This window comes from Amycolatopsis sp. NPDC031561, from assembly GCF_055580625.1.
This window is the reverse complement of record NZ_JBVILA010000001.1, coordinates 513,115-567,440: the sequence shown is the minus strand read 5'-3', so window position 1 is coordinate 567,440 and position 54,326 is coordinate 513,115. Positions and strand designations below refer to the sequence as shown.

Annotated in this window: 58 protein-coding genes (1 of these 58 running past the window's edge); 34 read left to right on the top strand and 24 right to left on the bottom strand. The window is 68.9% G+C overall.

Translation table 11 applies throughout. From position 1 onward, the window contains the following. On the top strand, positions 1-1,202 hold the 3' portion of the coding sequence (locus ACZ5IK_RS02780) for an AfsR/SARP family transcriptional regulator (RefSeq protein ID WP_465486269.1). It extends 1,819 nt beyond the left edge of the window; the window shows 1,202 of its 3,021 coding nt (coding positions 1,820-3,021); the start codon falls outside the window, past its left edge; it ends in the stop codon at positions 1,200-1,202. A 1-nt stretch (position 1,203) separates the two neighbouring features. Here the strand turns inward: ACZ5IK_RS02780 and ACZ5IK_RS02775 are convergent, their stop codons facing one another. Next, the gene (locus tag ACZ5IK_RS02775; protein WP_465486268.1) at positions 1,204-1,632 is read right to left on the bottom strand and encodes a hypothetical protein; all 429 of its coding nucleotides are present in this window, start codon (positions 1,630-1,632) and stop codon (positions 1,204-1,206) included. 147 nt (positions 1,633-1,779) lie between these two features. Here ACZ5IK_RS02775 and ACZ5IK_RS02770 point away from each other — a divergent pair, with 147 nt between their 5' ends. From ACZ5IK_RS02770 to ACZ5IK_RS02755, 4 genes are all read left to right on the top strand, one after another. Next, positions 1,780-2,652 carry a DUF4394 domain-containing protein gene (locus tag ACZ5IK_RS02770; protein ID WP_465486267.1) on the top strand — a complete coding sequence of 291 codons (873 nt, stop codon included), beginning with the start codon at positions 1,780-1,782 and terminating at the stop codon, positions 2,650-2,652. Positions 2,653-2,782: 130 nt separating this feature from the next. Beyond that, positions 2,783-2,950, top strand: coding sequence for a hypothetical protein (locus tag ACZ5IK_RS02765; RefSeq protein ID WP_465486266.1), 168 nt, complete (start codon positions 2,783-2,785; stop codon positions 2,948-2,950). Positions 2,951-3,274: 324 nt separating this feature from the next. Next, positions 3,275-4,498, top strand: coding sequence for an HNH endonuclease signature motif containing protein (locus ACZ5IK_RS02760; RefSeq protein WP_465486689.1), 1,224 nt, complete (start codon positions 3,275-3,277; stop codon positions 4,496-4,498). A gap of 207 nt (positions 4,499-4,705) precedes the next feature. Then, entirely contained in the window at positions 4,706-5,413 is a 708-nt protein-coding gene (locus tag ACZ5IK_RS02755; protein ID WP_465486265.1) for a hypothetical protein, read from the top strand. Positions 5,414-5,422: 9 nt separating this feature from the next. Here ACZ5IK_RS02755 and ACZ5IK_RS02750 read toward each other — a convergent pair whose 3' ends face one another. Both ACZ5IK_RS02750 and ACZ5IK_RS02745 read right to left on the bottom strand, forming a co-directional pair. Next, positions 5,423-5,584 (bottom strand): hypothetical protein, encoded by a 162-nt coding sequence (locus tag ACZ5IK_RS02750; protein WP_465486264.1) that lies wholly within the window; start codon positions 5,582-5,584, stop codon positions 5,423-5,425. 51 nt (positions 5,585-5,635) lie between these two features. After that, positions 5,636-6,130 (bottom strand): DoxX family protein, encoded by a 495-nt coding sequence (locus ACZ5IK_RS02745; RefSeq protein ID WP_465486263.1) that lies wholly within the window; start codon positions 6,128-6,130, stop codon positions 5,636-5,638. Positions 6,131-6,207: 77 nt separating this feature from the next. On the opposite strand from ACZ5IK_RS02745, the gene ACZ5IK_RS02740 reads away from it, so the two are divergent. Further along, on the top strand, positions 6,208-6,744 hold the full coding sequence (locus tag ACZ5IK_RS02740; protein ID WP_465486262.1) for a TetR/AcrR family transcriptional regulator: 537 nt from the start codon (positions 6,208-6,210) through the stop codon (positions 6,742-6,744). Here ACZ5IK_RS02740 and ACZ5IK_RS02735 read toward each other — a convergent pair whose 3' ends face one another. Together ACZ5IK_RS02735 and ACZ5IK_RS02730 are read right to left on the bottom strand one after the other, a co-directional pair. Further along, positions 6,745-7,512, bottom strand: a complete 768-nt coding sequence (locus tag ACZ5IK_RS02735) for an SDR family oxidoreductase (protein ID WP_465486261.1) — start codon at positions 7,510-7,512, stop codon at positions 6,745-6,747. A 94-nt stretch (positions 7,513-7,606) separates the two neighbouring features. Further along, positions 7,607-8,161, bottom strand: a complete 555-nt coding sequence (locus tag ACZ5IK_RS02730; RefSeq protein ID WP_465486260.1) for a TetR/AcrR family transcriptional regulator — start codon at positions 8,159-8,161, stop codon at positions 7,607-7,609. Between the two features lie 81 nt (positions 8,162-8,242). Here ACZ5IK_RS02730 and ACZ5IK_RS02725 point away from each other — a divergent pair, with 81 nt between their 5' ends. The 3 genes from ACZ5IK_RS02725 (at position 8,243) to ACZ5IK_RS02715 (ending at position 10,734) form a co-directional block, all read left to right on the top strand. After that, the gene (locus tag ACZ5IK_RS02725; RefSeq protein WP_465486259.1) at positions 8,243-9,046 is read left to right on the top strand and encodes an SDR family NAD(P)-dependent oxidoreductase; all 804 of its coding nucleotides are present in this window, start codon (positions 8,243-8,245) and stop codon (positions 9,044-9,046) included. Positions 9,047-9,157: 111 nt separating this feature from the next. After that, on the top strand, positions 9,158-9,526 hold the full coding sequence (locus tag ACZ5IK_RS02720; RefSeq protein WP_410600294.1) for a YciI family protein: 369 nt from the start codon (positions 9,158-9,160) through the stop codon (positions 9,524-9,526). Then, positions 9,514-10,734: an RNA polymerase sigma factor gene (locus tag ACZ5IK_RS02715; RefSeq protein WP_465486258.1), complete on the top strand. Its 1,221-nt coding sequence runs from the start codon at positions 9,514-9,516 to the stop codon at positions 10,732-10,734. The genes ACZ5IK_RS02720 and ACZ5IK_RS02715 overlap by 13 nt, the downstream gene beginning before the upstream one ends. Here the strand turns inward: ACZ5IK_RS02715 and soxR are convergent. Further along, the gene (gene soxR / locus ACZ5IK_RS02710) at positions 10,724-11,170 is read right to left on the bottom strand and encodes a redox-sensitive transcriptional activator SoxR (RefSeq protein WP_465486257.1); all 447 of its coding nucleotides are present in this window, start codon (positions 11,168-11,170) and stop codon (positions 10,724-10,726) included. The two genes, ACZ5IK_RS02715 and soxR, sit on opposite strands and share 11 nt — an antisense overlap. A gap of 52 nt (positions 11,171-11,222) precedes the next feature. On the opposite strand from soxR, the gene ACZ5IK_RS02705 reads away from it, so the two are divergent. The 3 genes from ACZ5IK_RS02705 to ACZ5IK_RS02695 all read left to right on the top strand — a co-directional run bounded on the left by ACZ5IK_RS02705 (position 11,223) and on the right by ACZ5IK_RS02695 (position 13,882). Continuing rightward, complete coding sequence (locus ACZ5IK_RS02705; protein ID WP_465486256.1) at positions 11,223-11,840, top strand: hypothetical protein; 618 nt, start codon at positions 11,223-11,225, stop codon at positions 11,838-11,840. Beyond that, entirely contained in the window at positions 11,837-12,661 is an 825-nt protein-coding gene (locus ACZ5IK_RS02700; RefSeq protein WP_465486255.1) for an NAD(P)H-binding protein, read from the top strand. Before ACZ5IK_RS02705 ends, ACZ5IK_RS02700 begins: the two co-directional genes overlap by 4 nt. Before the next feature lie 126 nt (positions 12,662-12,787). Next, positions 12,788-13,882 carry a methyltransferase gene (locus tag ACZ5IK_RS02695; protein ID WP_465486254.1) on the top strand — a complete coding sequence of 365 codons (1,095 nt, stop codon included), beginning with the start codon at positions 12,788-12,790 and terminating at the stop codon, positions 13,880-13,882. On the opposite strand, the gene ACZ5IK_RS02690 is transcribed toward ACZ5IK_RS02695, so the two are convergent. Further along, positions 13,851-14,735, bottom strand: a complete 885-nt coding sequence (locus ACZ5IK_RS02690) for a LysR family transcriptional regulator (protein WP_465486253.1) — start codon at positions 14,733-14,735, stop codon at positions 13,851-13,853. The two genes, ACZ5IK_RS02695 and ACZ5IK_RS02690, sit on opposite strands and share 32 nt — an antisense overlap. A 70-nt stretch (positions 14,736-14,805) precedes the next feature. Between ACZ5IK_RS02690 and ACZ5IK_RS02685 the strand changes: the two genes are divergently transcribed. Together ACZ5IK_RS02685 and ACZ5IK_RS02680 are read left to right on the top strand one after the other, a co-directional pair. Next, a complete protein-coding gene (locus ACZ5IK_RS02685) occupies positions 14,806-16,140 on the top strand; it encodes an FAD-binding oxidoreductase (protein WP_465486252.1) in 1,335 nt (444 codons plus the stop codon). A gap of 97 nt (positions 16,141-16,237) precedes the next feature. Next, positions 16,238-17,419, top strand: coding sequence for an acyltransferase family protein (locus ACZ5IK_RS02680; protein WP_410600286.1), 1,182 nt, complete (start codon positions 16,238-16,240; stop codon positions 17,417-17,419). A 38-nt stretch (positions 17,420-17,457) separates the two neighbouring features. On the opposite strand, the gene ACZ5IK_RS02675 is transcribed toward ACZ5IK_RS02680, so the two are convergent. Genes ACZ5IK_RS02675 through ACZ5IK_RS02665 form a run of 3 tightly spaced genes read right to left on the bottom strand, consistent with a single transcriptional unit; the run spans position 17,458 to position 18,973 of the window. After that, the gene (locus tag ACZ5IK_RS02675) at positions 17,458-17,874 is read right to left on the bottom strand and encodes a nitroreductase family deazaflavin-dependent oxidoreductase (protein WP_465486251.1); all 417 of its coding nucleotides are present in this window, start codon (positions 17,872-17,874) and stop codon (positions 17,458-17,460) included. Positions 17,875-17,910: 36 nt separating this feature from the next. After that, the gene (locus ACZ5IK_RS02670) at positions 17,911-18,261 is read right to left on the bottom strand and encodes a PLDc N-terminal domain-containing protein (protein WP_465486250.1); all 351 of its coding nucleotides are present in this window, start codon (positions 18,259-18,261) and stop codon (positions 17,911-17,913) included. Positions 18,262-18,298: 37 nt separating this feature from the next. Beyond that, positions 18,299-18,973: a cytochrome P450 family protein gene (locus ACZ5IK_RS02665; RefSeq protein ID WP_465486249.1), complete on the bottom strand. Its 675-nt coding sequence runs from the start codon at positions 18,971-18,973 to the stop codon at positions 18,299-18,301. A 73-nt stretch (positions 18,974-19,046) separates the two neighbouring features. Here ACZ5IK_RS02665 and ACZ5IK_RS02660 point away from each other — a divergent pair, with 73 nt between their 5' ends. Continuing rightward, the gene (locus ACZ5IK_RS02660) at positions 19,047-19,904 is read left to right on the top strand and encodes a PaaX family transcriptional regulator (protein ID WP_465486248.1); all 858 of its coding nucleotides are present in this window, start codon (positions 19,047-19,049) and stop codon (positions 19,902-19,904) included. Positions 19,905-19,962: 58 nt separating this feature from the next. On the opposite strand, the gene ACZ5IK_RS02655 is transcribed toward ACZ5IK_RS02660, so the two are convergent. Next, complete coding sequence (locus tag ACZ5IK_RS02655; RefSeq protein WP_465486247.1) at positions 19,963-20,364, bottom strand: RidA family protein; 402 nt, start codon at positions 20,362-20,364, stop codon at positions 19,963-19,965. Positions 20,365-20,412: 48 nt separating this feature from the next. Here ACZ5IK_RS02655 and ACZ5IK_RS02650 point away from each other — a divergent pair, with 48 nt between their 5' ends. After that, on the top strand, positions 20,413-22,764 hold the full coding sequence (locus ACZ5IK_RS02650) for a bifunctional salicylyl-CoA 5-hydroxylase/oxidoreductase (protein WP_465486246.1): 2,352 nt from the start codon (positions 20,413-20,415) through the stop codon (positions 22,762-22,764). Beyond that, positions 22,761-23,900, top strand: coding sequence for an acyl-CoA dehydrogenase family protein (locus tag ACZ5IK_RS02645; RefSeq protein WP_465486245.1), 1,140 nt, complete (start codon positions 22,761-22,763; stop codon positions 23,898-23,900). Before ACZ5IK_RS02650 ends, ACZ5IK_RS02645 begins: the two co-directional genes overlap by 4 nt. Here ACZ5IK_RS02645 and ACZ5IK_RS02640 read toward each other — a convergent pair. Then, positions 23,875-25,269, bottom strand: coding sequence for a GH1 family beta-glucosidase (locus ACZ5IK_RS02640; protein WP_465486244.1), 1,395 nt, complete (start codon positions 25,267-25,269; stop codon positions 23,875-23,877). The two genes, ACZ5IK_RS02645 and ACZ5IK_RS02640, sit on opposite strands and share 26 nt — an antisense overlap. Positions 25,270-25,365: 96 nt before the next feature. Between ACZ5IK_RS02640 and ACZ5IK_RS02635 the strand changes: the two genes are divergently transcribed. Continuing rightward, complete coding sequence (locus tag ACZ5IK_RS02635; protein WP_465486243.1) at positions 25,366-26,628, top strand: ROK family protein; 1,263 nt, start codon at positions 25,366-25,368, stop codon at positions 26,626-26,628. A 133-nt stretch (positions 26,629-26,761) separates the two neighbouring features. Next, a complete protein-coding gene (locus ACZ5IK_RS02630; RefSeq protein ID WP_465486242.1) occupies positions 26,762-28,003 on the top strand; it encodes a family 16 glycosylhydrolase in 1,242 nt (413 codons plus the stop codon). 70 nt (positions 28,004-28,073) lie between these two features. Here ACZ5IK_RS02630 and ACZ5IK_RS02625 read toward each other — a convergent pair whose 3' ends face one another. After that, positions 28,074-28,721: a GntR family transcriptional regulator gene (locus ACZ5IK_RS02625; protein ID WP_465486688.1), complete on the bottom strand. Its 648-nt coding sequence runs from the start codon at positions 28,719-28,721 to the stop codon at positions 28,074-28,076. 182 nt (positions 28,722-28,903) lie between these two features. Between ACZ5IK_RS02625 and ACZ5IK_RS02620 the strand changes: the two genes are divergently transcribed. Genes ACZ5IK_RS02620 through ACZ5IK_RS02600 form a run of 5 tightly spaced genes read left to right on the top strand, consistent with a single transcriptional unit; the run spans position 28,904 to position 33,204 of the window. Beyond that, positions 28,904-30,148 (top strand): MFS transporter, encoded by a 1,245-nt coding sequence (locus tag ACZ5IK_RS02620; protein WP_465486241.1) that lies wholly within the window; start codon positions 28,904-28,906, stop codon positions 30,146-30,148. 26 nt (positions 30,149-30,174) lie between these two features. After that, on the top strand, positions 30,175-30,969 hold the full coding sequence (locus ACZ5IK_RS02615) for a putative hydro-lyase (protein ID WP_465486240.1): 795 nt from the start codon (positions 30,175-30,177) through the stop codon (positions 30,967-30,969). Continuing rightward, a complete protein-coding gene (locus tag ACZ5IK_RS02610) occupies positions 30,969-31,727 on the top strand; it encodes a LamB/YcsF family protein (protein ID WP_465486239.1) in 759 nt (252 codons plus the stop codon). Before ACZ5IK_RS02615 ends, ACZ5IK_RS02610 begins: the two co-directional genes overlap by 1 nt. Then, entirely contained in the window at positions 31,727-32,332 is a 606-nt protein-coding gene (gene pxpB / locus ACZ5IK_RS02605; RefSeq protein WP_465486238.1) for a 5-oxoprolinase subunit PxpB, read from the top strand. The genes ACZ5IK_RS02610 and pxpB overlap by 1 nt, the downstream gene beginning before the upstream one ends. Beyond that, positions 32,329-33,204: a 5-oxoprolinase subunit C family protein gene (locus ACZ5IK_RS02600; RefSeq protein WP_465486237.1), complete on the top strand. Its 876-nt coding sequence runs from the start codon at positions 32,329-32,331 to the stop codon at positions 33,202-33,204. The genes pxpB and ACZ5IK_RS02600 overlap by 4 nt, the downstream gene beginning before the upstream one ends. Positions 33,205-33,656: 452 nt before the next feature. Here the strand turns inward: ACZ5IK_RS02600 and ACZ5IK_RS02595 are convergent, their stop codons facing one another. From ACZ5IK_RS02595 to ACZ5IK_RS02570, 6 genes are all read right to left on the bottom strand, one after another. Next, positions 33,657-34,280: an alpha-ketoglutarate-dependent dioxygenase AlkB family protein gene (locus ACZ5IK_RS02595; protein WP_465486236.1), complete on the bottom strand. Its 624-nt coding sequence runs from the start codon at positions 34,278-34,280 to the stop codon at positions 33,657-33,659. A gap of 210 nt (positions 34,281-34,490) precedes the next feature. Next, on the bottom strand, positions 34,491-35,549 hold the full coding sequence (locus ACZ5IK_RS02590; protein WP_465486235.1) for a zinc-dependent alcohol dehydrogenase family protein: 1,059 nt from the start codon (positions 35,547-35,549) through the stop codon (positions 34,491-34,493). Between the two features lie 186 nt (positions 35,550-35,735). Beyond that, positions 35,736-36,116: a transcriptional regulator gene (locus tag ACZ5IK_RS02585; RefSeq protein ID WP_465486687.1), complete on the bottom strand. Its 381-nt coding sequence runs from the start codon at positions 36,114-36,116 to the stop codon at positions 35,736-35,738. 188 nt (positions 36,117-36,304) lie between these two features. Continuing rightward, positions 36,305-36,988, bottom strand: a complete 684-nt coding sequence (locus tag ACZ5IK_RS02580) for a metal-dependent transcriptional regulator (RefSeq protein ID WP_101610768.1) — start codon at positions 36,986-36,988, stop codon at positions 36,305-36,307. A 35-nt stretch (positions 36,989-37,023) separates the two neighbouring features. Continuing rightward, positions 37,024-37,473 (bottom strand): GNAT family N-acetyltransferase, encoded by a 450-nt coding sequence (locus tag ACZ5IK_RS02575; protein WP_101610769.1) that lies wholly within the window; start codon positions 37,471-37,473, stop codon positions 37,024-37,026. 5 nt (positions 37,474-37,478) lie between these two features. Then, entirely contained in the window at positions 37,479-39,068 is a 1,590-nt protein-coding gene (locus ACZ5IK_RS02570) for an amidohydrolase (protein WP_465486234.1), read from the bottom strand. Positions 39,069-39,115: 47 nt separating this feature from the next. Here ACZ5IK_RS02570 and ACZ5IK_RS02565 point away from each other — a divergent pair, with 47 nt between their 5' ends. The 4 genes from ACZ5IK_RS02565 to ACZ5IK_RS02550 are packed head-to-tail and all read left to right on the top strand — an operon-like array spanning position 39,116 to position 42,420. Next, positions 39,116-39,859 carry an enoyl-CoA hydratase/isomerase family protein gene (locus ACZ5IK_RS02565; RefSeq protein ID WP_410665702.1) on the top strand — a complete coding sequence of 248 codons (744 nt, stop codon included), beginning with the start codon at positions 39,116-39,118 and terminating at the stop codon, positions 39,857-39,859. Then, entirely contained in the window at positions 39,856-41,400 is a 1,545-nt protein-coding gene (locus tag ACZ5IK_RS02560; protein WP_465486233.1) for an AMP-binding protein, read from the top strand. The genes ACZ5IK_RS02565 and ACZ5IK_RS02560 overlap by 4 nt, the downstream gene beginning before the upstream one ends. Continuing rightward, positions 41,391-42,032 carry a TetR/AcrR family transcriptional regulator gene (locus tag ACZ5IK_RS02555; protein ID WP_465486232.1) on the top strand — a complete coding sequence of 214 codons (642 nt, stop codon included), beginning with the start codon at positions 41,391-41,393 and terminating at the stop codon, positions 42,030-42,032. Before ACZ5IK_RS02560 ends, ACZ5IK_RS02555 begins: the two co-directional genes overlap by 10 nt. A 58-nt stretch (positions 42,033-42,090) precedes the next feature. After that, positions 42,091-42,420 (top strand): hypothetical protein, encoded by a 330-nt coding sequence (locus tag ACZ5IK_RS02550; RefSeq protein WP_101610774.1) that lies wholly within the window; start codon positions 42,091-42,093, stop codon positions 42,418-42,420. A 77-nt stretch (positions 42,421-42,497) separates the two neighbouring features. On the opposite strand, the gene ACZ5IK_RS02545 is transcribed toward ACZ5IK_RS02550, so the two are convergent. After that, complete coding sequence (locus tag ACZ5IK_RS02545; RefSeq protein ID WP_410665700.1) at positions 42,498-43,667, bottom strand: acyl-CoA dehydrogenase family protein; 1,170 nt, start codon at positions 43,665-43,667, stop codon at positions 42,498-42,500. A 126-nt stretch (positions 43,668-43,793) separates the two neighbouring features. Here ACZ5IK_RS02545 and ACZ5IK_RS02540 point away from each other — a divergent pair, with 126 nt between their 5' ends. Then, a complete protein-coding gene (locus tag ACZ5IK_RS02540; protein ID WP_465486231.1) occupies positions 43,794-45,134 on the top strand; it encodes a cation:dicarboxylate symporter family transporter in 1,341 nt (446 codons plus the stop codon). After that, a complete protein-coding gene (locus tag ACZ5IK_RS02535) occupies positions 45,131-45,820 on the top strand; it encodes a 4'-phosphopantetheinyl transferase family protein (protein ID WP_465486230.1) in 690 nt (229 codons plus the stop codon). Before ACZ5IK_RS02540 ends, ACZ5IK_RS02535 begins: the two co-directional genes overlap by 4 nt. Before the next feature lie 76 nt (positions 45,821-45,896). On the opposite strand, the gene ACZ5IK_RS02530 is transcribed toward ACZ5IK_RS02535, so the two are convergent. Then, positions 45,897-47,045: an isochorismate synthase gene (locus ACZ5IK_RS02530; RefSeq protein ID WP_465486229.1), complete on the bottom strand. Its 1,149-nt coding sequence runs from the start codon at positions 47,043-47,045 to the stop codon at positions 45,897-45,899. Between the two features lie 107 nt (positions 47,046-47,152). Continuing rightward, positions 47,153-47,464 (bottom strand): integration host factor, actinobacterial type, encoded by a 312-nt coding sequence (gene mihF / locus ACZ5IK_RS02525; RefSeq protein WP_005155963.1) that lies wholly within the window; start codon positions 47,462-47,464, stop codon positions 47,153-47,155. A gap of 450 nt (positions 47,465-47,914) precedes the next feature. Between mihF and ACZ5IK_RS02520 the strand changes: the two genes are divergently transcribed. Both ACZ5IK_RS02520 and ACZ5IK_RS02515 read left to right on the top strand, forming a co-directional pair. Next, positions 47,915-49,552, top strand: coding sequence for a long-chain fatty acid--CoA ligase (locus ACZ5IK_RS02520; protein WP_465486228.1), 1,638 nt, complete (start codon positions 47,915-47,917; stop codon positions 49,550-49,552). A gap of 101 nt (positions 49,553-49,653) precedes the next feature. Then, entirely contained in the window at positions 49,654-50,916 is a 1,263-nt protein-coding gene (locus ACZ5IK_RS02515) for an ABC transporter substrate-binding protein (RefSeq protein WP_465486227.1), read from the top strand. Here ACZ5IK_RS02515 and ACZ5IK_RS02510 read toward each other — a convergent pair. Further along, positions 50,885-51,226 (bottom strand): hypothetical protein, encoded by a 342-nt coding sequence (locus ACZ5IK_RS02510; RefSeq protein WP_465486226.1) that lies wholly within the window; start codon positions 51,224-51,226, stop codon positions 50,885-50,887. The two genes, ACZ5IK_RS02515 and ACZ5IK_RS02510, sit on opposite strands and share 32 nt — an antisense overlap. Between ACZ5IK_RS02510 and ACZ5IK_RS02505 the strand changes: the two genes are divergently transcribed. Further along, a complete protein-coding gene (locus ACZ5IK_RS02505; protein ID WP_465486225.1) occupies positions 51,225-51,497 on the top strand; it encodes a TetR/AcrR family transcriptional regulator C-terminal domain-containing protein in 273 nt (90 codons plus the stop codon). The genes ACZ5IK_RS02510 and ACZ5IK_RS02505 overlap by 2 nt on opposite strands. 366 nt (positions 51,498-51,863) lie before the next feature. Here the strand turns inward: ACZ5IK_RS02505 and ACZ5IK_RS02500 are convergent, their stop codons facing one another. After that, on the bottom strand, positions 51,864-52,298 hold the full coding sequence (locus ACZ5IK_RS02500) for a hypothetical protein (RefSeq protein ID WP_410665692.1): 435 nt from the start codon (positions 52,296-52,298) through the stop codon (positions 51,864-51,866). A gap of 172 nt (positions 52,299-52,470) precedes the next feature. Here ACZ5IK_RS02500 and ACZ5IK_RS02495 point away from each other — a divergent pair, with 172 nt between their 5' ends. After that, positions 52,471-54,192 carry a TIGR03767 family metallophosphoesterase gene (locus tag ACZ5IK_RS02495; protein ID WP_465486224.1) on the top strand — a complete coding sequence of 574 codons (1,722 nt, stop codon included), beginning with the start codon at positions 52,471-52,473 and terminating at the stop codon, positions 54,190-54,192. Positions 54,193-54,326: the final 134 nt, after the last annotated feature.

The following is a 54,326-nucleotide window of genomic DNA, read 5'->3' as shown; positions in this document are numbered from 1 at the left end:
TCGGCTCCGCCCGCGCCCGGTTGCACGAGTGGTACCTGCGTGCCGTCGACAACGCGGCGAAACTGGTGTACCCGCACATGTTCCGCCTTCCGCTGTCCGTGCCCGACGGCCCGATCCCCGCCGCCGCGAAGGAGAACGCGGCGGAATGGCTGGAGAGCGAATTGGGCAACCTCGTCGCCGTCGCCGAGGACGCGGCGCGGATCGGGCCGCTTCCGGTGGCCTGGCTGCTGGCCGACGCCCTGCGCGGCCACTTCTGGATGTCGTTGCGCCAGGTGGAATGGCGGGCGGCCGCCGGGGCCGCGTCGTCCGCCGCCGAGGAGGACGGCGATCCCCGCGCCCGCGCGTCCGCCCGGTTCAGCCTGGCCGACCTGAGTTTCCGCCAGGGGCGGTACCGGGAGGCCGTCCGGCATTACGCAGGCGCGCTCGTGCTCGCCAGGCGGGCGGGCTGGGTGGAGGCGCAGGCCGCGGTGCTGGGCAACCTCGGTTGCGCGTACTGGCAGGCTGGACGGCTTCCGGCCGCCGCGGTGCGGTTCTCGCGGGGGCTGGAGCTCAGCAGGCGGGCGGGCAGACCGGCGGGGGAAGCCGTGGCGCTGGGAAATCTGGGGCTCGTCCACTGGGAGATGGGCGACCTGCCCGGGGCGGCCGGGCACTACGCCCAGGCCTTGCGCCGGTATCGCCGGATCGGTTCGCGCTACGGGGAAGCGATCAACCTGAGCAATCTCGGGCAGGTGCAGCACGCCCGCGGCAAGGCGGGCGAGGCGGCCGGGCTGCTCTCCGAGGCCCTCGCGCTGCACCGCGAGGCCGGGAACCGCGCCGGGGAGGCGGAAACGCTCGGCAGGCTCGCGTCGGCGTACTGCGATCTCGGCCGTCCCGCCGACGCGCTCGCCCACGCGCGCGACGGGCTGCGGCTGGCGCACGAGACCGGCGAACCGCGAGGCGAAGGCGAAGCGCTCGTCGCGCTCGCGAGCGTGCATCATCGCGTCGGGCACCGGCGGGACGCCGTCCGCCGCTATCGACAGGCGTTGGCCCTGCTGCGGGAAACCGGCGACCGGTACCCCGAGGTCGACGCGCTCATCGGGCTCGCCGTCGCCACCGGTGACCTCGGCCAGGCCCGCCAGGCGCTCACCCTCGCCGAGCGGGCCGGCTACCGCGCGCTGCGACGACGGGCTTCCGCCGCCGTCGAAGCGATCCTCCGCGCCTGAATCACGCCGCGGCGATGGCGCTTTGGCTGTCGTATCCGCCCGACGGGTCGAAGGTGACGATGACCCACGGGTTGACGCCGTTTTCCTTGCCTTTGCCGTCCTGGCAGGAGAACTCGCTCATGTCGAACGCCCTCCAGACCGGGCCGTCCGGTGTCTTGCCCAGCGATTCCTCGATCCGGCCGACCCAGCGGCAGGCCGGACTGTGCACCCGCGCCGCCACCGACGGCTCGGCCCAGACGATCGTCCCGCCGTCCGCGCACCAGGAAAGGTCGAACGTGTAGGTCCACCTCCCGGGATCCTCGAGCACGACCGGCTTGATGATCTTGACGCCGGAAGCGCATTGCCTGGCCGCGTCCGCCTCGCCGGTGGCGACGAACGTGAGCCCGGTGCACAGCACCACCGAACCGGCGAGCATCTTCTTGAGCGTCATCACTCCCCCTGAATCCGTTGTCCCCCCACTGTTCCCTCGGTTTCCGGTCCTCGCAATCCGCCGGACGCCGGGTCCAATCGACGTCCAATGGCCGTCCAGTGCCGCCGAATAGCTTGGGGCGCACTGTTTCGGTTGAGGGGAGTACGGATGAGGGCACGACTCAAGAAAGCTCTGATCGCGGCGGCCACTACGGTGACCGTCGCGGCGTCGCTGGTCGCCGGCACCGCGGGCGCGAGTTCGGCGCAAACGGCCGGGCTACCGGTGTTCGCGATCTCGTCGGACGGCAAACTGATGGCCTACTTCGACACCGCCACGCCGAACGTGCTCGGCTGGGTCCGGCTCGTGCAGGGACTCACCTGCGGAGAGACCTACCTGATCGGGATCGACTTCCGGGTACAGGACGGCGTGCTGTACGGAGTGGGGAACAAGGGCTGCATCTACACGATCTCGACCCCGCCGAAGACACCCGACGTCGTTCTCACGAAGGTGTCGCAACTGAGTGTTCCGCTGTACGGCAGGGACTTCGGCGTCGACTTCAACCCGGCCGCCGACCGGCTCCGGGTGATCAGCGACAACGGCCAGAACCTGCGGCACAACCTCGCGGGCCACGTCACGGTCGAAGACACCGCCCTGACCACACCGCCCATCTCGGGGAGAACCTCCGGAGTCACGGCCGCCGCCTACACGAACAATGACCTCAACCCCGACACCGCCACCACGTTGTTCGACATCGGCACGGCCACCGACCAGGTGCTCATCCAGGCACCGGCCAACAACGGGCTCCTCAGCCCCACCGGGGCGCTCGGCGTCAACGCCGGCCCGATCGCGGGCTTCGACATCTTCAGCGAGCTGACCAACGGCAAAACGACCTCGGTGAGCGCGTTCGCCGTTCTCAACCCGGCCGCCGCGTCGTCGCCGTCGACGTTCTACACCGTCAACCTGCTGACCGGAGCGGCGACCGAGGTCGGCGACTTCCCGCTGCCGATCGGTGACATCGCGGTCGCTCTCGACACTTACTGAACGAGCGGCGCTGTTTCCGGAATTCGGCGATGATCCGCTTTCTCGGCAGCCGGGGTTCGGCTGCCGAGAAAGTTCTGTTGCCGGAAATCGGCGACGCTTCACCGTGGCCGCATGATCCGGGCGGCCGTGGGTGGTCGACCTGGGAATTTCGTTTTCCACCAACACTTCTGTCGGTTTACTGGACGACGCCCAAGCGGCGTCGGTCGGCGCGGTGGGCCTGCTGGCGGACCGGGTCGGTGCGGTGGAAGCGGCGATCGAGCGGGCTTCGGAACGGATGGTCGTGCGGGACGTGATGTAGGGGCTTGTGCGTTCTCGGCAGTCGGATTTCGGCTGCCGGGAACGCATTGCCGGAATTCGGCAACACCTCGCAATGGCCGCATGGCCTGGTGGGCATGGGTGGTTCACTGAGGCCTTGTTGCCAAGAATCGGCAACACCTCGCAATGGCCGCATGATCCGGGTGGCCGTGGCCGTCGGTGCCGTGGTCGGTGTTGGTCTTTGGTTTGGTCAGTTCGCCGAGCCTTCATTGCCGGAAATCGACGACGCCTCACCGTGGCCGCATGATCGGAAACTGTCGGTGGTCGGTCGTATGTTGATCAGGTGGACACACGCAAAGCCACCCCTGTGGCACTTCTCGAAAGACTCACTGACCCGGAGCTGTTGGAGCCGGTCAACGCTGCCGTCGATTCCTTGGACGACAACGATTCCGTCGCTGTCGCCCAGGCCGCGTCGGCGGGGATCGCGCGGTTGGAGGCGGTCCGGTTCCGGGCATTGGCGCAGCTGAACCGGCATCGCGACGGTGCCCGCAGTGTCATCCAGGAGGTCGCGTTCGTGTTGTCTCTTGTGGACAATCATGCGGGTGCGATGGTCGCTGCGGCCGAGGCGTTGACCACCCGCCTGCCCCGGACGCTGGGGTTGATGGACCAAGGAAAGGTGGATGGTTTCGGGGCGATGAAAGTCGCCGCCGCCACCGCGTGGCTATCCGACGAGAACGCCCTCGCAGCCGACGCCCTGCTGGAGGATCGGTTACCGGACAAGAACTCCGAGCAGATCCGGAAAGCGGCGAGCCACGCGGCGATCACGGTGGACCGCGAAGGCGCGGGCAGGCGTGCCGAGCGGCATCGTGAGGGCCGCCGGTTGGCGGTGCGCCAGGGTGAGACGGGGGTGGCGTCGATCGAGGTCGAGGACGGCCCCGTCGAGAAGGTGACCGCCGCCTACACCCGGATCGACCGGGAAGCGAGGGCGTTGAAGACCGGCGACGAGACCCGCACCCTCGACCAGCTCCGTGCCGATGTCGCCCTCGACCTCCTGCTCGGCGGTCAGGGCGGCAAAAGTGAACGGGCGGAAGTGTTTCTCTATATGGATTTGTTCACCTATCTCGGGGCGAATGATGATCCGGCGGAGCTGGCCGGACACGGACATCTCCCGGCCGCGCTGGCCCGCGAGATCGCGACCGGGACGGACACCGTCCTGCGCAGGATCATCACCGACCCGTTGTCCGGGCAAGTGCTCGACCTCGGCCGCGACCGATACCGGCCGTCGGCGGGCCAGGGCGAGTTCGTCCGGGTCCGCGACCGTGAATGCCGAAGACCCGGCTGCCACCGCCCCGCCCAAGCCTGCGATCTCGACCACTCGGTGCCATGGGAGTTCGGCGGCCACACCAACGCCTCCGACCTCATCGACCTCTGCCGCCGCGATCACCGGCTGAAAGACGAACCCGGCTGGACCTACCGGCTTGCGTCCAACGGCACCCTCACCATCACCACCCCCACCGGGCAAAGCCACGACAGCACCCCACCACCACTGCACCAACCCCGCCCGACAACCGAAGAACCACCACCGTTCTGAACCCCCGTCGCCGAAAAACGGCCACCGCTCGCGTTCTCAGCACGGCCGATTGTGCGGTCGCGAGCCTCCCCACCGATAGAACTGTCACCCGCTGCGTCGCCGGAAAACGGCGAAGCCAGGGCCACCCAAGAGTCCACCCACGGTCTGAGCCGAACAACAGACCTCAAGCCGATCCGAGCCCGCACCGCCCCAGGCAGGCTTCCCACCATGGAAACCGACTACGTCTTCCCCGGCCGCCGCGTCACCGCGATCTCGATGGTCCTCGGCCCAGCTCTACTGCTCACCGGAACACTGCTGCGGTCACGCTTCAACTTCTTCTTCCCAGACCAGCTCAGGGCGATGGCCGACCATCCGGCGCTGATGACCGCCGCCTACACGTGTTTCCTGGCGGGCAACGTCCTGCTGTGGCCCGCGATCCTCGCGCTCGCCACGAAGATCGGCCGGACCAAGCCCGCACTGGCCGCCTGGGGCGGGTTGTTCGTCCTAATAGGACTCTTCGAACGGACCTTCCACGCCGGGGTCGACCAGGCCGCGCTGGGGCTCGCCGAGCGGCGCGGCGCCGGTTTAGCCGAAAGCGTGGTCAGTGAGTCGTACCAGGATCTGCATCTGTTCAGTTTCCTGTCGTTCACCATCATGTTCGGCTGGTACGTACTCGCTTTCGCCGCCTATCGCGCGAAAGCGCTCGGTGTCGTCCAGTCGATCGGGCTGGCGACGATGGGACTTCTGCCGCTCGGCGTGCTGAAGGGTACCGAAATCGCGTCGATCATCGGCACCGCCGGGCTTTGTGTCGCGTTGGTCCCGGCCGGTATCGGCGTATTACTGGAAAGTCCCAAACCGAGCCGGAAGACGGTTTTGCTCACGGCGATCACCGTCCCGGTTCTGGGCGCGCTCGCTTTTGTGAGCACCTTGGGCTGAGGGTTTACCTCAGGCCAGTCGCACGGGCGCTTTTCCCGCCCTGTCACCGGATTCGTGGTCACGCCCCGCCGGGAGGCAGCTCATCAGCAGTACGACACCGACAGCGCCGAGAAGCATGTGCCCGGCGAGGATGCACAGCCCACAGAATCCGATCCACAATGAGATCTTCATTCTCAGATGGTAGGGCCGTTCCCGAGACCGGAGCCCGGACTTGGGAAAGACTTAAGGTCTCCTTTGGGCAAAGGGTCTGTTCGGCGTACGCGCGTAATACACCACCAGTGACACCGTCGCGGCCAGGAAGACCACCTGCATCAGGCTCCTCGGCACCAGTTCGTCCATCACCGACGTCACCGGCCCGTTCAACGCCTTGTGGACGTTCGCCGGGAACATCCCCAGCAGCAGGAGAGTCAGTCCGGCGGCGGCCCATGGCGCCGTGCGCGACCACAGCACCCCCGCGGCTCCCGCCAATTCGAGGACACCGGTGACGGTGACCAGCAGCCCCGGCGCGGGCAACGCGGGCGGCACCATCGCGATGAGCTCCTCGCGCATGCCGATGAAGTGCGCGAGTCCGGTCGTGACGAACAGTGCCGCGACGCCGCCGCGCACGGCCACCGGCCAGGGCTTCAGCCGCTGGACGCCGACGGCTCCCAGCAGGAACAACGTCGCCGTGACGGCGACCAGCATCAGTACGGGTACCAGACCGGGATCCATGAGCATGCCCTCCGAGCAGCGAAACTTTCCACTGACAAGATGCGCCGTTGCGGGCCATCTTGTCAATGGCTAGATTCGTCGTCATGAGTCCGTACCACCACGGCGACCTCCGGCGGGCCGTGCTCGACGCCGCCGTCGCGGCCATCACCGAACACGGCCCGGCCGGGATCAGTCTCCGCGACCTCGCCCGGCGCGCGGGGGTTTCGCACGCCGGGCCGGTGCACCACTTCGGCGACAAGGCCGGGGTGCTCACCGCACTGGCCGCCGAAGGATTCGGGCTGCTCGCGGACGCACTCGCGGCCGAAAGCGAGCGCGGCTTCGTCGAGGTCGGGGTGGCTTACGTGCGCTTCGCGATCGAGCATCGCGCGCATTTCGAGGTGATGTTCCGCCCCGAGCTCCATCGCGAGGACGATCCTGCGCTGGCCGCCGCTCGTGACCGCGCGGGTGGTTTGCTGACCAGCGGCGCGTCGGCGGTCAGCGACGACGCGATGGCGGGAGTCGCCGCGTGGTCGCTGATGCACGGCTTCGCGAACCTGTGGCTCACCGGCGCGCTGCGGGCCGAGCACCTCGAGGATCCGGACACCGCCGCCCGCGCGATCGCCCGGATCCTGTTCCCCTGATCAGGCTTGCGACGTGGGCACGATGGTGACCTGCTGGAGGTTCACCCGCGCCGGGAGCGAGGTCAGGAACGCCACGGTCTCGGCGATGTCGTCCGCCTTCAGCCAGGTCAGCGTGTCGCGCATGCCGTCGAGCCACTCCAGCGCGCCGGCGTCGGTGACGTGCCCCTGCAGTTCGGTCTCGACCAGGCCGGGCTCGATCGCCGCGACCCGCACGCTCTTCGGGCCGAGGTCGGCACGGAGGTTCCTCGACAGGTGCGTCACGTACGCCTTCGAAGCGGCGTAGACGGCGAAGGACGGGAAGACGCCCTGCGCGCCGATGGACGACGTGTTCACCAGATCGGCGACGCCCTTTTCGGCCGCCGAAGCGACCAGGTGCGGGACGAACGCGCCGATCGCGTTCATCAGGCCCGTCATGTTGACGTCGATCATGCGCTGCCAGTCGCCGGTCGCGAGTTCGTCGATCGGCGCGGCCAGCATCACGCCGGCGTTGTTGAACAGCAGGTCCGCGCGCCCCAGTTTCGCTTCGACCTCGGCCGCTGCGGCCCGCATCGCCTCGGCGTCGGCGACGTCGGCCGCGAGGACGAGCGCGGTGCCGCCGTCCTGGTCGATCTCCTTGGCGAGCGTTTCCAGCCGGTCCGTGCGGCGGGCGACGAGCGCGACCGCCGCGCCGGAGGCGGCGAGCCGCCGTGCGGTCGCCTCGCCGATCCCGCTGGACGCGCCGGTGACGACGGCGACCCTGTTCGCGTGCCGTGCATGGATGTTCGTCATCTTGTCTCTCCTCTGTGGACTCTTTCTGAGACCAGGTAACCGGCCCACGAGGAGAGATGGCACGGTCTGTTCAGCCTGGGTCCGGCAGTACCAGTCAGGCTTCGAGCGCACCGAGGACGAGCACGGCGTGCTTGCGCCAGACGTCGTCGCCCTGTCCGGCGGTCAGTTCGACGATCCGGCCGAGCGCGAGGATCTGCAGGCCGATGTCCGCGGAAGTGATGCCGTCCCGCAGCCGCCTCTGACGGCGCGCGCGTTCGACCAGGCCGTCGAGACTCTCGGCGAGGTGCGCGCGACAGGCGTCGAGAGCGCCTTCGGTGACGGTGAGCCCGTCGAGGAACGCCCGATGCCGGGCCATCATCGCCAGCGTCCGTTCGACGACGAGGCTGATCCCCTCCCAGGCGTCTTCGGCCGCTTTCGCGCTCTCGGAGACGGCCTCCCATTCGGCGACGTCGTCCTCCAGGACCGCCCTGACCAGGTCGTCCTTGGCGGGAAAGTGCCGGTACAGGGTGGCGACGCCGACGTCGGCCCGGCGCGCGATCTCCCGGACGTCGGTGGCGAGACCACGTTCGGCGAAGCACTCGCGCGCGGCCTCGAGCAGCTGTGCCCGGTTTCGCGCAGCGTCCCAGCGTTGACGCCGCGAAGTGGTCATGACGGGATCCTACCTGTTCCGGAACCTATGTTTCGGATACGGTGATGTTCCGGAACACGTGTTCCGGAACTGGAGGAGACCATGTCCACGATCGTGATCACCGGGGGAACCGACGGCCTCGGCCGCGCGCTGGCCGCCGACAGGTTGCGCGAAGGCCACACGGTCGTCGTGGTCGGCCGCAGCGAGGCGAAATTCCGCGAACTGCCGGGCGACGCGCATTTCATCCGGGCCGACCTGCGGGAGGTGTCGGAGAACTTCCGCGCCACCCGGGAGATCGCCGAACGCTTCCCCGTCGTCGACACGCTGGTGCTGGGCGCCGCGTACGTGCACCGAGACCGGCAGTTGACCAGCGAAGGCTTCGAGCACACCTTCGCGCTGTACTACCTGAGCCGCCACATCTTCGCGTCGGAACTCCAAGAGGTGCTCGGCGCCGCCGAGGCGCCGCTGATCCTCGACACCACCGTCCCCGGCGCGCCGAAGGACGCCATCCGGTGGGACGATTTCCAGCTTTCCCGGGGATTCACCTGGAAGGCGGCGAATCAGCAGAGCCGCCGGATGGGCCTGTTGTCCGCGTCCCGGCTCGCCTCCGAGAAGGTGCGGTACGTGCTCTACAACCCGGGATTCGTCCGCACGAGTCACCAGGGCGCACTCGGCAGGACATCGCGGGCGATGGTCGGCGTCCTCGCGAAACTTCTGGGCACACCGCCCGGGAAAGCGATCCTGCCGATGCTCGACCTCATCCGGAACCGGCCTGAAGCACCCTTGAGCGCGTATCAGCGCGGCAAACGACTCCCCCTCGACGAGGTCGACCATGACGAGACCGAGCGTCTTCACGCCGAGACACGACGGCTCCTGCGAGGGGCCGCTGGCGCCGACCAGGGTTGACCTGCGCCGATGTGCGCGGCGAGAAGAAACGAGGAAAGATCGCCGCGACTGTCGAATCGGCGGGGCGCCCTTCGTATAGGGAGTGACAACCGCTCGATTGAGGAGGACGCCATGACCCAGTACCTGATCAGCCTGTACCACCCCGACGGCCCCGTCCCGCCGCCGGAGGTCCTCGAACCGGTGATGCGCAAGATCCAGGCGCTCAACGAGGAGATGAAGACCGCGGGCGTCTGGGTGTTCGCGGCCGGGCTGCACCCGCCGACCACGGCCACCGTGCTCAAGGCCAAGGAAAACGGCGAGATCGCGATGACGGATGGTCCTTACGTCGAGGGTAAGGAGCACCTCGGAGGCTTCACCATCGTCGAGGTGCCGGATCTGGACGCCGCACTCGAATGGGGCACCCGGGTCGCCGAGATCACCTATCTCCCGGTCGAGGTCCGGCCGTTCCAGGGTGTGGAAGACCCTTCGTGCGTTCCCTGACCACCGAAGACATCGGCCGTGTCTTCACCGAAGAGTACGGCCGTGCGGTATCCGTGCTGGTCCGCGTCTTCGGCAGCATCGACATAGCCGAAGACGCGGTCCAGGACGCTTTCGCCGAGGCGGTGGACCGCTGGCCGTCCAGCGGCCCACCGCCCAGCCCGGCGGGCTGGATCATCACGACCGCCCGGAACAAGGCCGTCGACCGGTTGCGCCGGGAAGCCGCGCGCGACGACAAGTACGCCCAGGCCGCGCTGCTCAACGCCGACAACGAACCAGCGGAGGAGGGCCCGGTGCGCGACGACCGCCTACGGCTGATCTTCACCTGCTGCCACCCGGCGCTGGCCCTCACCACGCAGATCGCGCTGACCCTGAAACTGCTGGGCGGGTTGACCACCGGCGAGATCGCGCACGCGTTCTTCGTCCCCGAGACGACGATGGCGCAACGGCTGGTCCGGGCGAAGGGCAAGATCCGCGACGCGAAGATCCCGTACCGCGTCCCCGGTGACGCCGACCTGCCGGACCGGCTGCGGTCGGTGCTCGCCGTGATCTACCTCGTGTTCAACGAGGGCTACACGGCCACTTCGGGCGAACGGCTGGTGCGGGACGACCTGTGCGCCGAGGCGATCCTGCTCGGCAGGCTGCTGACCGGGCTCATGCCCGACGAACCGGAGGCCACCGGGCTGCTGGCGCTGATGCTGCTCACCGAGTCCCGCCGCGCCGCCCGCACCGGCGCGGACGGCGACGTCGTCCTGCTGCCGGATCAGGACCGGTCGCGGTGGGACCGGGAGCTGATCGCCGAAGGGCAGGCGCTGGTCCGGGCCTGCCTGCGGCGGAACCAGCCCGGCCCGTACCAGCTCCAGGCGGCGATCAACGCCGTCCACAGCGACGCCGCCGACGCGGGGAGCACGGACTGGTCGCAGATCGTCCGGCTGTACGACCTGCTGCTGGCGGCGAACCCGACGCCGATCGTCGCGCTCAACCGGGCGGTCGCGGTGGCCGAGGTGGACGGCCCCGAAGCGGCGCTCGACGCGATCGACGGCCTCGAACTGGAGGATTACCACCTCTACCACGCCATCCGCGCCGATCTGCTGCACCGCGTCGGCCGCGGGGCGGAATCGGCGCGGGAGTACGACGCGGCGATCCGGCGAGCGGGCAACAGTGCCGAACGGCGGCTGCTGGAACGGAAACTGGCCGCGGTCAGTCGCTGATCAGGCGCGCCGGGCCGGGCCCCTTCGCGGCGAGGACGTCGGCGGGGTTGACCAGCACGCACTGCTCGAAGGACAGGCAGCCACAGCCGATGCATTCGCTGAACCGGTCGCGCATGCACTCCAGCCGCTCGATGCGCTGGTCGAGTTCGGCGCTCCAGCATTGGGACGCGCGCTGCCAGAACTCGTGGTCCGGCGCGGCGCCTTCCGGCAGGAAATCGAGCACGCCGCCGATCACCTCCAGCGGGATGCCCAGATGGTGCGACGCGCGGACGAACGCGACCAAGCGGAGGGTGGCGCGGGGGTAACGGCGCTGGTTTCCGCTGGTACGCCTGCTGCTGATGAGGCCCTGACGCTCGTAGAACCGCAGAGCGGAGGTGGCGACACCACTGCGCCGCGACAACTCTCCGATGGTGAGTTCGGGCGGCGGTTCGGACATGGGCACCATCCTAGCTTGACTTGAACCCTTGTTTAAGTTTCATGCTGGAGGCATGACGAAACAGGGGATCTCCGAAATGACCATCCACAAAGGACAGTGGCCGACGCCGGACGGGGAACTGGTGGCCGTGGCGCGGGAATGGCCGAGTGCCGAAGCCGCGCGAGCGGCGTTCGAGGCGCGCTCTGGAGAGGGCCTCGTTTCCTTCACCGCGTACGAGGGCATCGACCACGACGGCGCGTTCACCTACGAGCAGTGGACCAGCGAAGACGCGATCCGGAACCTGGACGGCGCGCCCGTGTACCGCCTCTATCGGGGGAACCGGGGCGAAGGGGCGCCCGGGTGCCTGGTGGTCGTCTCGGTCGAGTTCGAGGGCCCCGACGAACAACGGCAACGGGACTGGATCGACCTGGTCTTCACCGCGCTGGACTCGGAACCCGTGCGCCCGGAAGGCGGGATCTCGGGGTTCTTCCACGTGAGCACCGACGGGACCCGCGTGCTGAACTACGCCGAGTGGACCAGCCCCGAGGCGCACCTCGCCGCTCTCGCCGCGCCGGGCTCCGACGGCGTCGGCACGACCGGCGTGTGGAAGAAGGTGCAGACCTACCCCGGCATGACGGCGGGCGGTTCGGTCAAGCGCTACCGCCCGATCCTCTCGGCGGTGGCGGCATGAAGCCGATCCTGGTCGCCGGGGCGACGGGCAACGTCGGCGCGCAGGTGGTCGCCCAGTTGCGGGCGCGGGACGTCCCGGTCCGGCCGCTGAGCCGGAACCCGCCGCCGGACGGCGTCCGTGGTGACCTGGCGAAACCCGAAACGATCGCACCGGCGCTGGACGGCGTCGACACGGTGTTCCTGATGCTCGCCGGATCCGCCGAGGCGCTGGTACCGACCGTGTCGCTGCTCGGCGAACGGGTGAAGCGCGTGGTGTTCCTTTCCTCCCGTGCCGTCGACGATTCCCTTGCGGAACAGGACAATCCCATCGGCACCTGGCACCGGACCGTCGAAGAGGCGATCGAAGCCGCGGGCGTGGACTGGACTTTCCTGCGGCCGCACGGGTTCGCGGCCAACACCCTCGGCTGGGCACCGTCGATCCGCGCGGACGGCGTCGTCCGCGGCGCTTACGGCGAGGCGTCGCTGCCGCTGATCCACGAGAAGGACATAGCCGCGGTGGCCGTCGAGGCGCTGACCGGCGACGGGCACGCGGGCGCGAAGTACTCCCTCACGGGCACGCGGCCGATCACGCAGATCGAGCAGGTGCGGATCATCGGCGAGGCCGCGGGCCGCCCGGCACGCTGGGAGGAGATCCCGCTGGCAGAGGCGCGCGCCACCATGCTCGCCAAGATGCCGGACTTCATCGTCGACACGATCCTGACCGGGTTCCGGGCACTGGTGACGGAACCGAGCGAGATCACCTCGACCGTCCAGGACGTCACCGGCAGGCCGGCGCTGGACTTCGAGGTCTGGGCGGCCGACCACGCCGCCGATTTCCAGTAGCATCGGCTACGTGTCGACACCGGTTCATGCCGCGGCGGTCCACTAGCCGCCGTTCCTGATCTTGTCCCCCGACGTGCGACGCCCGTGGGGTCTCTTCGCCACGGGCGAAATCCAGGAACGGAAACCATGAACCCGCCGTCCATAAAGGATGGTGGTCGGCGCTGGCTGACCACCGTCGGCTCGAAACCACCTCGAACCGTCGTCGACGTCGACGACGGGATCACCGCCGACGAGGCGTTCCGGCTCGCCGAATCCGGCACCGGTCTCGTCTGGCACGGCGACTACCCGAACGCGCGGAACCTCCTGGCCGCGATGTCCCGCCGCTGCGCGCCGGCGGCCGGCAAACCCTTCCAGGACCAGCGGAACCAGCAGGCCCGCCGAGCACGGCTTCTCGGCAGGCTGCTGGTTCCGCTGGATCCCGGGCATGTTCTCCCGCTGCGTCGCGGCCCGGACGTCCGCACCGCCTGCGCCGAGGTGTACGGGCCTTCGGAAACCGCGTCACTGGTGTCCCTGCGGGAACTGCTCGGCGTCGTCGGCGCGCACGAATGGCGCGTGAAGGGCGTCGAGATCCCGGCACTCGGCGCGAAGATCCATCCGCACCACGGGGTCTTCTCACCCGTCCGCGGTGAGTACGTCGACCTGGTCGCGAGAACTCCTTTGCCCGCCAAGAACCTGGCGTTCGACATCGGCACCGGGACCGGCGTGCTCGCCGCGGTCCTCGCCCGTCGCGGAGTCGAGCGCGTGGTGGCGACCGACAACGAGCCGCGCGCGCTCGCCTGCGCGCGGGAGAACTTCGGACGCCTTGGTTTCAGCGGACTCGAAACCCTCGAGACGGACGTCTTCCCGCCGGGCCGCGCGCCACTGGTCGTCTGCAACCCGCCCTGGCTCCCCGCCCGGGCGCACACCCCGCTCGAACGCGCCGTCTACGACCCGGGAAGCCGGATGCTGCACGCCTTCCTCGATCGGCTGCCCCGCCATCTCGAACCCGGCGGGGAGGCCTGGCTGATCCTTTCCGACCTCGCCGAACTGCTGGGCCTGCGCACGCGCGCACGGCTTCTCGAAGCGTTCGAACGTTCCGGGCTCGAAATCCGGGGCCGGGAGGACACCAGGCCGAGGCATCCACGGGCCTCCGACCCGCGCGATCCGCTGCACGCCGCCCGCGCGAAGGAGGTGACCTCGCTGTGGCGGCTCACAACCCGAGCAGCACCCGCGCCTGACTGATGAACGCGCGGGCGGCGGGGCTGACCGGCCCCTCCGTCCGCCAGGCGAGCGCCAGTTTCGCGCGCAGCCCGGCGGGCCGCGTGATCTCCATGGCGTGCAGTTCCGTGTAGTGCGTCGCCAGCGACATCGGCACCACCGCGACGCCGAGCCCGCGGCCGACCAGTTCGGCGACGACGTTCGGGTCGCCTGCTTCAAGCGTCACCCGCGGCTGCGCGCTGTCGGCGAGGAAGGCCGCGTCGACGATCGCGCGCATGCCGGTGCCCTTCGGCAGGCTCACCAGCGAACGGCTTTCCAGCTCCGAAAGCGTGATCGTGGCGTGCGCGGTGAGCGGATCGTCCGGACCGGAGATCGCGACGAGCGGCTCGTCGAGGACGACCTCGAAACCGATCCCGGGCGGCGGTTCGCCGGAGACCCCGATGAGCGCGATGTCGAACCGGCCGTCGGCGACCCCCGCGAGCAGGACGTCGGAGGTCGCCTCGGCAAGCGTGATGTCCACGGCGGGATGACGCTCGTGGAACCGCGCGAGCAGATCCGGCAGGTTGACCGGACCGCGCGAGGAGACCATGCCCATCGCGACCTGGCCGCGGACCAGCCCGGTCAGGTCGTCGACCGCCTGCCGCACCCCGGCGACGGCGGCGAGCGCGGCCCGCGCGTGCGGCAGCGCGGCGGCACCGACCTCGGTCAGCCGCACCGCGCGGGCCGAGCGGTCGAGAAGCGGTTGCCCGAGCTCGCGTTCGAGACGGCGGATCTGGGCGCTGACGCCGGGCTGCGCGACGTGCAGCCGCTCGGCGGCGCGCGTGAAGTTGGCCTCCTCGGCCACCGCGACGAAGTATTCGAGCTGACGCAGTTCCATAACCGATGATTCTAGTTCCCAGACAAACCAGATCTTGGACTTCTGATCGGATCGAGACCACCCTGGTCTCATGACCACAATGCTCCGCCCCGGCGATGCCGATTACGACTCCGAACTCGCCGGCTTCCAGACCGCCGTGTCCCGTCGTCCCGACGTCATCGTGGCCGCCGCTTCCGCCGCGGACGTCGTCGAAGCCGTCCGCTACGCCGGTGAGCACGATCTCCCGGTCGCCGTCCATTCCACCGGCCACGGCGTGGGCGTCCCCTTCGAGGGCGGCGTCCTCGTCACCACCCAGCGCATGACCGGGATCCGGATCGACGCGGGCATCGCCCGGGTCGACGCGGGGGTGCGCTGGGGCGCGGTCATCGAAGCGGCCGCCGAGCACGGGCTTGCGCCGCTGAGCGGCTCCTTCCCCGGCGTCGGCGTCGTCGGCTACACGCTCGGCGGCGGGTTCAGCCTGCTCGGCCGCAAGTACGGGCTCGCCGCCGACCAGGTGTCCGCGATCGAGGTCGTGACCGCCGACGGCGAACTCCGTCGCGCCACCCCGGACACCGAGAAGGACCTGTTCTGGGCGCTGCGCGGCGGCCGCGACAACTTCGGGATCGTCACCGCGCTCGAGTTCCGGCTCGTCCCGGTCACCCGGTTGTACGGCGGCAGCCTGCAGTTCGGCACCGCGTCACTCGCCTCGGTGCTCCACGCCTGGCGCGACTGGGCGGTGAAGATGCCGCGCGAGATGACGTCGTCGCTGGCCATGGTCCCGATGCCGGACCTGCCGATGGTGCCCGAGCCGCTGCGCGGGCAGCATGTCGCGCAGATCCGGATCGCCTATCTCGGCGATGCCGCCGAGGGTGAGCGCCTGGTCGCCCCGCTGCGCGCCGCCGCCGAGACGCTCGGTGACACGCTCGCCGAGATCCCGTTCACCGAATCGGGCAAGATCGCGAACGAGCCGCCGATCCCGCACGGCTACCGCGCCGACAACGCCACCGTGTCCGAGCTCAACGACACGATGCTCGACGCGATCCTGGAGCACGCCGGCCCGGACGCCCCGGTGCCGACCGTCGTCCTGCTGGACCTGCTCGGCGGTGCGCTGTCCGACGCGCCCGAGCATCCCGGCGTCGGCTGGGACCGTGAAGCCCGCTTCACCGTCCGGGCACTGTCCGTAGTGGACCACGTCACGATCCCCGAGATCCGGGCCGCCCACAGGAAGCTGTTCGACGCGCTGAAGCCCTGGTCGACCGGCAAACTCCTGACCTTCGTCTACGGCGAGAGCGGCGCGGACGAGGAGGCGTCCAAGGTGTACTCGCCGGCGGACCTGCGGCGTCTCGCCGGGATCAAGGCGGCCGTCGACCCGGCGAACCGCTTCCGGCTGACGCACAACGTCGAACCCGCGCGTGACGCTGGGTGATCTCCGGAATCCGCTGGTGGAGGGCCCCGATCCGGGGCGTGGGCACAGTGGGCGGCCCCCGTATACTTCCGGGCCGATACCGCCATTAGGGGGCACTGTGCGCACTTTGGACCATGACGAGTTCCTCGCCATGCGCCGGTTCCCCGCGCTCGACGGGCTGCGCGCGATCGCGGCCACCATCGTGATCCTCTTCCACTTCGCGGGGCCGAAGTGGAGCTGGTTGTCCGGCTGGGTCGGTGTCTACATCTTCTTCGTGCTGTCCGGTTTCCTGATCACGACGCTGCTGCTGCGTGAGCAGGACCGGACCGGCCGGATCTCGCTTTCGGCGTTCTACCTGCGCCGCGTGTTCCGGATCCTGCCGCCGTACCTGGTGATCCTCGGCGGGATCGTCGTGTTCGTGTGGCTGCGCGGCGAGTTCTTCGCCCGCGAGTTCCCGCACGCGCTGAAGTACTACCTGACGTTCTTCAACGAGTTCCTGCCCGGCAGCAAGCCGAACGGCGCGGACAACTTCTTCAGCGGCTCGTGGACGCTGGGCATCGAGGAGAAGTTCTACCTGGTCTGGCCGTTCCTGCTGGTGGTCGCGGGTGCCGTCGGGCTCGCCGCGGCCTGGCGCAAGCTCGCGCTGGCGTTCGCCGCGTTCGCGCTGATGGCCGGGCTGGTGGGGGTCACCAGCGGGTGGGTGCTCAACGGGCCGCAGGTGCCGATCTACCGGTCGACGGTGCACTACGCGATCCTGCTGATCGGCTGCGTGCTGGCGATCGCGATGCACTACCGCCGGTCCTACGCGGTGATCAAACCGCTGACCCACCCGCTCGCGGCGATCCCGGTGTTCGGCGCGTTCGCCGTACTGCACGTCAACATGGAAAGCCTGTGGTGGGAAACCGGCAGCAACCTCGGCCTGCTGATCGCCTACGGCCTGCTCTCGGCGATGCTGCTGGTCGTGCTGGTCTCGCCGGGGCCGCTGCGCTGGCTGCTGGCGACGAAGGTGATGCGCTTCGTCGGTGAGCGCTCGTACTCGCTCTACCTGCTGCAGGGCCCGGTGCACTTCGCCGTGGTGGCGGCGATCCCGCCGCTGGGCGAGCACCGGATGATCAGCGCGCTGACCGTGTTCGCGGTCGGGCTGGGGATCGCGGACCTGATCCACCGCTGGGTGGAGCAGCCGATGATCACCACCGGCAAGAAGCTGATCGCGCGCCGCCAGGAGCGCAAGGCGCTGCGAGCGGCCGAAGCCGAACTCCAGCGACCGAACGCCGTCGAGGCTCCCAGCGGCGCACGCTGATCCCCTCAAGGATCGCAACCAGAGGACTAATTGCGTAGTCAGCGGGAAATCGTGACGATCGGGATCACCCGATCGGTCTTCTTCTCGTAGTCGGCGAAGCCCGGCATGAGACTGACCATCTTCGCGTAGAGACGGTCGCGCTCGGCGCGGTCTTCGAGGACGACCGTCGCGGTCGCCGCGAACTTCTCCGTGCCGACCTCGATGGTGACCTTCGGGTTCGCCACGACGTTGTGGTACCAGGCCGGGTTCTTGTCCGCACCGGCGGCCGACGCGGCGATGACGTACTTGCCGTCTTCCTCCGCGTACGCGAGCGGCGAGGTGCGCGGCTCGCCGCTCTTCGCCCCGATGGTGGTGAGAAGAAGCAGGGAGCCGCCCTCGAACGGGCCGCCCACCTTCCCGTCGTTCTCGCGGAATTCCTTGATGACGTTCTGGTTCCAGTCGAGCATTTCGGACATCTATCCTCCTGTGTGGATCTCCGTCGCCGAGGCTACTCAGTCTTCGTGGGCTTTGCGGCGCTGCGCTTCGGCCCGCTCCCGGCACTTGCGGAGGAATTCTTCGTCGTCCTCGGCACTCGTCGCGGCGAAACGGCCCGGCCGGTCGTACTCCGGGAACGCCGGGCTCTCGCGTTCGTAACGGCCGCGCGGGGCCCGGGCGGCGTGCTGCGGGCGACCGGCGACGAGCCAGACGATCGAGCCGATCAGCGGGATGATCAGCACCAGCAGCAACCACATCCCCTTGGGCATGTTGCGGCACGATCCCTCGTCCGTGGTGATCACGTCGACGATGCAGAAGATCCACAGACCGAGCGTGAGAACGCCGAAGAAACCATTGAAATACAGCATCGAAAATCTCCCCAGTTCCGGATTGCCGGGGTAAGTATTAGCACAGGAGGGCGTCGAGAATTCCCGCGGCCGCTTGAAGCGCCTGCGCCTGTCCCGGGCACTGCTTGGGCCCTGCTCCGAACGGACGTTTCGTCAGGTCCACTTCGACCACCGCGCCGTCGACCCACCGCCGGGTGATCCGGACCGGCGGGTCCTCACGCAGGACCCGGGCGAGCAGGCTCTCGGCGTCTTCACCGGGCCGACTGGCGGCCAGGGCCTTACCGAGCAGCTTGGCCGTCGCGTCACAGGCCTGCACCAGGAGCCCGATCCGCGCGGCCGTCCGCTCGTCGACGTCTCCGCCACAGGCTTCGATCAGCCGCCGCATGGCCGCTTCGGCGCCCGGACCGGTTTCGGTGTGCGGGTGGTAGCTCGCGGAAACCGTTGCGATGTCGCGGGAAACGTCCGGCATACCGAGTTCCGCGGCCAGGACGGCGACCGGGACCGTCCACAGGATCCGGTCCACGGGCTCGTCCCGTAATTCCCGGGTGAGCACGAAGGCCTTGTCCCGCAAGGAGCCCATCGGCGCGAGTTCGGCGAGCACGAGCGCGCGGCGCCGCGGGTGGTCCTCCGGGCGGCTGAACCGGGCGACGTTCGCCCGCAGCCACCGGACGCCACCGGGCTCGACGTCCCGGGGCACCGGCGGGACGGAGGCTTCGATCAGCGGATTCTCCATACCGTGACGCTAAGTGCGGAACGCTTCGGTCACGACCGAAACGTCGGCTCACCGTCGTTGTTATGGTGAGCATGTGACGGCCGTGTCGGAGGCAACCGAAGTCGACGGCGCGGGGCGAACGGCGCAACCGCGCCAGTTGATCGTGACCGTGTACGGCCTCTACTCACGCGGCGAAGGCGGCTGGCTTTCCGTCCGGTCCCTGATCGACCTGCTGGCCGTCGTGGACGTCGAAGAACCCGCCGTCCGGTCGTCGATCTCCCGGTTGAAACGGCGCGGGATCCTTTCCGCCGTGCGCCGGGACGGGGCGGCGGGCTACGAACTCTCCGAAACGGCGCTCGCGATCCTGCGCGAAGGCGACGAACGCATCTTCCGCCGCGAACGCGCCACTCCCGGCGACGGCTGGCTCCTCGCGGTGTTCTCGGTCCCGGAGGCCGAACGGCACAAACGGCACATCCTTCGCACCCAGCTCGCGCGACTCGGTTTCGGGACCGCGTCCTCCGGCGTCTGGATCGCGCCCGCGCATCTGCGCGACGCGACATCGGACATGCTCCGGCGGCTCGAACTGGAGGGCTACGCGGATCTTTTCCACGCCGAGCACCTCGCGTTCGGCGACGTGCGCGAGAAGATCCACGACTGGTGGGATCTCGACCAGCTCGAAACGCTGTACACCGCGTTCCTCGACGAGCACACGCCCGCGCTCCGGCGCTGGCAGCGGCGCAAGAACACGCACGAGGCCGAGGCGTTCGCCGACTACGTCCGGGTGCTGACCGACTGGCGGCGGCTGCCCTACCTCGACCCGGGCCTGCCCGCCGAACTGCTGCCGCCCGCCTGGGCCGGGATCCGGGCCGCGGACCTGTTCTTCACGCTGCACTCGCGCTTGGGCGAGGCCGCGGCCGCACACGTCTCGCGCACGCTCCCCGACGTGTCATGAAAGGGGCTTTCAGGACGAAATTTGTCCTGAAAGCCCCTTTCATGACACACGCGAGAGGTCAAGCGACCACCGCGAAGCCCTGCACTTCCACCAGCGCCTCGACGTCCCAAAGCCGGCTCACGCCGATCCCCGCCATCGCGGGGTACTCGCTCCCGGCCAGCCGTTTCCACACCGCGCCGATCTCCCGCGCGTGGGCGCGGTAGTCGTCCATGTCGACGATGTAGATGGTCACGCTGCACAGGTCGGACGGCTCGCCGCCCGCCGCGCGCAGCGCGGTGAGCAGATTGGACAACGCGCGTTCGAACTGCTCGACCACCCCCTCGCCGACGATGCGGTTCTCTTCGTCCAAAGCCGTCTGACCGGCGAGGAAGACGAACCGTCCACTCGCCGCGACAGCGTGCGAGAAGCCGGAAGGACGGCCAAGACCGGGCGGGTTGATGCGCTCCATGCGGGGCAGCATATCCCGCATCGTTGACGGTCGTACATACCGCGACATACCCTGAGCGACGTGCGTATCGCGGTGTTAGGCGGCGGCCCGGCGGGGCTCTACTTCGCCGCGCTGGCGAAACAGCTCCATCCCGATCACGAGATCACCGTCTGGGAGCGCAACGCGCCCGACGACACCTTCGGGTTCGGGGTGGTGTTCTCCGACGAGACCCTCGGCGGCATCGAGCACGCCGATCCGGTGATCCACGCCGCCATGCGGCGGGAGTTCGCGCGCTGGGACGACATCGACGTCCACTTCCGCGGCACCGTGCACACCTCCGGCGGGCACGGATTCGCCGCGATGAGCCGCAAACGGCTACTCGGCATCCTCCAGGAACGCTGCGCGGAACTCGGCGTGGACGTGCGATTCCGCACCGAGGCGCCGGAGGTGGCCGAGGCGAGCGCCGAGTACGACCTCGTCGTCGCGGCGGACGGCGTCAATTCGCCGACCCGCGCCGCGCTGGCCGAGACCATGAAGCCGGACATCCAGACCCGTCGCTGCAAGTACATCTGGCTCGGCACCGACCTGGTCTTCGACGCCTTCAAGTTCCACGTGCTCGAGACCCCGCACGGGATCATGCAGATCCACGGCTACCCGTACAGCGACACCGCGAGCACCTTCATCCTCGAACTGCACGAGGACGTCTGGGAGCGCGCGTTCGGCCGGATCGCCGCGACCTCGCTGGCGCCGGGCGAGAGCGACGAGAAGTCGATCGAGGTCATCCGCGAACTGTGCGCGGACGTCCTCGGCGGCCACCGGACGTTCGCCAACAACTCGAAGTGGACCGCGTTCGCCACCGTGCGCTGCGCGAGCTGGCGCCACGAGAACGTCGTCCTGCTCGGCGACGCCGCCCACACGGCGCACTTCTCCATCGGATCCGGCACCAAACTCGCCATGGAAGACGCCCTCGCGCTCGCCGCCTGCCTGCACGAACAGTCAGATACGGACAGCGCGCTGAAGACGTACGAAGCAGAGCGCCGCCCCGTCGTCACCTCGACCCAGCGCGCCGCGCAGGCGAGCCTGGAGTGGTTCGAGAACCTGGGCCGGTACACGCATCAGGATCCGGCGCAGTTCGCGTTCAACATCCTCACCCGCAGCCGCCGCGTCACCTACGACAACCTCCGGCTGCGCGATCCCGGATTCGCCGCCGAACTGGACACCTGGTTCGCGTCCACTTCGGACAATGAGGTTCGCCCGCCGATGTTCCAGCCGTTCCGGATCGGGAACCTGGACCTGCCGAACCGCGTCGTCGTCTCGCCGATGGACATGTACTCCTCCGAAGACGGCGTCCCGACCGATTTCCACCTGGTACACCTGGGAAGCAAGGCACTCGGCGGCGCCGGCCTGGTGATGACGGAGATGGTCTGCGTCTCCGAGACCGGCCGCATCACCCCGGGCTGCGGCGGCCTGTACACCGAGCAACAGGAACAGGCCTGGGCCAGGATCACCGATTTCGTCCACGGCAACACGCCCGCGCGGATCGGTGTCCAGCTAGGCCATTCCGGACGCAAGGGCTCGACGAAACTGATGTGGGACGGCATCGACCAGCCGCTCCCCGAAGGCAACTGGGAGATCTGCGCCCCGTCCGCGCTCCCGTACGCCGAGGCGAACCAGACCCCGCGCGAGCTCACGATCCCCGAGCTGCGGGAGATCCGCGAGCAGTTCGCCGAATCAGCCCGTGCCGCCGGTCGCGCCGGATTCGACCTCCTCGAACTCCACTGCGCGCACGGCTATCTCCTCTCGTCCTTCCTGTCCCCGCTGACCAACCGCCGCACCGACGAGTACGGCGGCTCACTGGAGAACAGGCTGCGCTTCCCGCTGGAAGTCTTCGACGCGGTCCGCGCGGCGTGGCCCGCCGATCGGCCGATGACGGTCCGCATCTCCGCGACCGACTGGTACGACGGCGGGATCGACGTCGACGAGGCCGTCGAGATCGCCCGCGCGTTCGCCGAGCACGGCGCCGACGGCATCGACGTCTCGACCGGTCAGGTCGTCAGCGACGAGAAACCCCAGTACGGCCGCAGTTACCAGACCCCGTACGCCGACCGGATCCGCAACGAGATCGGCCGCGAGTACGGCGTCGCGGTGATCGCCGTCGGCGCGATCTCGTCCTACGACGACGTCAACTCGCTCATCCTGGCGGGCCGCGCGGATCTGTGCGCCCTCGGCAGGACTCATCTTTACGATCCACAGTGGACACTGCACGCCGCGGCCGAACAGGACTACCCGATGCCGTGGCCGAAGCAGTACGCGGCGGGCAGCCGGAAGCCGCAGGGCGGCCGCACCGACGGACCGAAACCGCGGCTGGAACTGTTGCGGTCGGGGGAACCCGGCACCGCGCACGCCCGCTGGCGACCTGGGAGCGACCGATGACAGCCTTCGCCTTGAGCCCGGAGCAGCAGGCTTTCGCCACCGAAGTCCGCAGGCTGGGCGCCGAGAAACTCCGGCCGCTGGCGGAATCCGGCACCGAAGGCGCGGTCAACCGCCCGCTGCTCAAGGAGATGGGCGCGCTCGGCCTGCTTTCCCGCCTGTTCCCCGGCGTCGACGGGGGCAGCCCGAGCCGGGAGGCGGCGGCGACGGATCTCTGCATCCTGCGGGAATCGCTCGCGAGCCAGAGCACCGAAGCCGAGACGGCGTTGGCGCTACAGGGCTTGGGTACGTATCCGGTGCTGCAGTCCGGGCAGGATTCGCAGGTCTCGAAGTGGGTTCCCGCCGTCGCCGCGGGTGACGCCGTCGCCGCTTTCGCGCTCACCGAACCGAACGCGGGCTCGGACGCGGCCGCGCTGAAGCTCTCCGCCGAGCCCGACGGCGACGGCTGGCGCCTCACCGGCGAGAAGATGTGGATCTCCAACGCCCCCGAGGCCGACTTCTACAGCGTCTTCGCCCGCACCACCCCGAAAGCGGGCTCCCGTGGGGTTTCCGCGTTCGTCGTCCCCGCCGACCGCGCCGGGCTTTCCGGTGAGCATCTCGACCTGGTCAGCCCGCATCCCATCGGCACCCTCGTGTTCGACGGGGTCCGCGTCGAGCGGGACGAACTGCTCGGCGAACAGGACCGCGGTTTCGGGGTCGCCATGCGGACACTGGACCTGTTCCGGCCGAGCGTCGGCGCGTTCGCCGTCGGGATGGCGCAGGCCGCGCTCGACGCCGCCGTCGCCCACGCCCAGACCCGGATCGCGTTCGGCGGGCCGTTGCTGAAACAGCAGACCGTGGCGCACACCCTTGCCGAAATGGCGACCCGCACCGAGGCGTCGCGCCTGCTCGTGTACGCCGCGGCCGCCGCCTACGACGCGGGCGAGCGGAACCTCGCCGGCCGCGCCGCGATGGCGAAGCTGTTCGCCACCGAGACGGCCCAGTACGTCGTCGACTCGGCCGTGCAGATCCACGGCGCGCGGGCATTGCGGCGCGGTCACCTGCTCGAACACCTCTACCGCGAGGTCCGGGCGCCGCGGATCTACGAAGGCGCGTCCGAGGTGCAGCGGACGATCATCGCCCGGTCCCTGACTTCTTGACCCGCTCGACGATGTCGCGGTAGGCCAGCCCGCTCTGCTTGATCGTCCGCGCCTGCGTCTCGCGATCGACCCGCACCAGGCCGAGCCGTTTGGCGTAGCCGTAGGCCCATTCGAAACTGTCCAAAAAGGACCAGGCGAAGTAGCCGCGGACGTCCGCGCCCGCCTGCCGCGCGGCCGCCGTGGCGGCGATGTGCGCGGACAGATACGCGGCGCGGTCGTCGTCGCGGACGAAGCCGGTCTCGTCGGGGACGTCGGTGAAAGCGGCGCCGTTTTCGGTGACGTACAGCGGCAGTCCGGGATAGTCACGGGTGATCCGGACGAGGAGTTCGGTGAGCTTGTCCGGCAGGATCTCCCAGCCCAGCACCGTCGACGGCGCCCCGAACGGGACCTTGCGGAACGAGGGCATCCCGAAGTGCTCGACCGCGTTCCCGTTCTCCTCCACCCCGGAGTACCGCGTCCCGAAGTAGTAGTCGACGCCGAGGAAATCGAGCGGCGCCGCGATGATCGACGGGTCCCACGGCTCGGACGGCAGGCGGATGCCCTGGCGCGCGAGGTCTTCGAGGACGTCCTCCGGATAGCGGCCGTGCACGAGCGCGTCGAGGTAGAACCGCGTTCCGAGCCCGTCCTCGAACCGGGCCGCCTCGCGGTCGGCCTCGCTGGGGGTGGCCGGATCGGCGGTGCTCAGGTTGAGCGTGATGCCGAACTTCGTCCCGGGTGGCGCGAGTTCTCGCATCCGCCGCACCGCGAGGCCGTGGCCGAGCAGCAGGTGATGCGCCGCCGCCATCCCCGCCTTCGCGTCCCGGCGGCCGGGCGCCATCACCCCGTGGACGTAACCGTGCATGGCCGTGCACCACGGCTCGCTCAGCGTGGTCCAGTGGCGGACGCGGTCGCTCAGCCGCTCGAACACGAGCATCGCGTAGTCGGCGAAACGGACAGCGGTGTCGCGGGCGGGCCAGCCGCCCGCGTCCTCGAGGTGCTGCGGCAGATCCCAGTGGTACAGCGTCAGCCACGGATCGATGCCGTTGTTGAGCAGTTCGTCGACCAGCCGGTCGTAGAAGGCGATCCCGGCGGGGTTGACGCCGCCGCGCCCGCGCGGCTGCACCCTCGGCCAGGACACGGAGAACCGGTAGGTGTCGACGCCGAGTTCCTTCACCAGCGCGACGTCGGCGGGCATCCGGTGGTAGTGGTCGCAGGCGACCTCGCCGGTGTCACCGTGGTCGATCGACCAGGGCGACTGGCCGTAGGTGTCCCAAATGGACGGTGTTCGTCCGTCTTCGGCGACCGCGCCTTCGATCTGGTAGGCCGAGCTGCCGACACCCCACCGGAAATCGGACGGCAAGGTGCCGATGAGCTCGTTTTCCTCCGTCACGGCGCCCTCCTTCCGGCCAGCCTGCCTTATTTCACCAGTTAATACATGGCGGAGGCTAAGGTCGTGGGGCATCCTGGAAAGGTCCGCCGCCATAAGATGGGTATCCGCATGCCTGCCAAGCGCACCACCGTCCGTGACCTGCGGCGGCACAACCGTTCCCTCCTGCTGTCGAAACTCTACTTCGACGGCCCGCTCAGCCGCCACGAATTGAGCGGTCTGACCGGATTGAGCGCCGCGACCGTCAGCAACGTGACCGCCGAACTCGGCGAAGAACGCCTCATCACCGAAGCCGGGCTGGTCGAATCCGACGGCGGCAGGCCCCGTGTCCTGCTCCGCGTCGATCCGGCGTACGGCCACGTCGCCGGCGTCGACATCGGCGAGACCGGGGTGAAGGTCGAACTGTTCGACCTCACCATGAACCGGCTCGCCACCGTCGAGCACCCTCTCGCCTCCCCGCGGCCGGACGCGGCATCGGCCGTCACCCAGGTGGCGTCCGGAATTCGGGAAGTGATCGCGGAATCGGGCATCGACGAAGCGACCGTGCTCGGTGTCGGCGTCGGCGTTCCCGGCACGGTCGAACAGGGCTCTGTCGAAAAGGGCGGGGCGCTCCGCGTGCACGCGCCCACCATCGGCTGGAAAGAGGTCCCGCTCACCGATCTCCTGCGCGCGGAAGGCGTCGAGCTGCCGTTGTTCGTCGACAACGGCGCTAAAACCCAGGGCCAGGGGGAAATGTGGTTCGGCGCCGGTCGCGGCGCCCGGCACGCGGTGATCGTCCTGATCGGCTCGGGGGTCGGCGCGGCCGTGGTCACCGACGGCACCACCTACCGGGGCTCCACCAGCAGCGCGGGCGAATGGGGCCATACGACGATCGTCTACGGCGGACAGGACTGCCGCTGCGGATCACGCGGCTGCCTGGAGTCCTACGTCGGCGCGGAAGGCGTCCTCGCGCGCTATCGCAAGGCGCGCGGCGGGAAGGCCACCTCGGACGGGGACGAGCAGACGCAGTTCGCCGCGCTGCTGGAGTCGGCAGGCAAGTCGAAGGCCGCCGCCAAGGTGCTGGAGGAGACGGCGGGGTATCTCGGCGCCGGGATCGGCAACCTGATCAACCTCTTCAACCCGGAGCGGATCGTGCTGGGCGGCTGGGCCGGGCTGGCGCTCGGCGAGGAGTACCTGCCCGAGATCCGGCGCGTGGCGGGCGAGCACGCGCTCGCGCACGTGTTCGACCAGACCGAGATCGAACTCGGACAGCTCGGGCCGGACGCCGTCGCCATAGGAGCCGCCACCCTCCCGGTCGCCGCCCTGCTGGACCAGGGCGCGGACCCTCGGACTGCCGGGTCCAAGCGCGGGACCGCCGCCTAAGCCTTAATTCGAGGTCAAAAAATACGTCTTGTCGCAGTGGTCAAGACCATGCATACTTTGTTGCCAGGCGCAACAAAGTAGTTCCGCCGTGCGCCTTCTCTTCGTGTCCCCAACGGTCAGAGAGGCGACAACGATGTCCATCTCCGCACGTTTCCGTCGTGTTTTTCAACGGAGCACCGCGGTGCTCGCCGCCGCCGTCCTGCTCGGCTCGCTCCCGGCGACAGCCCAAGCCCCGGCCTCCGAAGCCGCGGTCATGGCCGCGACCTTCACCGACGACTTCAACGGCCCCGCGGGCGCCGGCATCGACACCTCGAAGTGGCACTTCGAGACCGGTGACAACGTGAACAACCACGAACGGCAGTGGTACACCTCCGGGACGAACAACGCGGCGCTCGACGGCCAGGGCAACCTGGTCATCACCGCGAAGAAGGAAAACCCGGGCAATTACAACTGCTGGTACGGGCGCTGCGAGTACACCTCGGCCCGGCTGTCCACGCAGGGCCAGTTCACCCAGACCTACGGCCGGTTCGAAGCACGGATGAAACTGCCGCGCGGACAAGGGATGTGGCCCGCGTTCTGGATGCTCGGCGCCGACATCGGCAACGTCGGCTGGCCCAACAGCGGCGAGATCGACATCATGGAGAACGTCGGCTTCGAGCCGAACACGGTGCACGGCACCCTCCACGGCCCCGGTTACTCCGGTGCGGGCGGGATCGGCGCGGGCTACAACGGCCCGAACTTCTCCGACGACTTCCACACCTACGCCGTCGACTGGGCGCCGAACCAGATCCGGTGGTACGTGGACGGGAACCTCTACCAGACCCGCACGCCCGCCGACCTCAACGGCAACCGCTGGGTCTTCGACCACCCCTTCTACCTGATCCTGAACCTCGCCGTCGGCGGCTACTGGCCGGGCGACCCGAACTCCAGCACCGTGTTCCCGCAGCGCCTCGTCGTCGATTACGTGCACGTCAACTCCAGTAACACTTCCGGGAACACCGGGCGGATCACCGGGATCGGCGGGAAGTGCGTCGACGTCGCCGCCGCGAACAGCACCAACGGCACCCCGATCCAGATCACCGACTGCAACGGCAACGCGGCGCAGAACTGGACCGTCGGCGGTGACGGGACGGTCCGCGCGCTGGGCAAGTGCCTGGACGTCTCCGGCGGCGGGACCGCGGACGGCACCGCCGTGCAACTGTGGGACTGCAACGGTTCCGGCGCGCAGCGCTGGGCGGTCAGCGGCGCACGTGACATCGTGAACCCGCAGGCGAACAAGTGCCTCGACGCCACCGGGAACAGCTCCGCGAACGGCACCCGCCTGCAGCTCTGGACCTGTTCGGGCGCCGCCAACCAAAAGTGGACCACCCCCTGACCCACCGCGTTTAGTCCTCTAGTTGCGGTCGTTCGTACTCGGAACTACCGCAACCAGAGGACGAATTGCGTCAGGGGGAGCGTTCGGCGTAGGCCTCGACGAGCTGGTTTTCGGCGTCGGTGAGGTACTGCGCGAGGAGAGCTTCGGCACCGGTGCCGTCACCGGCCTCGATGCGCTCGAGGATCTCCGCGTTGCGCTTGAGGTACGGCTCGTGGAAGCGCCGCGGGTCGGCCATCATGTGGAACACCAGCCGGAGCTCGGCGAAGATGCCGCGCATCAGCTCGTCGATCCGTTCACTGCCACCGAGTTCCGCGATCGCCGAGTGGAACCGGATGTTCGCGGTGCCGAGGTCCTGCCAGCGCTCACTCCGCTCGGCGAGCCTGCCGTCCTCGACCATGCGCGCGAGTTTCGCGTACGTCGGCGGCTTCTCCGTCACCGCGCGGACCGCCGAGCACTCGACGACCTTGCGCACCTTGTAGAGATCGACGACGTCCTCGACGGACAGCACCCGCACGAAGACACCGCGGTTGAGCTCGTGGGTCAGCAGCCGTTCATGCGTGAGCAGCCGGAACGCCTCGCGCAGCGTGTTGCGGGAGACGCCCAGCGCCGAACCGATGTCGTGTTCCGACAGCCGCACGCCGGGCAGGAAGAAGCCTTCGGCGATGCGCGTGCGCAGGACACCCGCGACCCGCTCGGCGGTGCTGGTGCGGCTGATCATGCCCCGGTCGGCTTCGAGTCCTTGCACTGAGACGGGACCACCCTCCGCGATCGTCACGTAACGGATCCTACCTACGGACAAGAGGGCAAGCCAAGGATCCTCTTGTGGAATTGTTGAACAATACCTACAGTGGCTATCCATGTGACCCGTGCCACCATGAAAAGTCACCTCTGGAGGTGCCGATGACCGCGACAGCCACTACCGAAGACACTCGCCCCTTCGCCTGGTTCCGCACGCTCGGTTCGCGAGGCCGCCGGGCCTTCGTCGGCGCGTTCGGCGGGTACGGGCTCGATTCGTTCGACTACCAGACCTTGCCGCTCGGCCTGGCCGCGATCACCGCCTATTACGGACTTTCCGGTGGCGAGGCGGGCCTGCTCGGTACGACGACGCTGGTGGTTTCGGCGATCGGCGGCATCGGCGCGGGCATCCTGGCCGACCGCATCGGCCGCGTGCGCACCCTCCAGATCACCATCGCGATGTACACGGTCTTCACCGTGCTCTGCGGGTTCGCGCCGAACTTCGAAACGCTCCTGATCTTCCGCGCCCTGCAGGGTCTCGGGTTCGGCGGCGAGTGGGCCGCCGGCGCCGCGCTGGTGGCGGAGTACTCGCAGGCGAAGTATCGCGGCCGGACCGTCGCCTTCGTCCAGAGCGCGTGGGCGGTCGGCTGGGCACTGTCGGTCGTCGTCTACACGGTGGTCTTCAGCATCTGGAGCCCGGACATCGCCTGGCGCGTGATGTTCTGGACCGGGGTCATCCCGGCGCTGCTGGTGCTGTGGGTCCGGCGGAACGTCCAGGACGCGCCCGTCGCGGAGGCCGCCCGCGCGGCCAAGAAGGAACGCGGTTCGTTCAAGGGCATCTTCAAGCCGGACCTGCTGCGCACGACGTTCTTCGCCGCGCTGCTCGCGACCGGTGTCCAGGGCGGTTACTACACGCTCGCGACCTGGCTGCCGAGCTACCTGAAGACCACCCGGGGCCTCACCGTCATCGGGACGGGCGGCTATCTCGCGTTCCTGATCTCCGGCGCGTTCATCGGCTACGTCACCGGCGGCTATCTCACGGATATCTTGGGACGCAAGAAAACGTTCCTGCTGTTCTCGGTGCTTTCGGCGGGCCTGATCATCGCGTACACCCAGATCCCGGCGGGCGCGAACACGCTCGTGCTGTTCCTCGGCTTCCCGCTCGGGTTCTCGATGTCCGCGATCTTCAGCGGATTCGGCGCGTTCCTCGCCGAGCTGTACCCGTCGGCGCTGCGCGGGACCGGGCAGGGCTTCACCTACAACCTCGGCCGGGCCATCGGCGCGACCTTCCCCGCCGTGGTCGGTTTCCTCGGCGCGGGCGGTGCGATGGTGTTCGGCGCGGTCGGCTACGGAATCGCCGCGCTGGCGCTGCTCGGCCTGCCCGAGACTCGCGGCCGCGAACTCCTGTGACGACAATCGGACGAGGAGGCACCGCGATGACCACCTTCGACGAACCGGCGACCCTGTCCCCCGGCGAGGCCCGCGCCCTGTTCCGCGCGGGCACCGCCCGCCCGACCACCGGCTGGGCGAACGGCTTCACCCAGACCAACCTGATCGCCGTCCCCGAGGACTGGGCCTACGACGTCCTGCTGTTCTGCCAGCGGAACCCTCAGCCCTGCCCGGTGCTCGACGTCAGCGATCCCGGCGACCCGTCGACGCGGCTGGCGCCCGGCGCGGACCTGCGCACCGACCTGCCGCGCTACCGGGTCTGGCAGAACGGCGCGCTCTCCGGCGAGATCCCGGACGCGAGCGGCCTGTGGCGCAGCGACATGGTCGCGTTCTCGATCGGCTGCAGCTTCACCTTCGAAGCGGCGCTGGCCGCGGAGGGCATCCCGCTGCGGCACGTCGACCAGGGCCGCAACGTGGCGATGTACGTGACGAACCGGGAGTGCGTCCCCGCCGGGCGGCTGCACGGGCCGATGGTGGTCTCGATGCGGCAGATCCCCGAAGACCGCGTCGACGACGCAGTGCGCGTCACCCGCGGGATGCCCGCCGTGCACGGTGCACCCGTGCACATCGGCGACCCGTCCTCGCTCGGCATCGCCGAGCTGGCCGACCCCGATTTCGGGGACCCGGTCGACGCGGAACCCGGTGACGTGCCGGTGTTCTGGGCGTGCGGCGTGACCCCGCAGGCGGCGCTGATGGCCTCGCGGCCGCCGTTCGCGATCACGCACGCGCCGGGCTACATGTTCGTGACCGACAAACTCGACAGTGAGTTCAGGGTGGCCTGATGGATCTCAACAGTGACCTGGGCGAGGGTTTCGGCGCCTGGAAAATGGGCGACGACGACGCCATGCTCGACATCGTCACCAGCGCGAACGTGGCGTGCGGATTCCACGCCGGTGACCCGTCGGTGATGCGGCGCGTCTGCGAACGCGCGGCGGAACGCGGTGTCGTCATCGGCGCCCACGTCGCCTACCGCGATCTGGCCGGGTTCGGGCGGCGGGCGATGGACGTCGCCCCCGCCGACCTGACCGACGACGTGCTCTACCAGATCGGCGCGCTCGACGCGTTCGCTCACGCGGCGGGAACACGGGTGCGGTACGTCAAACCGCACGGGGCCTTGTACAACACCGCTTCCGTGGATCCGGAGCAGGCGGCCGCGGTGGTCGAGGCGATCCGGCGGTTCCACCCCACGCTCGCCCTGCTGTGCCCGCCGGGGTCGGAAATGGCCGTGCAGGCCGAAAAAGGCGGGTTCCTCTCGTACGCCGAGGCCTTCGCGGACCGCGCGTACACGCCCGAAGGCCTGCTGGTCTCCCGGAAACTGCCGGGCGCCGTGCTCCACGACGCCGACGAGGTGGCCGACCGGGCGGTCACGATGGCGACCACCGGCAAGGTCGTCGCCGCCGACGGGACCGAGCTGACGCTCCAGCCGCATTCGCTCTGCGTGCACGGCGACACTCCCGGCGCCGTCGAACTGGCGCGCCGGATCCGCGCCGGGCTCGGTGCGTCGGGTGTCCACATCGGATCGTTTCTCGAGGCCGCGTGATGCGAGTGCTGCCCTATGGGGCGCGTGCGGCCATGGTCGACTTCGACGATCCGTCGGAGGTGCTCGGGCTGCACGCGTCACTGGAGCAGGACCCGCCGGACGGCGTCGTCGAACTGGTCCCGGCCGCGCGGACCCTGCTCATCCGGTTCGACCCGGGCCGGACCCACCACGACCGGCTCGCGGGCGACGTCCTCGATCGGTCCACAGTGGACGTCGCACCGCGCGAGGCCGCCGAGATCGTCGTGCCGGTGCGGTACGACGGCCCGGACCTCGCCGACGTCGCGGCGGCCGCCGGCCTGTCGCCGGAAGCCGTCGTCCGGCGACACGAGGACGGGATCTACGTCTCGGCCTTCTGCGGTTTCGCACCGGGTTTCGCCTACCTGACCGGACTCGACCCCGCCCTGCACCTGCCGCGCCGGACGAGCCCGCGCACCCGGGTGCCCGCCGGATCGGTCGCTATCGCGGGCGAGTACACGGCGGTGTACCCGAACGCCTCGCCCGGCGGTTGGCAGCTGATCGGGCGGACCACCCTGCCGGTGTGGGACGTCGACAGGGAGCCGCCGAACCTGCTCGCGCCCGGTACGCGGATCCGGTTCTCTTCATGACCGCGAAGATCGAAGTGGTCCGTCCCGGGGTTTTCGCCACCGTGCAGGATCTCGGGCGCCCGGGCCTGGCCGCGATCGGCGTCGGCCGGTCCGGTGCCGCCGACCGCGGTTCGCTGCGGCTGGCGAACCGGCTGGTCGGGAACCCCGAGGGCAACGCAGCTCTGGAGGCGGTTCTGGGCGGTCTCGTCCTGCGATTCTCGTCCCCGGCGACCGTCGCCGTCACCGGCGCGCCCTGCTCGATCGCCGCCGGCGGACGCGCTGTCGGCCCTGGCTCGCCGATCCTTCTGCGTGCCGGTGAAGACCTCGTCCTCGGCACGGCCTCCCAGGGTTTGCGGTGCTATGTCGCCGTGCGCGGCGGTATCGACGTCCCTCCGGTGCTGGGCGCCCGGGCGACCGACACCCTCGGCAAACTCGGCCCGCCGGTACTTTCGGCCGGGATGACCCTGCCGGTGGGACAGCGGGTGCTGGCCCACCCCGGCGTGGATCTCGCCCCTCGGCCTCCTTTGCCGGATGAGCCGGTTCTGCGGGTCACTCCGGGCCCCAGGGCTCCGTGGTTCGTTCCCGGCGCACTGTCCACTTTGGTCTCTTCTGGTTACGTCGCCACCTCCGACGTCGACCGGGTGGGCGTCCGGCTGTCGGGTGCGGCGCTCTCACGGGCGCGCGACGACGAGTTGCCGCCCGAGGCCGCGGTGCCCGGCGCGTTGCAGATTCCTCCTTCGGGACAACCGATCCTGTTCCTCGCCGACCATCCGGTGACCGGGGGCTATCCGGTGATCGCGGTGGTGGACGAGGCCGACTTGGACCTGGCCGCTCAGGTGCGGCCGGGGCAGCGCGTGCGGTTCCGTCTCACACCGGATCGTGCTGGCTCGTGAGTGGTAAGGGCGGTTAGAACCGTCCCTGCCACTCACGAGAGTCCCGCATGACCGGTCCGATCATGCGGGGTGTGTGGAAATAGGGACGTTGGATGTCCCTATTTCCACACACCCCTCACCCACCGCGAAGGGCCGCGGAACGAAAGTGAGCGGGTCCAGAAGGCGTGGGTCGGGTGGTCGTGAGTGGCGTTTCGGGTTCTATTGAGAGGAAGGGCAAAGGTGTCCTGTCCGGGCAGGATGGGCGTTCGCGTGATCGGGCAGCGATCACGTGTGATTGAAGCCGGATCTCGCGTGATGGGAGACGGATCTCGCGTTCTTGGGCGACGTTCACGGAGTTCGGCTTCTGATCACGTGAGATCCGGCTTCAATCACGCGAATCACGCCTTCGATCACCTTGGGCGCAGACATGACGCCACCTTTGACTTGCCCCTCAAGAGAACCCGAAACGCCACTCACGAGAGTCCCGAAACCCGCAAAGTGAGGTTCAGCCGCCCCACCAGCCCCAGCCCCGGATCAGCGGTCCCCGGCAGCACCTTCGGCACCCCGTGGAATGCCAGCCGCGACTCCCCGCCGAACACGAACAGGTCCCCCGACCGCAGATCCACATCCGTATAGGGCCGCCCGCGATCCGCAGTGTTCCCGAACCGGAAGACGCACGCGTCCCCCAGACTCAGCGACACGACCGGCTCCAGCGATGCCTCGTCCTTGTCCTGGTGCATCCCCATCTTCGCGGCGGCGTCGTAGAAGTTCACCAGTGCGATGTCGGGGTCGTAATCCGAGGCCCCGTAGGCATCGGTCACCGCCCGCCGGCCGAGATCACCCAGCCACGAGGGGAACGGGAGCACCGGGGAGCCGTCGTCGGTCACCTTCGAGTACCGGTACGGGTACCAGTGCCAGCCGAGACAGACCGTCCGCACGGACATCACGCCGCCGTTCGGCAGCCGTGTCTGCCGGTAGCCACGCCAGCCGCGGCAGACGTCGACCAGCTTGCGTTGTTCGTCGAGGTCGAGCCAGTCCGGGACGTGCACCGCACCGGGTGCGACTTCGGCCCGGGGTCGGGGGATCAGCGCGTCCACACCTCGAGTCTGCCAGGACGCGCGCCGATGATCCGGTGGCCCCGCACCATGACGCCGGCCGCGGTGAACCACCGCAGCACGCGGTGAGCGAAATGCGGTTGAGACGGAGCGGCCTTGACTGTCACGGCGGAGAACGTGCCATAACGAGCCGCGAGAAGCCACCTTTCGGACTACTCCGATCGGCCGGTTGACCGCAGTGCGAACACCCGGTTACTGCGCGAGTTCGACGACGGTCACCCCGGCTTGAGCGGGCACGGGGTCGTTCATCGCCGCCAGGACCGCGGGGACGTCGTCGAGGCCGACCCGCTTGCCGATCATCGCCTCGAGGTCGATTCCGGCGGTCTCGACGACCCGCAGCATCTCGGGGTACTCGTGCGCTTGCAGTCCGTGGATGCCGACGATCTCCAGTTCCCCGCCGATCACGCGGTGCATCGGGATCGGCGCGATGCCCTGCGCGGGCGGCATCAGTCCGGCTTGGACGTGCCGTCCCCGCTTCCGGAGGCTACCGATCGAGGCCGCGCAGGTGGACGGCGAGCCGAGGCAGTCGAGGGAGACGTGCGCGCCGCCGCCGGTCAGCTCCCGGACCTGGAGAGCGACGGCTTCGTGGCCCTCGAAGCCCGAAGGGTCGACGACCGAAACAGCCCCCATCCGCGTGGCCAGTGCCCTGGCCTGCGGGGAGGGGTCGACGGCGACGACCGACGCACCGGCCGCGACGGCCAGCAGGATCGCCGAGACCCCGACGCCTCCGCAGCCGTAGACCGCGACCCACTGGCCGGGCCGGACGCCGCCCTGCCGCAGTACCGCCCGGAACGCCGTCCCGAAGCGGCAGCCCAGTGCCGCGGCCTCGGCCGAGGACAGCGAGTCCGGCAGCGCCACGAGGTTGACCTCGGCGTTTTCGATGGCGACGTACTCCGCGAACGAGCCCCAGTGGGTCGCGCCCGGCTGGAACTCGCGGTCACAGATCTGCTGGTCACCGGCCGCGCACTGGGCGCAGGTGCCGCACGCGCAGACGAACGGCACCGTCACCCGGTCCCCCTCCGACCAGCCGCGGACGCCCTCTCCGAGCGACGCGATCCGGCCGGCGAGTTCGTGCCCGGCGACGTGCGGCAGGTTCACCGAAGTGTCGTGACCTTGCCAGGAGTGCCAGTCGCTGCGGCACACCCCGGTCGCCTCGACGGCGATCACCACCCCGCCCGGCGGCACGACCGGATCCGGCACCTCGCGTACCTCGGGCAGCACCCCGAACTCCTCGAAGACGACCGCCCGCACCCGTACTCCTCCTGCCTCTCGGTGAACCCGCGTCCGCGATCGACGTCGGCAGGGCGCTCGCCGACGATGCACGCCACGTTCTGCATCCAGGGCGCCCTGCCACCGCGATCACGGGGCCTTCGGCCGGGGCGGGTTCACGCGTGTGGTCTTGTTCCAGAGAAGCGTCCCAGCTCCGCCATCCAGCCTCTAAGCCTCCCGGCCTCGTTGCATCACCAGGCCCTCGCCGGGCACCGTACACCGGGCCGCCCGCCCTCGCGGCGGTCCCAGAAGCCGCGACAGGGACTCCGACGGCACTCCGAGGATGTCCTCGAGATTCTTGAGCACCAGCAGGGATTCCGGCCGTTCCGGACGACAGCGCCCGGACTGCCAATGGCTCAGGGTCGCGAGGCTGATCGAGCACCCCCGCCCTCGCAGCCGGTACCGGATCCGGTCGAGACCGAGACCCCTCGCCCTGATCGCCGCCCTGAGGGCGTCCGCGAACGGCCCGGTCTCCAGCAGCCGCCTGAGTTCCCGTCCTTCCGCAACCCCCCGGTCGATGGTGTGTGTCCGCTGACCGGTCATTGTCATCGCCTTCGCACGCTCGCTAGCCACCCGGAATAGCGCAGCCTAGGCGCGTGAACACATGATCGGAAGGGCCTTAGATCACCTATCCGACCGGCATGTGGGTGACGTGCCGAAGAGCCGAATTATGCAGGGACGTAGGGAAAATTCCCACCGCGCGCACCGGCCGAAACGCGTCCACAGTGGACACGGGGTCAGCGGAGCGCGACCGACAGTGCCTGGGCGATCTCCTTGCCGATCGCGTGCGTCGCCGCGTCCGGCGGCGAGCCGACCTTGACCACCATCGGGCCGCCGAACGGCTGGCGCTCGACGACCTCGATCCGCTCGCCGAGGCCGATGGAGTGTTCGGTGAGGTAGCGCAGGAGTTCCGGGTCGGTGTCCCAGACACGCACGATCTCGCCGACCGCGCCGGGCGGGAGGTCGTCGAGGATGCGCATCGGCATCTCCTCGACGCTGCCGTCGGGGGCGGGGATGGGGTCGCCGTGCGGGTCGCGCACCGGGTTGCCGAGCTTCGCCGCGATCCGCTCGACGAGCCTGTCCGACACCGCGTGCTCCAGCGCGTCGGCCTCGGCGTGCACCTCGTCCCAGGTGTAGCCGAGTTCGGACACCAGATAGGTCTCGATCAGCCGGTGGCGGCGGAGCACCGAGCGGGCCAGCAGCCTGCCCTCGGTGGTCAGCTCGATCCCGCGGTACGGCACGTGCGCGACCAGCCCGAGCTGGGACAACTTGGTGACCATGCCGGACGCCGACGACGGGCTGACCTCCAGCCGCCCGGCCAGTGACGTGTTGGTGACGGCCTCGCCGCGCTCCACCAGCCCGTAGATCACCCGGACGTAGTCCTCAACGGACGACGACCTGCGATTTGCCCCTTCACCCATGCGTGCGAGTTTACGGCTTGCCTCTTGGTCGCGGCTCACCCAGCGTGCGGCCGCCAGCGGTACCGGATCCAGCCGGGGACGGGGTCGGCGCCGAGCTGGGCGTAGAACGCCTCGCCCTTCTCGTTGCCCTCCTGCATGTCCCACTCGACCCGGCCCGGCGTCCGGGCGGCCAGCTCGTCGAGCAGTTCCCGCCCGAGGCCGAAGCGCCGGTGCTCGGGACGCACGAAGAGGTCGTCGAGCCAGATCCCCGGCCTGGCCTCCCAGGTGGAGAAGTTCCAGCTGCAGAAGGCGAAGCCCGCGACCTCGTCCGGTTCACCCGGCGGGGTGGCGAGGAGCACCCACGCCTTCGGCTCGGGGCCGAAGAGGAACCCGGCCATCTCCCGGCGGTCGAGCTTCAGATCGTGTTTGTCCTCGTAGACCGCGTGCTCCTCGATGAGCGCGCAGATCTCCTCGATGTCGTCCGCGACGGCGTCCCGTACCGGCATCAGTGTCAGCTCCGTTCGTAGACGAGGTCGCCGCCGACGGCGGTGGCGACGACCTGGATCGAATCCAAAGTGGACTCGTCGGTCGGGTCGGCCGAGAGGACGGCGAAGTCCGCGAGCTTGCCGGGCAGCAGCGTGCCCAGGTCCTTCTCGGCGAAAGCGGCGTACGCGGAGCCATAGGTGTAAGCGTGCAACGCCTCGGCCGGGGTCAGCCGCTCTTCGGGACCGAGAAGGACACCGGAGGCGGTCTTCCGCCGCACCATGTCGGCCAGCGCGAGCAGCGGCGCGCCTTCGACGACCGGGCGGTCCGAGCTGGCGGGGAGCACGCATCCCGCGTCGAGCAGGCTCTTGAGCCGGTAGCACCAGGGCTCGCGCTCCGGGCCGAGCGCGGCGCGCATCCCGTCGCCGATTTCGTTGACGAACCGGCCCTGGGGCGAGGCGATCAGCCCCAATGACGCCAGCCTCTTCAGCTCCTCGGGCCGCAGTACCGCGCAGTGCTCGATGCGGTGCCGGTGATCAGGACGCGGATCCGCTTTCAGCGCGGCTTCGTAGGCGTCGAGGACGACGGTGATCGCACGGTCGCCGATGGCGTGCGTCGCGATCTGCCAGCCCGCCCGGTGCGCGGCGGCGATCGTCCGCGCGATCTCGTCCTCGGGCACCTGGAAGTAACCGACGTTGTCCGGCTCCCCGGCGAACGGCTCGTGCATCGCGCAGGTCCGCCCGATCAGCGAACCGTCGGCGAACAGCTTCATCGCGCCGAGTCGCAGCCACTCGTCGCCGAAGCCGGTGCGCATCCCCAGGTCAAGTCCAAAGCCCGCCCCGGCGTCAAGATCGTGGAGCACGCTGGCCGCGACCATCACCGTGCTCCGCACCCGCAGCACCCCGCGGTCGCGCGCCAGCTGGTAGGCGGCGAGTTCGGCGGGGGTCTCCCCCACGAGACCCCCGCCGATCCCGGCCTCTTGGACGCTCGTGATCCCCTCGGAGAGGTAGCGCTCGCTCGCCCGGTCCAGCCCGCGCACGACCCTTTCGATCGGCGTCGGGTAGGTCAGCGGCCGCAGCAGCAGCTGGGCCTGCTCCCGCAGCAGCCCGGTCGGCGAACCGTCCTCGTCGCGGACGACGTCACCACCCACCGGAACGTTCGCGAGGTCCAGCTGCTCCAGCACCGCGGAGTTGACCACGGTCATATGCCCGGACGTGTGCTTGAGCCGCACGAGATGCCCGGGGGCGGCGCGGTCGAGCCCCTGCCTGGTCGGATGGCCACCCGCGAGCTTGTTCTGGTCGTAGCCACTGCCGATGATCCAGCCGCCCGGCGGTGTCTCGGCCGCCCGCCGCGCGACGGCGTCGTACACCTCGTCCACGCTGCGGCAATCCGAGAGCGCGACGTCGTCGAGCGCCATGCCGAACCACGCCATGTGGTTGTGCGCGTCGTGGAAGCCGGGCACCACCACCGACCCGCCGAGGTCGACCCGGCGTTTCGCGGAAAGCGCGGCCGCATCGTGGCCCAACGCGACAATTCGTCCGTTCAGCGCCGCAAGCGCTACGGATTCCCCTGTTCCGGTGAGGAACCGGGCGTTCTCGTAGACCGTGTCGACCCGCATGAATCCGACCCTATCGATCGATCGATCGGTCGTCTAGGCTCGGGGACATGAGCACCGTGGACTACGCACTCGACGACGGCATCTGCGTGATCTGGCTGAACCGCCCCGAACGGCTCAACGCGGTGGTCGCGGAACTGGTCGACGACCTGCTGGAAGCACTCGACGCGGCCGCGAACTCGGACGCGCGGGCGGTCGTGCTCGCCGGCCGGGGGCGCGCGTTCTGCGCCGGTCACGACCTCAAGGAGCCCACCCCGGAGGGTGATTCACGCCCCAGGCTCGACCGGCTACAGGACGTGACGCGCCGCCTTCGCGGGCTGCGTCAGCCCGTCATCGCCGCGGTCCACGGGTACGCGATCGGCGCGGGGGCCGAGTTCGCGATGGGCTGCGACCTGATCCTCGCCGCCGAGGACGCGGTGTTCGCCTTCCCCGAGGTCTCGCTCGGCCTGAGCGTCACGGGTGCGGCGTCGCGGCTGCTGCCGCTGCTGGTCGGCCCGCTCAAGGCCAAGGAACTCCTGCTGCTGGGCGAACGCGTGAGCGGCGCCAAGGCGCACGAACTCGGCCTGGTCAACGCCGTGCTGCCCGCCGACGACCTGATGGACACCGCGCTCGACTGGGCGGCCCGGATCGCCGCCCATCCGGCCGCCGCGGCCACGATGGCCAAACGCGCCCTCGATTCCGGCATCGACAGTTCGCTCGACGCCGCGCTCGAACTCGAAGTCAGCCACGCGCTGATCACCGAGCACTCCGCCGCCGTCCTCGCGTCGGCCGAAGCGTTCCGGAGCCGGACATGACCTCGCTCGCCGGGATCGACACCCTCCTCGGGCTGACCAGCCGGGCCGCCGCGCTCTGGCCGGGCAAAACGGCGTGGATCTTCGACTCCACCGGTGAGCGCTTCACCTTCGCCGACGTCGACGCGCGCAGCACGGAGTTCGCCAACGCGTTGCTGGACCTCGGCGTGGAGCCGGGCGACAGGGTCGCGGTGATGCTGCGGAACCAGCCCGAGTTCCCGTTGTTGTGGCTGGCCTTGGCCAAGATCGGCGGCGTGCTCGTGCCGGTCAACACCGGCTATCGCGAATTCGACGGCGCCCACGTGCTCCGGCATTCCGGCGCGAAATTCGCCGTCGCGGCCGAAGAATTCCTGGAATTGCTGCACAAGATCGCGCCGGAGACCTCGCTGAGGCGAGTGCTGACACCCGGAGAACTCACCGGCTCCGGCGGTGGCCCGGCCTTCACCAGCGAAGGCGAACGCCCGGTCAACATCCAGTACACCTCCGGCACCACGGGCGCCCCCAAGGGCTGCGTCCTGCCGAACCGGTACTGGACGACGCTGGCGATCAGCCTGGCCACGGAATTCCCCATGGTCGGCGCGGACGACGTCATCCTGACCGCGCAGCCGTTCCACTACATCGATCCACAGTGGAACGTCGCGCTGGGGCTCGCGGGCGGCGCGACCCTGGTGGTGCTCGACAGGTTCCATCCGTCCACGTTCTGGGAGAAGGTCCGCGAACACGGCGTCACCTGGTTCTATTGCCTCGGCCTGATGCCCACGCTGCTGCTGCGCCAGCCGGAAAGCGAGCTGGACAAGGCACACCAGGTCCGCGCGATCTGCGCGTCGGCCATCCCGCGAGACCTGCACGCCGCGCTCGAAGCGCGCTGGGACACGCCTTGGTACGAGGCCTTCGGCATGACCGAAACCGGCGGCGACATCCGGATGTACCCGGCGGATCACGCAGAGACGATCGGCACCGGTTGCCTCGGCAGGCCCGCGCCGACGCGCGAGGTGATGATCGCGGACGCCGACGGCAAACCCCTGCCGCGCGGGGAAACCGGGGAGCTGCTGATCCGCGGGGTCGGGCTGATGCACGGCTACCACGACGACCTCGAAGCGACCAGGCGCGCGTTCGACGGCGGCTGGTTCCACACCGGCGATCTGGCCACAATGGACGAAGAAGGCCGCGTGTACTACGTGGGCCGCACCAAGGACATGATCCGCCGCAGCGGCGAGAACATCTCCGCCGACGAGGTCGAACGGGCACTGCAGCTGCATCCGGCGGTCAAGCTCGCCGCCGTCGTCGCGGTGCCGGACGAGCTCCGCGGCGAGGAGGTCAAGGCGTACCTCGTCCTCGACGAAAACGAGGGCCACCAGTGCGAACCGGCCGAACTGGCGGAGTTCTGCTCGGCGAAACTGGCCTACTTCAAGGTTCCCCGGTTCTGGACCTTCGCGGATGAACTGCCGATGACGCCGTCGGAGCGGGTCGCCAAGGGCGAGCTGAAGAAGACGGAAGACCTCCGTGCCGGTTCGTGGGACAGGACCACCGAAACATGGTTGTGAGCACCCGCGAAAGGGTCCGCCAGGCCGCGGTGAAACTGTTCGCCACCAAGGGTTTCCACGGCACCGGCATCCGGGACCTCGCCCAGGAGGCGGAGCTGTCGTCGGCCAGCCTGTACCACTACATGGGCACCAAGGAAGACCTGCTGGTGGCCATCATGAACGAGTCGCTGCGGCGGCTGCTCGACGCGGCCGAGCAGGCGACCGCCGGGCTGGCCGATCCCGTGTCGCGGCTCGGATCCCTGGTGGCGCTGCACGTCCTCGCGCACGCCATCCAGCCGGACGACACCCGCGTGGTGGACAACGAGGTGCACGCGCTCACCCCCGGCGCCAGGGCCGAAGTGGTGGAGCTGCGCGACGCCTACGAAAGACTGTGGGCGGACGCCATCGAAGACGGTGTCGCGGCGGGTGTCTTCCACACGGATCAGCCTTCGGTCACCCGGCTCGCACTGGTGGAGATGTGCAGCGGGGTCGCGCGCTGGTATTCACCGAGCGGGCCGCTCACCCTGGACCAGCTGGCCTCGCATTACGCGGAACTGGCCCTGCGGGCGCTCGCCTGTGAACGTCATCTGGATGTCACGGCACTGCAAAACTGCCGTGAAGTGGTCTCGGGAGTGTGGCGAGTGCCCGTTTAGCGGCGACTTTAGGACGGTACGCCTTGCTCAGACGGCTTCTCTGGGGGACGCTCGAAGGGTGACTGAGCAAACGATCCAACTCGAACTGGACGACTCGGGTCTCTCGCCGGCGTTGCCGGTGCCTTCGAACCCCCGTGATCAGGTGCAGGACGTCCCCTACCGCCCGGTGGGATTCCGCGACGACGACCTGCCCACGGCCCTCGAACGGTGCGCGACATGGCTACGCCAGGCTCAGGAGTGGCTCGGGGAACCGGTCGATGTGCTGGCCGTCCATCTCGACTATGACGACCGCCAGGGTTCGCCGTATTACGACGTGAAGCTTCTCTGCAACGAGGAGGACCTGGCCGGGGTCCCGATCGCGATGCGGGGCAAGAAGGACGACGACTAGGGCCGCTGACGTAATGAACGGGACTTTCCTTGCGAATTTTGCAAGGAAAGTCCCGTTCATTACATGTGCCGCACGCCTCAGCCGAGGGTGCCCCCGACCTTGACGTGCCCCTTCAGCAGGTTCCGCGCGATGGTCCGGCGCTGGATCTCGTCGGTGCCCTCGTAGATCCGCAGCAGCCGCAGTTCGCGGTACCACCGCTCGACCGGCAGTTCCCGCGTGTAGCCCATTCCGCCGTGGATCTGCAGGACGCGGTCGACGATCTCGTTCGCCTTCACCCCGCCGTACAGCTTCGCCATCGACTGCGCGTGCCGCGAGTCCAGCTTCTGGTCGACCTGCCAGGCGGCGTGCAGCACCAGCCAGCGCAGCGCCTCCAGCTCGGTGCCGGAGTCCGCGATCATCCACTGGATGGCCTGGCGCTCGGCGATCTTCTGCCCGAACGTCTCCCGGGTGTTGGCGTGCTCGATGGCCATCGAGATCAGCCGTTCGCACGAGCCGATCGCGCGGGCGGGCAGCAGGTAGCGGCCGGCGCCGATCCACTGCATGGCCAGGTCGAAGCCGTGGCCGAGTTCGCCGAGGATCTGGGTCTCCGGCACGCGGACGTCCTCGAAGACGAGCGCCGCCGGGCCCCATTCGCCCATGGTGTCGATGTATTCGGACTTCCAGCCCGCGTCGCGGTCGACGAGGAAGCAGGTGACGCCGCCGTTCGCGCCCTTCTCGGGGTCGGTGATCGCGAACACCATCACGAAGTCGGCCTCGTTGCCGCCGGTGATGAAGGTCTTCTCGCCGTTGATGACCCAGTCGGTGCCGTCCTTGCGGGCGGTCGTCCGGATGGCCTTGGCGTCCGAGCCCGCGCCGGGTTCGGTGATCGCGAAGCACGACTTGCGCTCGCCCGAGATCGTCGGGAGCAGGTAGCGCTCCTTCTGCTCGTCGTTGGCGTAGTACAGGATGTTGTCCGCGGCGCCGCCGAAGCGGAACGGCACGAACGTGCGGCCGAGCTCGGCCTCCAGCAACGCGGTCATCACCGCGGACAGGCCCATTCCGCCGTACTCCTCGGGCGTCTGCACACCCCAGAAGCCGGACTCCTTGGCCTTCAGCTGCAGTTCGCGCAGCTCGTCTGAGGTCAGGCCGGGCTGACCGGCTCGTTCGCGGCGCAGCACCTCCTGCTCACGTGGCATCAGGTCGCGCTGGACGAACGTGCGGACCCAGTCGCGCACCTCGCGTTCCTCGACGCTCAGAGAGAAATCCATGGTCAGCCCGCTCCTGTTCGGCATTGACTAAGCGCTCGCTTAGCTCAGCGTACCGCTTCGGTTGTCGTTCGCCGAGAAGTTGTCATAAGTTTTCGCAACCTGTTCTCGTCTCGTCGAAGGGCACCCATGAGCACGGAAGCACCCGCGGCGAAGCGGGACCGGACCCATTACCTCTACATCGCCGTCATCGTGGCGGTGGCGCTCGGCATCGCGGTCGGCATCCTGTTCCCCGCGCTGGGCAAGGAACTGAAGCCGCTCGGGACCGGGTTCGTGAACCTGATCAAGATGATGATCTCGCCGATCATCTTCTGCACGATCGTGCTCGGCGTCGGCTCCGTGGCGAAGGCGGCGAAGGTCGGCCGCGTCGGCGGGCTCGCGATCGGCTACTTCCTCGTGATGTCGACGGTCGCGCTGGTCATCGGCCTGGTCGTCGGCAACATCCTCCAGCCGGGCACCGGCCTGCACCTGACCCCCGAGATCGCCGAAAAGGGCCAGGACCAGATCGCCAAGAGCGAAGGCACCGTCGAGTTCCTGCTCGGGATCATCCCGAAGACACTGGTCTCGGCGTTCACCGAGGGCGAGGTGCTGCAGACGCTGCTGGTCGCGCTGCTCGCCGGGTTCGCGCTGCAGAAGCTCGGCACCAAGGGCGAGCCGATCCGCCGCGGCATCGAGCACATCCAGCGGCTCGTGTTCCGGATCCTCGCGATGATCATGTGGGCGGCCCCGGTCGGCGCGTTCGGCGCGATCGCCGCCGTCGTCGGCGAGACCGGCTGGAAGGCGCTGCAGAGCCTCGCGGTGATCATGCTCGGCTTCTACATCACCTGCGCGCTGTTCGTGTTCGTGGTGCTCGGGCTGATCATCGGCCTGCTGGCCAAGGTCAACATCTTCAAGCTGCTGAAGTACCTCGGCCGCGAGTTCCTGCTGATCCTGTCGACGTCGTCGTCGGAATCGGCGCTGCCGCGGCTGATCGCGAAGATGGAGCACGCCGGGGTCTCCAAATCCGTGGTCGGCATCACCGTGCCGACCGGGTACTCGTTCAACCTCGACGGCACCGCGATCTACCTGACGATGGCGTCCATCTTCATCGCGGACGCGCTCGACAAACCGCTGACCATCGGCGAGCAGATCTCGTTGCTGGTGTTCATGATCATCGCGTCGAAGGGCGCCGCCGGGGTCACCGGCGCGGGGCTCGCGACGCTGGCGGGCGGGCTGTCGTCGCATCGTCCGGAGCTGGTGGACGGCGTCGGGTTCATCGTCGGCATCGACCGGTTCATGTCCGAGGCCCGCGCGCTGACGAACTTCGCGGGCAACGCCGTCGCGACCGTGCTGATCGGCACCTGGACCAAGGAGATCGACCGCGAGCAGCTGGACCGGACCCTGGACGGCCAGTCGCCCTTCGACGAAGCGACGCTGCTTGACGAACATTCGAGTAATGCCAGCGTCGAATCGGGTAAGAAGGAGGTGTGATCGAATGTGCGGTCCGCTGGTCCCCGCCCCTGCCCACTGAACCCCGGTTCCTGGCCCTGCTCGACGAACTCGAGCAAGGCCGGTACGAGAGCTACCGTCAGGACATCGACAAGCGCCGGTTCCTGACCGGCCGAGTGCTGGCGAAAACCGTCACCGCCGAACGCCTCGGCCTCGCCGTCGAGGACGTGAAGTTCGACGCGACCTGCGATGACTGCGGCAAACCGCACGGCCGCCCCCGGGTGCCCGGCGCGCCGCTGATGCTGTCGATCTCGCATTCCGGCGACCTCATCGGCGTCGCGGCCACCGCGGGGACGCCGGTCGGTCTCGACGTCGAGACCGCCACCAGGCGGGCCGAAGACTCGCTCATGGAGTACGCGCTGACCCCGACCGAGCAGGCCGCGATCTCCGGCCTGCTCGACGAGGAGCGCGCGACGGCGTTCTTCACGTACTGGACGCGCAAGGAAGCCGTCATGAAGGCCACCGGGAAGGGCCTCAAGATCCCGCTGCAGAGCATCACGTTCTCCGGGTACGACGAGCAGGCGCGGTTGGCACGCTCGAGTCACCCGGCCCTCGACCCGGAACGGACGCGGCTCGCGGACCTGAAGGCGGCCGAGGGCTACCGGGCCGCCGTCGCGCTGCTGACGTCCGACGAGATCTCGGTGACCGAAGACTTCGTGACCCTCTGACCCCCCGCGTTTCGTCCTCTAGTTGCGGTAGTTGCACGCGCAAGGACCGCAACTAGAGGACGAAACGCGAAGGGGGTCAGATCTCCAGGCCCATGGCGGCCAGCAGGGTGCGGAACTTCGCCGAGGTCTCGTCGAGTTCGGTCTGAGGGTCGGAAGCGGGGACGATGCCGCCACCGGCGTACAGCCGCATGGACGTGTCGGCGATCTCCGCGCACCGGATCCCGACGGCCCACTCGCCGTCCCCGGCCGCGTCGACCCAGCCGACGGCGCCCGCGTAGTACGCGCGATCGAACGGCTCGAGTTCTCCCACCAGCGAGCGCGCGGCGCCGGTCGGCGTGCCGCAGACCGCGGGTGTCGGATGCAGCGCGGCGGCGAGGTCCAGCGCGGTGACGTCCTGGTCGATCAGTTCGCCGGTGACGGTCGTCGAAAGGTGCCAGATCGCCGGCGTCGAGACCAGCTCGGGACCGCGGACGTCGAGGGTCCGGCAGAAGGGCCGCAGGATCTCGACGACGGACTCCACCACCACGGCGTGTTCGAGGTGGTCCTTTTCGGACGCCAGGAGCGCCTCACCATGGGCCTTGTCGATCGCCGGGTCCGCCGAACGGGGCATCGACCCGGCATGCGGCCGGGACAGCACGGCGCCGCCGGTGCGGGACAGCAGGAGTTCGGGGGTGGCGCCGACGAGCGTGCGCCCGCCGGGCAGCTGCGCGCCGTAGGTGGTGTGGCGGGGGTTGCCGTTCGCCAGGTTCCGGACGACGTCGGCGACCGGAACGGCTTCGGAGAAGTCGAGATCGAGCGCGCGGGCCAGGACGACCTTGCGCAGGTCCCGGTCGCTCAGCGCCGAGACGGCCGCGCGGACGGCGGCCAGATGCGCCTCCGGTTCGGGCACGGAAGTGACCTCGACCGGCTGCGGGAGCGCGGTGCGCGGCGGTACGGCCCCGCGGTCGGACGACGCGCGGTGCACGGCGCGGGGCAAGACCAGGTGACCAGGCGTCGACGTGCCCTCGCTGGTGTCGAAGGGCAGCACGCCGACCGCGATCGGAGCGCCGGTGCCGGCGAACAGCCCCGGAAGTGCCCGGGACAGCCGCACCGGATCGGTGTCGGTCGCGGTGGCCGCGGCCCCGCTCGCGAGGAGCGCGTGCCGTGCCGTGGCCAGGAGAAAGTCGCCCCGCTCGTAGCGGGCGGCCAGGTCTGCCGGGGTCGCCGGTGCGGTACTGGTCGTCACCCCACCAGCGTCCCAGGCTCCGGCTGAGACCAGGGGAAAGTGTTGCCCGGGCAACAGCCTCTCGGGCAGCACCTTCCCCTGGACAGCCCGTGACCTGGGCGGAAGCGTTACTTCAGCGCCTCGAGGAGGGCCTCGCGCTGCCGCTCACCCAGACCGGCTGCACGCCGGTCAGGGTCGATCCCGGCCTGCTCCAGCAGGGCGGCGACCTTGACCGCGCCCAGGCCGGGCACGGCCTTCAGCAGCTGCGTGACCTTCGTCTTGCCGATGGTCTTGTTCTCCTTGGCCTGCTTGAGCACCTTGTCGATGCTCTCCTTGCCGGACTTGATCGACGCAAGCAGCTCGGAGCGCGCCTTGCGAGCCTCAGCCGCCTTGGCGAGGGCATCGGCGCGCTGCTCCGGAGTCAACGTGGGCAGAGCCAACGTAGTAGTCCTTTCATCTCAGGTCTCCGCTTTCGCGGCCGACGGCCTTTAACCATGCTTGCGAGAGCAAGCGCTGGCCAGCCGTCTCTGTACCACGGCCCCAGTAAACGCCACCCGTTCCGCGACCGTGAAACCGACACGCACTTATTACCCCTCGACCACAACCTGGGCAACCCGCCCCAGCCTGCGGAAACACGCCATTCGGGCGGCGATTCGATGGCGTTCATCACCCTTATGAGCGATGTCACCACTTCGCACTGTTAGCCATTTTTCGTTTCATGGCAGGAAAAATACGAATTATTGATGATCTTGACCCGAACCGGCGAACACCCGTTAGCGCGACACTGTGACCGAACGGTTGCCTGCGAGGTTACTGACCAGTTCACCCGACCCGGATTAGAGTCGGCCCAACCCCAGTTCACCGGAGAACGAGCACCACGGGAGTACACGATGTTGAGCACGATGCAGGACGGACAGCTGTCACTGGGCAGGCTGCTCCGCCACGGCACCACGGTGCACTCCGAGAGCGAAGTCATCACCTGGACCGGTTCAGAAGCCCGTCGTGAGACCTACGGTGAGCTCGGCAAACACGCTGCTCGCCTGGCGAACGCCCTCCGGAGCCTGGGCATCACCGGCGACCAGCGCGTCGGCACCTTCATGTGGAACAACGCCGAGCACATGGCCGCCTACCTGGCGATTCCCGCCATGGGCGCGGTGCTGCACACGCTGAACATCCGGCTCTTCCCCGAGCAGCTGGTCTTCGTCGCCAACCACGCCGAGGACCAGGTCGTCATCGTCGACGGCACGCTGGTCCCGCTGCTGGCCAAGCAGCTGCCCGAGCTGAAGACCGTGCGTCACGTCATCGTGGCCAACGGCGACGCCTCCACCCTCCCGGCGCCCGACGGCGTCCAGGTGCACTCGTACAGCGAGCTGCTGGCCGGCCAGCCGGACACCTTCGACTGGCCCGACGTGGACGAGCGTTCGGCCGCCGCGATGTGTTACACCTCGGGCACCACGGGTGACCCCAAGGGCGTCGCGTACTCCCACCGGTCGATCTGGCTGCACTCGATGCAGGTCACCATGACCGACAGCATGCGGCTGGCCCAGCACGACAAGGCCCTGGCGATCGTCCCGATGTTCCACGCGATGGCCTGGGGCATGCCGTACGCCGCGCTGATGGTCGGCGCCTCGCTGCTGATGCCGGACCGCTTCCTCCAGCCCGCTCCCATCGCCCAGATGCTCGACGCCGAGAAGCCGACCTTCGCCGGCGCCGTCCCGACGATCTGGCAGGGCCTGCTCTCGCACCTCGACGCGAACCCGCAGGACATCTCGCATCTGCGCGAGGTCGTCGTCGGCGGCTCGGCCGCACCGCCGTCGCTGATGCACGCGTTCGAAGACCGCTACAACGTGCCGATCCTGCACGCCTGGGGCATGACCGAGACGTCGCCGCTGGGCAGCGTCGCGCGTCCGCCCGCCGCCGCGACCGGCGAGAAGGCGTGGGAGTACCGCTACACGCAGGGCCGGTTCCCCGCGTCCGTCAGCGCCCGGCTGATCGGCGACAACGGCGAGGAACTGCCGTGGGACAACGAAAGCGTCGGCGAGCTCGAGGTGCAGGGACCGTGGATCGCGGCGTCGTACTACAGCGGCACGACCGGTGACGAGCCCGACCCGGAGAAGTTCCACGACGGCTGGCTGCGCACCGGCGACGTCGGCAAGATCAGCCCGGACGGCTACCTCACGCTGACCGACCGCGCGAAGGACGTCATCAAGTCCGGCGGCGAGTGGATCTCCTCGGTGGACCTGGAAAACCAGGTGATGGCCCACCCCGCGGTGGCCGAGGCGGCCGTGGTCGGCATCCCCGACGAGAAGTGGGACGAGCGCCCGCTGGTCGCCGTCGTGGTCAAGGAAGGCCAGACCGTCACGGCCGAGGAACTGCGCGAGTTCCTGTCCGACAAGGTCGCGAAGTGGCAGCTTCCGGAGAATTGGACCTTTGTGGACGAAGTCCCCAAGACGAGCGTCGGCAAGTTCGACAAGAAGCGGCTGCGGGCGTTCCACTCCGAGGGAAAGCTCGACATCAGTCAGCTCTAACGGGTTAATCTCCCGCGCGCCTGCCCTTCCGTGAAGGCCATCTTGAGGGACGCTAGTTCCCACAAGATGGCCTTCACGGCGTTCGACGAAGGGTTCTGTTGGTGCGTAAGACAAGCAGGCGCGCGTTCCTGGCACTGGCGGGGACGACCGTGCTGTCCGCCTGCGGGTCGAACACCGTCCAATCAGGAAGCCCGCCTCCCTCGACGGCCTACTCCGCCGGGGTGACCCGGCCGAAACCGAAGCCGGTGGACCTCGCGCAGTGGTACCACCCGTATCCCGAAGCCGGTGTCCAGGAAGCCGTCACGCGCTACGCGGCCGCGTACCAGAAGTCCAAGGTCGCGGTGCAGTGGAATCCCGACGACTACGAAACGAAACTGAACGCCGCGCTGCAGGCCGGACCGGTTCCGGACGTTTTCGAAGGCCACGTCACCGTCGACCGGGTCCGGCAGAACCTCCTCGTCCCGCTCGACGACGTCATCGGGCCCGTGCGCAACGACTTCAACCAGTCCGTGCTCGCGGCGCAGACCGTCGACGGCAAGCTCTACGGCATCCCGCAGTCACTCGACACCCAGGTTCTCTTCTACCGCAAGAGTTTCCTGCAGGAGGCCGGGGTTCAGCCGCCGCAGACGCTCGACGAGCTCGTCGACGCGGCGAGGAAACTCTCCAAGGACGGCGTCAAAGGGCTGTTCGCAGGCAACGACGCGGGCGCGGCGGCACTCGCCGGGCCGCTGCTGTGGGCCGCCGGACTCGACTACCTCAAGGACGGCAAGACCGTCGGCTTCGACGATCCCCGTGCCGCGACAGCGTTCGCGAAACTCCATGACCTCAACGGTTCGCTGCTGCTCGGCGCATCGACGGACTGGGCCGATCCGATCCCGTTCATCGACGGGCTCGCCGCCATGCAGTGGACCTGGTTGTGGAACCTGCCGAAGATCCAGGACACCATGAAGGACGACTTCGGCGTCCTGGCCTTCCCCCGGCTCGACGCGGCGGGCGCGGCGTCCGTCCCGGTCAGCGGGTTGAGCGCGATGGTGCATTCCAAGAGCCTGAATCCCAACGCCGCCAAGGACTTCGTCAAATGGCTGTGGCTGGAGCGCACCGACTTCCAGCAGGAGTTCGCCACCAGGTTCGGCTTCCACCTGCCCGCTCGGCTGAGCGTGCTCGGCAAGGCCACCCCGGGGACCGAGGCCGCGAAGCTGATCCGGGAGAACGGCCGCGCCGCCGGTCCACTGTGGACACCGACGGCGAACACCGCGCTCGTCGACGCGCTGGGCAAGATCGCCCGCGATGGCGCCGATCCGGTCGCCGAGACGAAGGCCGCGGTCGAAGCGGTCAAAACCGAACTGGGTCGCCTGTCCGCGTGAGGCGGCGCGAACGGAGATAAGCGACCATCAGCAGGATCGACAGGATCACCGCGCCGCCGTCGGTGACCAGGGACGGCAGCACGCCCGGCCAGCCGTGTTCGTCGATCGCGGCCCGATGCACCTCGAACGGCACGACGTACACGCCGAACGCCTGGCCGACGTTGACCGCGAGCACCGGCCAGAACAGCCAGCGCCACCGGAACCAGACGAGCAGGCCGAGCAGGCTGCCCACGATGAAGACGTTCCCCACCAGCCGCAACGCGCCGAGGTAGACGGGCGCGTCGCCGGTTTCCACCCCTTTGAGCCGCATGCTCGCCTCGATCGAGACGACCGCGCGGATCCTGCTGGAGGCGGGCTTCTCCGAGGAGGACACGGCGGGGATTTCGCGGCTGCTCACGGCACACGTGCTCGCCTCGGTGGAAACCCTCCCCGCACGGAAGCCGGACGAAGGGTTCCTCGAACGGCTCGCGGCATATCCCCACGTGAGCAGGCTCGGCCAGGCTTTCGCCCGCCAAAGCGGGGAGGACGTCTTCGACTTGGGTGTCGAGGTCATTCTCGACGGGCTCGAAGCCCGGCTCTAGTCGCCGGAGGTTGAAGGCGTGAGGGGTGAGGCGTAAGGGGTGAGGTCGGTACCCTGACCCACTCGATACCGGCGCCTTGGTCGCTTGAAGTACGTGGTGGTCGAGTTTTCTCGGCTGAACCCAGGAAAGGGAGCCTTCACGCGCGGCCGCTGTGACTGCTGGTACGTGTGGAGTGAAAGTGGCGATCACGAAAGTAGTGAAGGCCTCCATCACTACGGTCAAGGTAGGCAAGGGGCCCTTCACGGCCCGGACCCGTGAACGACCGCAGCCAGACGCCGGTAGGCAACCAACTCTCGGCTCGCCTGGCCGGAGTGCGACTCGGGCGTTGGTGCGCGGCCGCCATCCCGGGTGTCGCGAAGCCCGGCTCTAGTCGCCGGAGACGCCCCAGATCGCCAGCTCGACGGCGACGTCGTCCTCGTAGAGCAGCGCGCAGTTCGCGCTCCAGCGCGGGCGGCGTTCGTACGGCAGCTGCCCCGCCTTGTCGAGTTCGTCGAAGCCGGCGACCGACGGCTCCTCGGTCCCGAAGGCGGTGAGGAGTTCGGCGTCGGTCAAGGGCCGGATCGTGCCGAAGTCGTCCTCGCCGGTGGCGCTGATGAACTCGTGCACGTCGAGCACCGAATGGGTCCCGGACTCCTGGACGCTCTCGATTTCGTACAGCTCCTCGACCGAATCCGGGCGGCCGAGTTCGTCCTCTTCCCAGAGGTAGTCGCCCTCCGCGAAGACGCGCGCCTTCATCGCGTCCAGCGCCGCTTCCGGATCTCCCTCGAACCGGCCGCGGACAGACCATGCCGAAGCACCCACCGAGGCCACCTCCTCACCAGCCGAGCGACCAGCTTAACCACCACGGCGACGAAAGCATTCGGCCGAACGTGACAAATCTTCGCATTACCCTTTTCTGGCGTTCACCCCACGGCTAACGTCGTCCGGCATCGTCCTTCCGCGACACCCACCCGCGACGAGTAGGGGCACCGCCATGTCCGACATCTCCAGGCGAACCTTCACCGCGGCGGGCGCCGCCGGCGTCGGCCTGCTGCTGTGCACCCCGACCGCCAACGCGCTCGACCGGGCGCTGGCACGCACCGCGACCCGCGCGGCGCGCACCGCGGGCACCACGCTGGAATCCGCCGCGGCTCCGTTGAAGAGCGGTCCCGGCTACACGCGGCTGACGGCGGGTCCCGGCTGGCCGCTCGTCGTCCGGGGCGACCTCGCCGCGCCGAAGTCCGGTCGCGACGACCGGCGCCGCGCGATGGCGTCGTTCGCGCAGTTCACCGATCTGCATTTCACCGACGCCGAGAGCCCGGCTCGGTTCGAATACCTGCACCCGTTCATCGGCTCGGCGCACCGGCCGCAGGAGACGCTCGGCCCGGTCGCGACGACGGCGCTGGTGGAGCGGGTGAACAGCCTGAAGACGGGCCCGTTCACCGGGCGGGCGATCGATTTCATGGTCACCACCGGTGACAACACCGACAACCACGAGCTGATCGAGCTCGAGTGGTTCCTCAAGGTGCTCAACGGCGGCACGGTGAACCCGACGTCCGGCGACCCGAACGCGCACGAAGGTGTCCAGACGTCCGGGTCCTCGCACTACTGGAACCCCGGCAAGACGCTGGACGACGCCTACACGAAGAAGGGCTTCCCGCAGCTGCCCGGCCTGCTCGGCGCGGCCTCGAACACCTTCACCTCCCCCGGTCTCGACATCCCGTGGTTCTGCACCTTCGGCAACCACGACGACAGCATCGTCGGCACGCTGCCGGATCTGCCGGGGATGGACGCCTGGTACACCGGCCGCTTCAAGGTGATCGGCAAGGACGAGACGACGTCGCGGAAACTCGCCAAGGCGATCGGCTCCGGCTCGGGCGTCCCGATCACGGAGCTGTTCGGCGGCTCGGGCACGATCCGCGAGATCACCCCGGACGCGCGGCGGCGGCCGTTCAGCACCGCGGAGTTCGTGCGGCACCACCTCGACACCGCCAACACCGGTCCCGGCCCGGTCGGCCACGGGTTCAGCGGCAACAACGCCGACGGGCGCAACGTGTACTACACCTTCCGCATCGCGCCGGGCGTCGTCGGTATCAGCCTCGACACCACGACGATGGCCGGACTCGCGGACGGGTCGATCGGGCTCGGGCAGTTCACCTGGGTGGAGAACACGCTCAAGCGCAACAGCTCGGTGTACTACGACTTCTTCGGCCGCAAGGTCACGCAGAACGTGACGGACGAGCTGTTCATCCTGTTCAGCCACCACACCAGCGACACCATGGGCAACGTGCTCCCGGACGCGCGGCATCCGCTGGAGTTGCGGCTCAACGGCGACACGTTCGTCTCGCTGCTGAACCGGTTCCCGAACGTGCTGGCGTGGGTCAACGGGCACACGCACCACAACAAGATCACCCCGCACCCCGGCAAAACGGCGAAACAGGGCTTCTGGGAGATCAACACCGCTTCGCACATCGACTTCCCGCAGCACGCGCGAATCATCGAGGTCGCCGACAACGCCGACGGCACGCTGTCGCTGTTCACGACGCTGATCGAAGCCGAAGCGCCGTACGAGGCGGAGTACTCGGACACCTCGACGCAAGCGCTTGCGTCGCTGTACCGGGAGTTCTCGTACAACGACATCCACGCTTCACTGGGCGCCGTCGGGACGGCTCAGGACCAGAACACCGAACTCCTGCTGCCGAACCCCCTCACCTGACCCACGGCCTGTCTCCCCCCGCGTTTCGTCCTCTAGTTGCGGTACTTGCGTGTGCAACTACCGCAACTAGAGGACGAAACGCGGGGGATGGTCGCGAAAGTGACACAGATCCTGGCCTTCTTGCCGGCCACCGT

What these genes read in the sequence shown, in the direction of transcription:
- pxpB (WP_465486238.1), top strand. Translation starts at nt 31,727, where the DNA reads ATGCGAGTGCTGCCCTATGGGGCGCGTGCGGCCATGGTCGACTTCGAC.
- ACZ5IK_RS02745 (WP_465486263.1), bottom strand. Translation starts at nt 6,130, where the DNA reads ATGCTCATGGATCCCGGTCTGGTACCCGTACTGATGCTGGTCGCCGTC.
- ACZ5IK_RS02575 (WP_101610769.1), bottom strand. Translation starts at nt 37,473, where the DNA reads ATGCCGGTACGGGACGCCGTCGCGGACGACATCGAGGAGATCTGCGCG.
- ACZ5IK_RS02690 (WP_465486253.1), bottom strand. Translation starts at nt 14,735, where the DNA reads ATGGAACTGCGTCAGCTCGAATACTTCGTCGCGGTGGCCGAGGAGGCC.
- ACZ5IK_RS02630 (WP_465486242.1), top strand. Translation starts at nt 26,762, where the DNA reads ATGTCCATCTCCGCACGTTTCCGTCGTGTTTTTCAACGGAGCACCGCG.
- ACZ5IK_RS02545 (WP_410665700.1), bottom strand. Translation starts at nt 43,667, where the DNA reads ATGGATTTCTCTCTGAGCGTCGAGGAACGCGAGGTGCGCGACTGGGTC.
- ACZ5IK_RS02675 (WP_465486251.1), bottom strand. Translation starts at nt 17,874, where the DNA reads ATGTCCGAAATGCTCGACTGGAACCAGAACGTCATCAAGGAATTCCGC.
- ACZ5IK_RS02625 (WP_465486688.1), bottom strand. Translation starts at nt 28,721, where the DNA reads ATGATCAGCCGCACCAGCACCGCCGAGCGGGTCGCGGGTGTCCTGCGC.
- soxR (WP_465486257.1), bottom strand. Translation starts at nt 11,170, where the DNA reads ATGTCCGAACCGCCGCCCGAACTCACCATCGGAGAGTTGTCGCGGCGC.
- ACZ5IK_RS02645 (WP_465486245.1), top strand. Translation starts at nt 22,761, where the DNA reads ATGACAGCCTTCGCCTTGAGCCCGGAGCAGCAGGCTTTCGCCACCGAA.
- ACZ5IK_RS02520 (WP_465486228.1), top strand. Translation starts at nt 47,915, where the DNA reads ATGTTGAGCACGATGCAGGACGGACAGCTGTCACTGGGCAGGCTGCTC.
- ACZ5IK_RS02570 (WP_465486234.1), bottom strand. Translation starts at nt 39,068, where the DNA reads ATGCGGGTCGACACGGTCTACGAGAACGCCCGGTTCCTCACCGGAACA.
- ACZ5IK_RS02635 (WP_465486243.1), top strand. Translation starts at nt 25,366, where the DNA reads ATGGGTATCCGCATGCCTGCCAAGCGCACCACCGTCCGTGACCTGCGG.
- ACZ5IK_RS02770 (WP_465486267.1), top strand. Translation starts at nt 1,780, where the DNA reads ATGAGGGCACGACTCAAGAAAGCTCTGATCGCGGCGGCCACTACGGTG.
- ACZ5IK_RS02730 (WP_465486260.1), bottom strand. Translation starts at nt 8,161, where the DNA reads ATGACCACTTCGCGGCGTCAACGCTGGGACGCTGCGCGAAACCGGGCA.
- ACZ5IK_RS02750 (WP_465486264.1), bottom strand. Translation starts at nt 5,584, where the DNA reads ATGAAGATCTCATTGTGGATCGGATTCTGTGGGCTGTGCATCCTCGCC.
- ACZ5IK_RS02655 (WP_465486247.1), bottom strand. Translation starts at nt 20,364, where the DNA reads ATGCTGCCCCGCATGGAGCGCATCAACCCGCCCGGTCTTGGCCGTCCT.
- ACZ5IK_RS02740 (WP_465486262.1), top strand. Translation starts at nt 6,208, where the DNA reads ATGAGTCCGTACCACCACGGCGACCTCCGGCGGGCCGTGCTCGACGCC.
- ACZ5IK_RS02700 (WP_465486255.1), top strand. Translation starts at nt 11,837, where the DNA reads ATGAAGCCGATCCTGGTCGCCGGGGCGACGGGCAACGTCGGCGCGCAG.
- ACZ5IK_RS02560 (WP_465486233.1), top strand. Translation starts at nt 39,856, where the DNA reads ATGACCTCGCTCGCCGGGATCGACACCCTCCTCGGGCTGACCAGCCGG.
- ACZ5IK_RS02775 (WP_465486268.1), bottom strand. Translation starts at nt 1,632, where the DNA reads ATGACGCTCAAGAAGATGCTCGCCGGTTCGGTGGTGCTGTGCACCGGG.
- ACZ5IK_RS02600 (WP_465486237.1), top strand. Translation starts at nt 32,329, where the DNA reads ATGACCGCGAAGATCGAAGTGGTCCGTCCCGGGGTTTTCGCCACCGTG.
- ACZ5IK_RS02580 (WP_101610768.1), bottom strand. Translation starts at nt 36,988, where the DNA reads ATGGGTGAAGGGGCAAATCGCAGGTCGTCGTCCGTTGAGGACTACGTC.
- ACZ5IK_RS02540 (WP_465486231.1), top strand. Translation starts at nt 43,794, where the DNA reads ATGAGCACGGAAGCACCCGCGGCGAAGCGGGACCGGACCCATTACCTC.
- ACZ5IK_RS02695 (WP_465486254.1), top strand. Translation starts at nt 12,788, where the DNA reads ATGAACCCGCCGTCCATAAAGGATGGTGGTCGGCGCTGGCTGACCACC.
- ACZ5IK_RS02665 (WP_465486249.1), bottom strand. Translation starts at nt 18,973, where the DNA reads ATGGAGAATCCGCTGATCGAAGCCTCCGTCCCGCCGGTGCCCCGGGAC.
- ACZ5IK_RS02670 (WP_465486250.1), bottom strand. Translation starts at nt 18,261, where the DNA reads ATGCTGTATTTCAATGGTTTCTTCGGCGTTCTCACGCTCGGTCTGTGG.
- ACZ5IK_RS02705 (WP_465486256.1), top strand. Translation starts at nt 11,223, where the DNA reads ATGACGAAACAGGGGATCTCCGAAATGACCATCCACAAAGGACAGTGG.
- ACZ5IK_RS02615 (WP_465486240.1), top strand. Translation starts at nt 30,175, where the DNA reads ATGACCACCTTCGACGAACCGGCGACCCTGTCCCCCGGCGAGGCCCGC.
- ACZ5IK_RS02510 (WP_465486226.1), bottom strand. Translation starts at nt 51,226, where the DNA reads ATGCGGCTCAAAGGGGTGGAAACCGGCGACGCGCCCGTCTACCTCGGC.
- ACZ5IK_RS02735 (WP_465486261.1), bottom strand. Translation starts at nt 7,512, where the DNA reads ATGACGAACATCCATGCACGGCACGCGAACAGGGTCGCCGTCGTCACC.
- ACZ5IK_RS02720 (WP_410600294.1), top strand. Translation starts at nt 9,158, where the DNA reads ATGACCCAGTACCTGATCAGCCTGTACCACCCCGACGGCCCCGTCCCG.
- ACZ5IK_RS02565 (WP_410665702.1), top strand. Translation starts at nt 39,116, where the DNA reads ATGAGCACCGTGGACTACGCACTCGACGACGGCATCTGCGTGATCTGG.
- ACZ5IK_RS02755 (WP_465486265.1), top strand. Translation starts at nt 4,706, where the DNA reads ATGGAAACCGACTACGTCTTCCCCGGCCGCCGCGTCACCGCGATCTCG.
- ACZ5IK_RS02585 (WP_465486687.1), bottom strand. Translation starts at nt 36,116, where the DNA reads ATGACAATGACCGGTCAGCGGACACACACCATCGACCGGGGGGTTGCG.
- ACZ5IK_RS02610 (WP_465486239.1), top strand. Translation starts at nt 30,969, where the DNA reads ATGGATCTCAACAGTGACCTGGGCGAGGGTTTCGGCGCCTGGAAAATG.
- ACZ5IK_RS02725 (WP_465486259.1), top strand. Translation starts at nt 8,243, where the DNA reads ATGTCCACGATCGTGATCACCGGGGGAACCGACGGCCTCGGCCGCGCG.
- ACZ5IK_RS02495 (WP_465486224.1), top strand. Translation starts at nt 52,471, where the DNA reads ATGTCCGACATCTCCAGGCGAACCTTCACCGCGGCGGGCGCCGCCGGC.
- ACZ5IK_RS02685 (WP_465486252.1), top strand. Translation starts at nt 14,806, where the DNA reads ATGACCACAATGCTCCGCCCCGGCGATGCCGATTACGACTCCGAACTC.
- ACZ5IK_RS02505 (WP_465486225.1), top strand. Translation starts at nt 51,225, where the DNA reads ATGCTCGCCTCGATCGAGACGACCGCGCGGATCCTGCTGGAGGCGGGC.
- ACZ5IK_RS02620 (WP_465486241.1), top strand. Translation starts at nt 28,904, where the DNA reads ATGACCGCGACAGCCACTACCGAAGACACTCGCCCCTTCGCCTGGTTC.
- ACZ5IK_RS02555 (WP_465486232.1), top strand. Translation starts at nt 41,391, where the DNA reads ATGGTTGTGAGCACCCGCGAAAGGGTCCGCCAGGCCGCGGTGAAACTG.